Origin of the sequence: Aquimarina sp. Aq78 (genome assembly GCF_900299525.1) — a bacterium.
In the GTDB taxonomy this organism is placed as follows: domain Bacteria; phylum Bacteroidota; class Bacteroidia; order Flavobacteriales; family Flavobacteriaceae; genus Aquimarina.
Genome location: NZ_OMKA01000020.1, coordinates 1 through 57671, shown reverse-complemented (window position 1 = coordinate 57671; position 57671 = coordinate 1). Strand labels below are relative to the sequence as shown.

The following is a 57671-nucleotide window of genomic DNA, read 5'->3' as shown; positions in this document are numbered from 1 at the left end:
ACTAACAGGTAAAACAATTAATAAAAAAGTTGATGGATGTGCTACCTGGACACCAGGAGATAAAATGGTTTTTGATGAGTTAAATGGTTTCACTGATATCATATCTACACGAGAATTTAACAACCAAATGGCAACTACAGTTATTGCTGTTAAAGAATGGTCGGTAAAACATCCTGAAATCGTTAGTAATATTTTAAAATCAGCATTAACAGCTTCTAATCAAATGAAGCAATATGATGAGTGGAGAGTAAGAGCTTCTGAAGCGATAGCTGAAACATATGATTTAGAAACTCCAAAATATTGGTATGATATGTTTAAAGGCCAAAAAGGAAATAAAAATGGTATCGATTACAACATGGGTGGATCAAGAGTATTCAACTATGCAGATGTTATGCAATATTATGGTATTACAGATGGTACCAATCGATATAAGGCAGTATACAATCAGGTATCTTCTTACCTAAGTGAACTTAATCCATTTGGTTTTAATGAATCTGTTAAAAGGATTGTACCTTATGATGAGGCAGTTAATCTTTATTTTATCAAAAATATTAATGATATTGATGCAGGTTCGGCTTACAAACCAGATTATACCAAAGAAGCAGAAGAAGTCCTGGCTTCAGGAGAATGGAATATTAATTTTGATACCGGAAGTGCAAATATTTCAGGATCATCTGCAAGTACTTTAGAAACGATATATAACCTTCTTATTCAGGCTGAGGATACAAAACTTAGATTAGAAGGGCATACAGATGATACCGGTTCTTCAGAAGCTAATTACGATTTATCACAGAGACGTGCACAATCTGTAGTTAACTTTTTAAGAAGTAAAGGGATCCCTCAATCACGTTTCCAATCTGTAATCGGAAAAGGTGAAGATGAACCAATTGAAACTAATACTACCGGTAGTGGTAGAGCCAAGAACAGACGAGTAGTTATTACATTATTGAAATAACATGGCATCCAATTAATAAGAGCCGTCTTATGTTTGTAAAATATTGATTTTACATATTAGACGGCTTTCTTTTTTATTAACCAGTGTATTATGAAGTATTTATTCAAACCGTTCGAAAAAGTTAGCAAAAATAGCAGGTTACTTATTATAGGTGTATGGGTAGCGCTAGTGTTGATTTTTTGGTTCGTTTCCAGTATGGGAGAGAGGCATTTGTTTCCTTCTCCAAAACAAGTGTTAACAGGGTTTACAGAGCTTTATAATGAAGGATTGGTGGTACATATTGGCAGTTCTTTATTGCTATGTATAAAAGCAATACTTATAGCGGTAATCATTTCTTTAATTGTCACCTATTTATCTACAATTCCTGTAATAACACCAATAGCAAAAACATTAAGTAAACTTCGTTACCTTCCGCTTACAGGTATATCTTTTTATCTGGCTATCCTTATTAGTGATGCCAGAACCATGCAAGTATGGGTGTTGGTGGTATTTATGACTACATACCTTACCACATCATTATTAAGTATGATTAGCTCGATACCACAAGAGGAATTTGATCACGCACGTTCTTTACAATGTAATCGCTGGGAAGTACTATGGGAAGTTGTTGTAAAAGGAAGAATTGATCATGTTATAGAAGTAATCAGACAAAACCTGGCTATCGTTTGGATGATGCTAGTAACCGTAGAATCTATCCTTGTAGCGGCTGGTGGATTAGGATTTTTGATCAAAAATTCTGATAAATTCATGAATCACGGTAGAATCATAGCATTACAAATAGTAATATTATTAGTAGGTCTATCTATAGACTTTGTCTTAGATTACTTGAGAAAAGCCTTTTTTAGATACTCCAAAATATAAGTAGAATGAACTATAGTACGCATAATACATTATTGTATGTAGAAAAATTAAGTGTCGCTTATGGTGATAAAACTGTAATAAAGGATATTAATTTTGTAGAAAAAGATGTTGTTCGGGAAAACAATATTACTGGTCAGGTTATTGCTTTTGTAGGGCGTTCTGGTCGAGGTAAATCTACATTATTTAGAGCGATGACAGGCTTGATCAAACCAACTACAGGAAAAATACTGATTGCCGATACCGAAACAGATTCAGAAAATGATGCCAAAGAAGTACATGAAGGAGATATTGGTTTTGTAGATCAAAAATATACCTTGTTTAGAAACAAAACGGTGTATCAGGCATTACTGTTTGCACTTCGTAAAAAGGATATTTCTAAAGAAGAAAAGCATACTAAAATTATGAGTTACCTGTCTGATTGGGGCTTAGAAAAAGTAAAAGACCAATATCCTTGTGAGCTATCAGGAGGACAGAGACAGCGTACAGCAATAATCGAACAGATACTATGTTCTGGTCATTATATGGTTTTAGACGAACCTTTTTCGGGTCTTGATGTTGGGAATATTGAAGATGTTAAAAATGCATTTAACCTGATTACATCTACACACGAATTTAATACGATTATTTATTCGACACATGATATAGAACTGGCCGTAGAACTGGCAGATAGTATTTATGTAATTGGTTACCCTACCATCGATGGAAAACGTACTGATTATGGAACTATTGTCAAGCATTTTGATATGAAAGAGCTAAATCTTGCCTGGAAAGATTTTGGACTGGATCATATTGAAATTGTTAAACAAATAAAGGCAACTATGCTTAACTCATAATAATTTTGCTAATCAACATCTAACCCTGCGCGTTGAACTTGTTTTACTATCTAAAGGGATCTTAAATCAAACAGCTCAAAGCTTGCCTGTAGGCTTATCTCTCAGGTTGATTATTTTATGATTTTTTTCCAGGCGATTCTTAGAATAAGAAGTAATGCAAGGAAGAATAATAGCAAATATTGAAATCTTCCAACAAAGAAAACTCCAAAAAACATACGTTGCAATATATACGTAATGATAAAAGTTATAGCAACGATGATAAATAATCCAGAAAGTTTTTCAAAACCCGGAATTCTAGACATAGGTACCGTTTTATTAATAATAAATAAGGTGACAAACATAGAAACAACAGGAACAAAATAAGCCAATACATTTACCTGTAGTAGATTAGTTTTTAAGAAGAAAAAACTATACAAAACAATAATTAGAGCCAATAATCCAGGAATAGTTACTGCATATACTAAGACTCCATAAAAATAATTTACAGGAGATCGAAAATTTCTTTGATTTACAAACATTAAGCCTAGTAAAGATATAGCAATAATAACTGCAAAGTAACCAAGTATAAGATTTGGATTATTTGCAAACCAATTGATGATGTCTTGTATTGTCATAAATCTTAATTTATAGAGAGGTGTTATGTTGTAAGATTATAAATGTATAATATATACAGTTAATATAAAAGAAGAGATTAAAAGTTCTGTTTCTTCTTATCTCAGAATCTATTTATGATTACTATTTGAATACCCTGTTTTCAGGGTGTTCTTTTTTCACTGAAAAGGGTGTTTGGCAACCCTGCCAAATACATCAAATTTGTGTTATCAATATGAATAAAAAATCATAAATAATTAACACATAAATAAATCATGAAAAAAGTAATCTTAAATCTTTCATTAGTAATAGCGATACTAGCAGTATCATGTAAGAGTGAAACTAAATCAGATACATCAGTTTCTAAAGACGAAGTAGAAAAAGTTGAAGAAAAAACAGAAGAGAATACTTCCTCACAATCTGCTAACGGAGTGCCTAATTTTAGTGACAAAAAAGTTCAGGAGTATGTGAACTCTTATGAAGCTTATATCGAAGAGTATAAAAAAGCAGTAGAAAGTAAGGATATGACAGCTTTCGCTTCTCTTGGAGAACAAGGACAAAAATTAGGAACACAAGCTCAGGAAGTAATGGGGAATCTTTCTGCAGATGATGTAAAAAAACTAAGCGATTATATGCAGAAAAAATCTGCACAGTTACAAGAACTGTCCAAAAAAATGATGCAATAACAAGTTTAGTTATTTATTAGTTTAGTTAGTGGGTTGAGTTTAGCAGGCCTTATTCTATACGTAGAATGAGGCCTGCTTATTTGGATATTGATGTGAATTAATCTCCATCATTATCTGTAGGGGTAATGATAATAGATAATGTACTTCCGACATCATTATTTAACAATACAACCAGGGTTTTAATTTCGTTATAAACTTCTTCTACTGGTTGTTTTTGTTGGTCTATAGCAAGATGCAAAGGGACTGTGATTTTGTTTATCGCAGTATAAATTAGACCAAACTGAGTTTTGATACGATCATTAATAGTCGAATTTTTGGTAATAAATTCTACATTATCAGAAATCCCTAAACCAGAAGAAATAAAGTATACACTTTCGATCGTTTTAATGTTGTTTTCAATTAGATCAAGGGAAATTTTACTTCTAAATGCTTGTAGAATCTGAGAATTGGTACTTGTTGTGTTTTCTAAACCTGCAGGCTTTCCTAATTTAGCTTTTTTAATAGTTTCTGCAACATTAAACATGCCATTAAATATCATATTTAGTGAACCATTTAATCCAGTTTCAGTATTTGTTATAAAAGTATTCGAATAATTTTCTCCATTTTCATTCCATATTTCTGAAAGTAAAATTGCTTTTTCTTTAAGATTTGTTGTAATACTTGTTAGGTATTCGATTCTTCTTGGGTTAGAAGAGAAAAGAGATAATATGTCAACATTAGATGTGCCTGTATTTGCAAATAATAAATATTCAATCCCCGTAAGTCCTTTTGCTCTGGTACTAATTGATTCTGCAATTATTTCAGTATTTTGTGTGATTGAATTATCTATAGCTTCTGTAAAAGTAGGCCAGTTAAATAGTAATTCATGCATAAATAATTCTTTGGGTCTTCCGATATTAAAGACATATATATTTGCATAAGATTTTGCAGCTTCTTTCCATTTATTTTGTGCGATTAATAGTTTTTCTTCAGATTGATCAGAAGTAAAATTGGTCACACTTTCTTCTAGTTCTATTACTTTATCTTTAAATAATGATATTGACGGTAGGATAATATCCGAGGTGATATCGGATAACATTTGTGGAGTATTAAATTTACTATCTGGATTCTCATTAGCGTTTTTGTCATCACTATTACAAGAGTAGATAACAAGAACAGAAAGAATAATAATGATAGTGCTGGCTACTTTTAAATATATTTTCATTGTTATAGTGAGTTTATAAATGCAATAAGATCTTGTCTTTCTGACTTAGGTAATTTTTTAAATTTATTCAGACTATTTTCTGCTTCTCCACCATGCCATAAAATGGCTTCTTCAACGTTTCTTGCACGACCATCGTGGAGAAAAAAGGTGTGGTTATTTATAGTTTCTATCAGACCGATACCCCAAAGAGGCTGTGTTCTCCATTCTCTTCCGTCGGCTTTAAAATCTGATCTGTTGTCTGCCAAAGCTTCTCCCATGTCATGTAATAAAAAATCTGAATACGGATTGAATACAACACCTTTAATTAATGAGGTAGAAGGCGAATTATCTGCTGTGAATTTGGTTTGATGGCATGATATACATTGCAAATCATTAAAAAGTACTTTACCTTTTAAGACATTCTCATCTTCAAAATTTCGACGTATCGGAACACCTAGAGTTCTTTGATAAAATACAACCCTTTCTAATTGTAGATCTGTTACTTCTGGTTCTCCACCATTGGCTGCATCTACACAATCTACTTGAGTATCTGGGCAATTATTTTCTGGAATAAAAGAAGTTGTAAGGCCCATATCCCCATGAAACGCACTAAAAACTTGTTGTTCTAAAGAGGGTTGATTTGCCTTCCAACCATATTTGCCAAGTTTTAATTGATTTTCTTTTACATCCCATACGTAATTAGGTTTACCAGAGATTCCGTCATTGTTGGTATCATTTTCATCGGCATGTGCTAAAATTGAGGCTTCTGATAAAGCATCAATTAATCCCATTCCGATAGTTTGAGTACCTACTCTTGGAGAGGTTAATACGCCTTGTAATGATCCAAACTGCTCATCATAGATTTCATATATAGGTTTTTGAAGTGTGTACGTTTCTCCATCTGGGTATGTGCCTTCTATAATCTCATAGGTTGCTCGTATTTTTGCCTCATGTAAAATACCACTATTGGCCTTGTCCTGTATTTGAGTTCCATAGTTAATAACAGGATTTGGCCCTCCATTTTCATCTACTCCAGGCATACTTATTCGCATTAAAAAACCATTTGATCCTAAAATATTCTCAGTAATAGGGAGTCCTCGACCATCTTTACTGTGACAACTGGTACATGCTCTACTATTAAATGTTGGCCCTAAACCATCTCTACCTGTAGTAGATGCAGGAGAAGATACCCATGCTTGATTAAATAAGGAATTTCCTATACCAAAAGCGATTTGTTCTTCGTCAGACAGGCCAGGGATTACTCTTCCGAAAGCATTACCGGTTTGTGAGTTAATAGTAAGTCTACCTGCCGAAAGCTCTTCTCCTTCCTCATAAACGGCTCGATTGGTTGGAGTGGGGTCGGTATATTCATCATCATTATTACATCCAAACATAGATAGTAGAGAAAAACTCAAAAGAGTATAATATAAAAACTTTTTTTTCATAAAGTAGTGGTGTGGTTTTTTTAACAAGAAAAGCCCCATGCATACGCATGAGGGACTTTTCCACTTTTCAAAACAATAGCATTAATATTGAGTGGCTCTTATAATGTAATGTTTAATTTTGATGCCGAAGCACTTATTTCTTTAGCCTGATCTCTTAATGCAAGAACAGCTTGAATAATAATACCACCAGAAGTTAATGTCTCTTCTTCTATAAGTTGATCAAACTTTTTGGTATCATTAATATTACCAAGAATTGTATTTATTTTTGATATCGATAATGCAGCAGCAACTTTAAGTTTTTCTGCTTGAGCCGAATCAGCTTGTTTTACTAGGTCATATAGGGATGGACCACTAATGTTTCCATATTCACCAAACAACACATTATTTACACCTTTGGCATTGGTATAAATATCTCTATGTGTATTGTCTGAAAAACAAGAGTGTTCATCTTCTTGATTTTGTTCTACAGCTACGGCCATTCTTTCTGTAGATAATTCTTCTCCTGTCATAAAAAAGATACCAGCCATCATGTTTTTTAATGCTTCGTCTTCCGGTAGAGCGAGGAACGTATTTCTATATGTGCCTCCTTCTACCCATGTATCGACAAGAGATTTAAGATCTTTAACCAAAATACTTGCTACTACTTTAAGGTAGGTACCTCTTCGACCTTGATTTTGATTAGTTCCAGAACTACCTGTTACATAATCTGTATAGGCTCTTTGTCCTGATAACCCATTTGATGGATCTGCAAAATCTTGACCCCAAAGTAAAAATTCAATAGCATGATAACCAGTACTGATATTTTTATCAATTACACCATTACCTCCAGTTCCTTCATTTAAACCAATTAGCGCAGTTTCATCTATTGTAATAGAAGTATTGTTGATAAGCCCCTCTGAGGTAACACCTCCAGAATTATCACGAACATAATCTATATAATTTTCATCTAATGGCCACGCATTAAGTTGTCCTTCAGTTTTCCCTTCATCTATTGGCCCGTTAGATTCTCGATATGCTTCAGTTTGACCATAAGGTTCTCTAGCTGCAAGCCAGGCGTTTTTGGCAGTCTGAAACCCATTCTCCGTGGGGTTATCTGCAAAAGCATTAATAGCAGTTTGCATTTCTAAAGCTCGATCGTATGAATCTTTATAGGATTGATATACAATATTTGCATAGTTTTTTATTACAGAAGATTTTGATACAGTTTCGTTAGTTGGAGCATCATCATCGCTGCTACAACTTACAATACTTAGGATAGCACCTGTCATTAAAGCTATCACTTGAACATTAAATTTCATTTCACATTAATTTAGACTAGTTATAAATAGAAAGCAAATCTAAATGTTAGAAATTAAGTAAACAAATTTTATTTAGATTAAATTTAAATAAGTTACAATGAATGAAAGCAAATTAATATAGTACTATATATTGTTGCTTTTAGTACTTTATTTTTTAATAATCTCTTTTCTGTGGTAAAGTCTCGAACCTAGAATTATGACTATTAAATTACTTAACGTTTTTCCTTAATTTTTAACCTACAGGCCTGAGTCTAAATCTTTAATTTTACCATAATATTTTCATCAGAATTCCTAGTGAATTTGTTTTTAATCCTTGAAAATAACAGGATGACATACATTTGTAAATTGTTCAACATCTTTTGCCGTAAGGAGAGTCGGGTACGACATTAACAGTAATTGTAAAGGTTTTTGACCTTCTATCGAAGGCGGTACTTCATAATAATGTTGATTAAGTTTAAACCCGATTCTTTGATAAAATTTTATTCTACGTTGGTTGATAGTAGTATTAGGCAATTCAACCTCTAACAGAATTGGTTTGTCATTACTATTCATAAAGTTTTCAAGGATTAATTTTCCGAATCCCTTATTTCTTTGTTCTGTAGATGTTGCAAAATGATCTATGTATCTAAGTGTTTCAAAATCCCACCATAAGAGAAATCCTATCAATTTATTTTCATCAACCACGATATCAAAATGATAATTTGATTTCTTCATCACACGAGCCTGAGCATCCAATATTCTTCGCTCTTCTACAGGAAATGAATTCTCATAGAGTTCCCAGGTTTGATGAAAATAATCATCTGAAATATTTTCAAGTCTTATTTGGTTCATTGCGTGATTTGTTGCTAGCGGTTTGTGTATGGAACGTAGCGTGTAAAAAGATACTACATTTTTGGTTAAGCACTTACTAACGGGCGTTTCAAACACTCTTGTTGTCTGCAGTACCTATTTGTTCCAATTTTGAAGCCGGTCAAGATATAAATAGCTTATGACGAATTCTCTATGTTCGAGACTGGTCATTTTTTCTAATAAGTTCAATGCAGAAACATAACTAGCCAAATTACCGTTTGAGGAGCTGAATTTTCCGTCTTCGACAAAAGTTACTAAACTATCATTCTGTACTTTTAAATTCGGATAATCTTTTTGTAATTGTTTGCCACCACCAATCCATGTCACGATTTTGTGTCCGTCTGCAATTCCAGACTTACCGACTAGTTGAGCTCCAGCGCAATTGCTCACAATATATTTAGTTTCGTTATTTTTCTCTTTTATAAAATCCACAATTTTATTATTATGAACCTGTGCGTACATGTCATAGGCGCTTGGTATAAACAGGGCCGTTAGTTTCGGACAATTCTGGAAAGAGTAATCAGGTACAATTCTAATTCCTTCTTCTGTTAGTATTGGATTTTCAGTTTCGGCTATTGTAATGACATTGAAAATTTGTTGTCCATCTACGGTCGGTTTTGCAAAAACATCAGATGTTGCAATGACTTCACCTTGAAGTACTCCGTCATACATTAAAAGCCCAATTGTTGGCAAATCCGCTTTGAAAGGTTTTAAGTATTTGGCCTGGGGATCTGTTTTTTTTTCGGTGTAATTCGTTTCTTGATTTTCGGCCTTTGGTTTTGGTTTATCCGTATTGCAACTCATCAGTATAGTCACAAGAATTATTGTTGTTACAATTCCAAATTTTTTCATTTATCTCGGTTTTTCTTGTAGTGTTGGCAGATTATTATTTATTACTTCTTCTTTGCTTTGTATAATTAAAACTTATTAGATCAATGGTAGGTTATATTATTTCCCCAGTTAAAACTAATTTAAAACAAAGGTATATGGACACTAGTAGATATTTCTTAATCAAGATTAAGAAATTGAGTTATTTTCGTTTTTCTTTAATTTTTAGGAGTATAAATAAGATTGAAATAGATTAATTTCAATTCCTGAAACTTTTGTATAACGTTTAATGTATTTACCAAATTTGGATTCTCATGTACTAAGTGATTTTTTATTGTAGGCAATGACTTTGTGTATGAAGCGTAGTATATAAAAAAGCACTAGTTTTTAGGATTAAAACAGAACCAATTTTTTTCATTTTAATAGCTATGTTTTTTACGTGTTGTTCCCTTCAGCTACTTTTCTTTGTTTATTGTTTTTTCGGATTATGAATATTGATAAAACAATGATAATTATATAACCCATTATTAATAAGATTAATACATAAGACTTATTACGTTGCATTACTACATAGTCAGCAATTCCTGATTTCCAAAAAATCCATTCATCTGCTATTGATGAAGCTAAACTATAATTACCCGTTTCTAAAATTATGATTCCATTTTTCGATTTGAGATCAATTCTTGCTGCCGTATTAATAGCATTATTTCCACTTCCATCGTGTCCTATTATTTTAGAGTTCTGGTCATTTTGACTATAAAGATGTGGGCCTAATCCATAAACACCAATATCATTTATAAACGTTTCGGCTGTACTCATTTTTGTAATGGTTTCTTTAGAAAGAACATTATTATTAGAAATATTTGCTAACAAAAACTTTGATAAATCTTCTGTACAGGTGACTAATGCTGCTGCTGCAAGTGCCGTAAATTTGTTGAATTCTCTTTTTGTACCGTCTTCTTTAAAGATTTGAGTTAATTGTAGGTTTGGTTTTTCAGATAGGACAAAAGTAGAATTATCCATTTTCAGAGGTTCAAACACTTCTTGTGTCATATAATCCTGAAAAGATTGATCTGTAATTTCTTCAATTAATAACTGTAATATGGTATAACCAGCTCCCGAGTACATATACTTACTGCCAGGTTCATAACCTACTTTTGCAACTCCTTCAGAATAAGGTGCATCAGACGCTTTGGTTAATGATTCTTCAATGGTTTGTATAGTTTCATTAGATGTAAAACCGTTATAGCCGAGGTCGTCAACTAAACCTGATGAATGAGAAAGTAATTTTCTAACGGTTACTTTTTTATTATCAAATTCACTTTTAGGAAGATGCCACCTTGTAAGGTAATCGTCAATGGGTTTATCCAAATCCAATTTACCTTGCTCTACCAATTTTAAAACCCCAAATGAGGTAATCCATTTGCTAACTGAAGCAACTGGGAAAATAGTGCGCTCATTTACAGGTTGATCAATAGCGTAAAAGAAGTCTTCTGATACTTTTCCATCTTCGATTAATGTCATTGCAAAATTTCCAACAAACTCATTATCTATTTTGTTTTTGGTAGCCTCAATAAACGCCTCCGGAGTGTTTTTGGAAGTAATAGGTCTTAATAAAAAACCATCGATAAACCCATAGCTGATAAATGCTGTCCAAATTATAATAGCTAAAATTATAAGAGAGATCTGTTTTACTTTTTTCATTTTATTTTTCATTTGCAGTTAACGTCCTTTCGTGAGTAATCCAAAAGTAGTTTTGTTTGATGTTTAAAAAATGATAAAGTGTTGGATGACAAGATTTTTTAGCGAATTAACGAAATTAGGACGTTTAATAACATCCTAAATGGCAGAAGTGTTGTTTGATGTTTTAAATAATCATTAATGAGTATAATTATCTTTTTAATTCTATAATCTTTCCGTTTCGTAATACTTTTAGTGTAAAAGAGCTGTCAGGTTTTAGGTTTTTACCAAACTCTCCAAGCTTAACCAACGCTTCATCGGTAAGGTCAAATTCAATAGTATCGAATGCTAGAATGATATCACCACCTATGATTAATTTTTGACCATCTACAATAACTTCAGTATCACCACCCAGCAAACCCATTTTATATAAAATAGACCCATACACCACCCGTTGTACCAGCAACCCACTGTTTTGGGGAACATTTAGTAATCGTTTGGTCTTTCCTGTCAAAGGTTGTGCATCTAAACCTAACCAGGGAGCTCTGTTATTCATCATCAGGTTTTTGGTAATATTGGCGGTAGATGCAAACCCAATACCTTCGAAACCTCCAGATTTGGTTAGTATCTGACTTACAACACCAATAACTTCACCTTTCATATTAAACATAGGACCACCAGAATTACCTGTGTTAATAGCAGCATCGGTTTGAATAAATTCTGAACTAGTAAATGGATTAGTACCTAATTTATTTTTTATAATCCCACTAATATAGCCAGAAGAAAGAGAATGACTGTATCCGAAAGGGGCTCCTACGATAAATACCTGTTCTCCTATTTTTATTTGATCAGAATCTCCAAAACCAACGGTAATGGCGTTTTGTTTGGGTATATCTAATCTAATTAATGCCACATCTGCCGATTTGAATGTAGAGATCACCTTTGCAGATCTAATTTCGCCATCCAAAAATCGAACTCGTAATTGTTCTGCAGCATCAACCACATGTGCTGCAGTGATGATATCAGTTTCAGAAATCATAAAGCCAGAACCTAACCCCTCTGAGGTAACAGTTTTGGTGATACTACCGATTGATTCTAATTTTGCTTCTTGAGTAAAAATGACAACTACGGCGGGGTTTACTTTTTCATAAAGTTTAGATAAATCTTGTGCATTACTTATGATTGTAAAGAAAAATAGGATGGTGGTTATAAGAGGTTTCATAATATTGTTTTATAAGTAAATATAACAATATTATGAAGGCTAAGATAGTAACCAAAGCTATAAATCTTCCATAAAAATATTTGTAAAAGAACTAGTGATACTAATGATCAATAACGAGATTATAAGATCAAAATAGATAATGCCAGTTACAATTTGAATTTACTTTTTTGAGACACTAAAAATAGAAGTCGAATTTTTTTTACCTCTTAATGTTGTTTCTCTCATCTTTTCATATTCGTACTTTGGCACTTGATGTACATATTCATAAATAGCACCAGAGACTAAGATTGCTTTATCAAAAACTTTGCATTGCTCCTGGATTCTGGCAGCAATATTTAACGTATCCCCATGATATGCTATTTCCCTTTTTAATGAACCAACTTCGACCACGGTTACCATACCGAGATCCATTCCTGCTTTAAAAAAAGGAATACGGCCATAGGTAGAATGATAGTAATCAGATCTTATTTTTAATTGATTAGTAAATACGAAGAAAGCATCCAGACAGTGATCAATAGAATAATTCTTTTTTACTTTCCAGGTTAAGACAACCTCATCACCTACATATTGGTATACTTCGGCTTCATACTTTTCGATAACTGATAAATCAAAAAAACAATCTTGTATAAATCTACTGTATTTGATATGCCCTAATTTTTCGGCAATAGATGTAGATGATTTTAGATCCAGAAACATAAAAACCCTAAACTCTTCTCGTGGTTTATGGAATTTACCAGTAACTAATTTTAGTAGATTTCCATTTCCTAATATTGTATTGATCTGTATAGTAATTACAATAATACTATTGGTTAATATTGAGTAAAATAGATTAATAATGATAAGAGGGTTTTTTAAAAAATCAATGAATAATAGATTAGGATCCAACCCTGTTATTCTTAAAGATATATATACCAATAAATAAATAACCAACATTATTAGAATATGAATAATCAAAGTTCTAAAAAGTATTCCGCGAAAAGACATTTTTTTCCTAAAAGAATGCTCATTAATATATTGTACACTACCAAAAGTAATTCCTGCAAATAATGAAATGAATAATAGTACAGGAAGTATTGTTAATATAGGAAACTCTATATCTAATAACCTGAGATGAGATTTAATACTAAATCCTCTTATGATTTCCCAAATAAGTGAAGAAATAATCCATCCTAATGTAAATGTAGAAACTGTGCTTAGCCATTTAGGATTCATTCATATACTATTTTGATAGTATCACGAAAATACAAAAAGATTAGGTATAATTTTTAGCACTATAAAGTTCACTTCGAGATTAGTTCGGTTCACCTTCAAATTTATCCGTTTCAATATATAATTGGCATAAAACCGTATGGATTGCAGATACATTTGTACAAAGATATTCAAGAGATTTAGATCATTTACTATAAAAACAGACCATATGAAAACTATATACAGAATTACAGGAATTATTTTGATCCTAGTTTCATTTCTAGGTACAGATACGATTCAGGCACAAAGAAATGAAGGTAAGAGAAACAGAGGAACTAGTACTCATCGTGATTATGATACCAAGCGATCTGTAAGAACTAATCATTACAGGGGGGATCGATACAGAACACAACCTATTCACAGGAATCCACATTACAGATATCCAAGACATCATAGAGTTATCAGAACATTACCAAGACATCATGTACGTGTAGTATATCGCGGTTTACCATATTTCTATCATGCAGGGGTCTACTATACAATTTATAATGATGTATATGCAACAGTATTACCTCCGGTTGGATTTAGAATAACCGTTTTACCAGTAGGGTATACACGAGTGATTGTAGGGCCATCGATATATTACTACCACTCTGGAGTATATTATGCAGATACTAGTGAATCTGCTTCTGATGATCAAAAATATGAAGTGACCCAACCTCCCGTAGGAACACTTTTGAGAACTATTCATGAAGATGCAGAAGAAGTAGTAATCGATGGTAAAATATTCTATGACTACAATGATATATTGTACAAACGAGTATCCACTTTTGATGGTAATACTGCTTATGAAGTAGTTCATGTACATAACGAAAATAAATAAACACAACTTTTAAATCTTATAAAACCGATGAAAACGATTAACAACCTGATGCTAATTCTATTACTTGTAAGTGGTAGTATTAATGCACAAAATGCAAAAGAAGCCATTCAAAACACAAAGCAAATTGCTGAAGGAAAAAGAAATCTGGAAAGAGATATTAAAGAATTAGGAGCTTTACAATTAAAAATAGTAGCTTTTAAAAAAGCTTTTGATATCCATGATCCATCAATAGCTAATAAGTTGAAACAAGATATTATTACCGATATGATAAGGGAAGTAAAGCAGAGTGAGATTAAAGCAAAACAAGCTAGAATAGAGATTGCTCAAAGCTCGGCAGAAGTTAGATCAGATAGAAGAGAGATTCGAAGGGATAAAAATGACAGTAATAAAGGTAGATATGATCGACATGATGATCAAAGAGATTTGGCAAGGGATCAAGCCAATAAACGGGATGATAAAAGAGACAGGAGAGATGATATCCGAGATTTTAAAGCACAAATTTCGCGAGCAGAACGCCAAGCATTCATATTGAGAAAACTGAAAATATTTAATTTTTCATTTGATCCCGAAATGATAGAAAAATCAATTGCGAACAAAAAATTGATTCAAGAATTTGTACACTCTCTTAATGAGGATATTATAGCCACAAAAAGAGAACTGGCAGAAGACAATCGTGAAAGACACGAAGATAGAAGAGAACGACATGATGATAGAAAAATATGATTTTAGTAAGAAAAGACGATTGAGGTAAGGTGTTTATATGTAGTTTTTTTATTAAAAAAGCCCTTTGTTGATTTAGACAAGGGGCTTTTTGTATGGCATGTATTATATACTGATATAATATATATATATTTTAATTCTATTATCATTCGATGATCTCTTAACCATATTTAGGTTAAAAAAGTAGTTTTTGATCACAAATAGAAACCATAGGTTTTAAATAACTCTCATTTCCATAAACACTTCAGGTTGGGGTATAGATGTTTCATTCTTAATTTTGGTTACTTCATTCATAAACAGTGAGTAAAGACTTGAAATGGATACTAGTTTTGATCCTATAATCAGAAATGATAATCTAAAACTTAGAAAATATGAGAACAATAAGCGCATACATTATAACCGGTATTTTGATAAGCTTTTTTTTAAGAACAAGTATAAAAGATGATTTAGAAATGTATACTCATTTTGAAGTAACAACTGATGCATATGAAGAGATAGTAAATGATACGAATAATGATATTTATGCAGAACCAAATATAGATATCCAAATATCATTAATTGCTAATGAAAGTGATTTTAAAACCGATGAGTAGTAAAAAGAATATTACTTATAAAAAAGATCCTTAACTGGCAGTTAAGGATCTTTTTTATTGGATTGATATGATGAAATCATATGGTAAAAAGAAACGCAATAACCTTGTCTTCAACTTAAAAACACCTCACTGTACTATTGGGTTATTTCACTTTCGATTTTGGATGCTTCACCTAAAAAGTCAATAATTCTGCTCTGATCCCGAGGTACATTTGTATAAGAAAATAAAGAAAAACTCTAATTATAAACAAAATAAAAAAGATAATCATGGAGACAACAAATTTAAGAGTAGTATACAATCATAGAAGTGGATATACAGCAAACACAATAACAAATAGGAATAGAACCATTCATTTTTTGATTGTACTTGCCAAGAGATATAAAGTATGGGTAAAGAGTATGTATAATACACTAGAAGAATATGGTACTGCCGCAGGTATGGCAATTAGAAATTAAACAAACCAGAAAAAGATTAATAATAGAATAATAAAATATAAAAGATGAAAACAATACAATCAATTTTAGGAAACATTTCAAAAAAGATTTGGAATAGCATTTTACAAAATGAAGGGTATAAAAATCATAAAGATTTTATCTCCAGCTATGAGAATGATGAAAGCACCTTTTTATTCATTTAATAAAATAGAAACATAAAATTTAGAAATCATGAAAACAATTAATAAAATATTAGGCATCACCATGGGAATGACACTCTTGTTTAGTTGTTCTGCTGTAAAAGTTACAGATTCCTGGAAAGATGTAAAAACAACAGATATCAAAGAAAAAAATATTATGGTTGTTAGTAAAACAGACAATGAAGTTGCAAGAACAAGATTTGAAAAAGATATGGTATCAACTCTTAATTATAAAGGATATCAATCTGTAGAAAGCTTTGTCATTTTTCCTGAGTCAATATCTACAAAAGAAATGAATGATGATGAAGTAAAAGAAATAAAAGAAAAGCTAAAGAAAAGCGGAATAGATGTAGTAATAATGACCGTATTAAGAGATTGCCAGGAATATACAGAAACTACCACAACAGGCACTACATATCAATTAAGTGCTTATCCAACATTTTATAGACGAGGATATTACGGAGGATTCTATAGATATTATGGTACCGTATATGTACAATCAGATCCAATTACAACAGTGACCTCTTTAGGAAAAAAGTATATACTAGAGACAGTCGTATACGATCTTTCTCTACCCGAAGAAAAACAATTGCTTTCTGTGATTACCACAGTCTTGGATAACCCAGAAACCTTAAGTACTACATCCAAAGATTTTTCTAAAAAAATAGTAAAAGAGCTTATTCAATAAGTAATAATTAAAAACAATAGAAATGAAAGTATCCAACATAATAACAATAGCCATGCTTATAGGAGGATTAATGATATTAACCTCTGGTAAAGAAAAAGTAGAAAACGATACATCTTTTAGTAAAGAAATTAAAACAGAAACTATCCAGAAAGAGGAATTAAACAAAGAAATCGATGAATTAGTAAAAAAAGAGCTAGAACCTGAGATGAGTTTTGAAGATGTGTTTGGAACAGTTAAAGAAAAGCTAATAGAACCCATTGATATACATGATGTAGGAGAAGAAGAAGAGATTATGTATGATGTAGAAGTGAAGGCATATATACCTCAGGGTTTTGATCCGTATAGTAGTTAATCACCCCAAACCTTCACTTTGTTTGAAGAAGCCTCTAATCCCCATACAGAGGCTTCTTCTTTAACTAATGAGAACTAAATATTATGTTTCAGAAATTAGAATATTCTTTCAGCTTAATTTTCCGTAAATTTAAAAATCAAAAATTAGGAACTTTACTATTTATCTTGGGCTTAAAAAAAGTTAAACACACTGTAATTTTAAAGATAGCATTGCTTGTCTCTGTACTCGTTAACTTGCCAAGGACGTTGTCATTATTTGAGTTGACAGATAAATTGATAGAATCTTTTACCCAGGTATCTATAAAAGATATCATGATACGTGTTCTTTTCATTTTTATACTTTCATTTTTAATACTTCAATTAAATGCCAACTGGAAAAATAAGTATGCTGGGTATTCTATTATATTGAGAAGTAGTATAACAATAGTTCTTAATGCGATCGTTTTTTTAGGAATTGTTCAATTATTTATTAATGTATATTCTTTATTCGTAGGAGAATCGCTATCTGAGCCCGAGAAAGGATTGATCTATTTTATTTATTTTGTTGTTTTATTAATAACTCTTTTTATTGCCAGAATTCTTAGATATCAGATTCTTCATCAAGAAGATCTTTTAGAAAATGAAAGACTAAAACAACAAAATCTTCAAAAAGAATTAACAGCATTAAAAAATCAAATTAACCCTCATTTCCTTTTTAACTCTTTGAATTCCTTAAACTCAATTATTCGCGATAATAAAGAAGCTACTACATTTGTAAACAAGTTGTCTTTTATGTACCGATATATTTTGCAAAGTGGAGATAAGGATTTGGTTTCCTTGAAAGAAGAACTTAAATTTTTAGACAGTTATATTCATTTGATAAAAACCAGATATAGGGATCGGTTTATGATTGAAATTGCTATAGAGGATATGCATTTACAAAAAGAGGTGCCTCCATTAGCACTACAATTATTGGTTGAAAATGCGGTAAAACATAATGAGATTTCAGAAGATAATCCTTTGAAAGTCAAAGTTTTTTCTGAAGGAGAAACTATTTGTATAGAGAATATAATTAGACCAAGAACCTCTTTTGTAGATAGTACCGGTAATGGATTAATGAACTTGGATAAGCGATATTTTTTGCTAAAAAAACAACACATTAGTATTAGTAATGCTAATAATGCATTTAGAGTAACACTACCTTTAAGTTAAACCATATGAAAGTAGTACTAGTAGAAGACGAAATAGCAGCAAGTGATCATCTTACTTTTTTACTCAATTCTATCAATCCTGGTATTGAGATTTTAAAAGTTTTAGATTCTGTGAAATCTGCAATCGAGTATTTTTCTGATCCCAACCAGGCAGAATTAGTTTTTATGGATATTCATTTAGCAGATGGAATTTCTTTTGAAATTTTTGATGAAATAGATATTAAAATACCAATCATTTTTACAACAGCTTATGATCAATATGCTATCAAAGCATTTAAAGTGAATAGTATAGATTACTTACTTAAGCCTATAGATGAGGATGAATTGGCAGAAGCTTTGAAAAAATTTAAAACTAAATCCAGAGAAGATGGCTCTATGAATGCCCAAATGAGCGGAATGTTACAACTACTTCAAGCAAAAACGAAATCGTATAAAACTACATATTTGGTACATCAAAGAGATGAATTAATACCTGTTAATACCGAAGGGATAGCTTATTTATATATCGATACAGGAGTAGTTAAAGCAGTCACTACCGAAAATAAGATGTATATTATAGACAAGAAACTTGAGGATATAGAAGAGGAATTAAACCCTGAAAATTTTAATAGAGTTAATCGTCAATTTATAATTCAAAAAAATGCAATCTCTAATATTAAACATTATTTCAATGGTAAGTTGATTGTAAATATAAACCCGGTATCAAAAGAACGCATAGTAGTAAGTAAAGCAAAAGCAACAGAGTTTAAGAAATGGGTAAACTCATAAGTTTTATCTTAACTACTTTACAAAGGATAAAATCAGGAAATCTTTTAAAACTAAAACATTGTTTTATTCACTAGAATAGTCCTTAAAAAAAACTAAATTTATAAATCTGAAATCTTTTATCAGAGAATATAACACTAACCAATAAAACACAAATCATGAGAATTACCATCACTGGAATACTGCTACTTGTGGCTGTTTCTGCCTTCGGACAAACACAAGAAGAGAAAAAACAAGAAGGAGAAAAAAATAAAACACAAATATTTACCTCTGGTGAAAAAGATAATCTGCAATTCTTTTTTAAAGAACAGGTAGATAAAATGAAGCTTTCTGAAGATTTAAGAGATGACTATTATGGTATTATCCTGTATTACTCTAATAAAATGGGGCGTATAGGAAATAAAGATAAAGGATATACCGAAGCAGAGAAAAAAACAAAACTTGATGCTATGGTAATCCAGCTAAATGATGAGACTAAAGAAATTCTGACCAAGGAGCAATACCAAATACATAAAGAAAGTTTCGGCAAAATCATTACTAGTGTATATAACAGAAAAGGCTGGAAATAAGAATAAACTAGGTTTGTGAATATGAACTCACATCAATTATAATTACATATCATCTTATTTATATGAAAAAATTAAAGTTAGTATTCCTACTTGTTTTCATAAACATATTGGGGTATTCACAAACTTCGAAAACAATATCTATTGGTATTCTTGCCGATAAATCGTCAGAAGAGACCCAACCTTTATTAGCAAAACTACAGAGTGAAATTAAATCAGTAGTGGGGCGTGATGCAACTGTTGTTTTCAAAGAGGTGTTAGAAAATGGATTTAATGTTGCTACAGCAAAAACAAACTATCAAACACTCTTGGATACTGATACCGATATTATTCTGGCTTTTGGAGTTGTTAATACTATTGTGGTATATCAGGAAAAAAACTATCCAAAACCTACTATTGTTTTTGGATCTGTAAATGGTGATTTTTATGACTTACCCGAAGGGCAGCAAACCTCTGAGATCGATAATATAACCTATCTCATTACTCCTTTTTCTTATACCAAAGATTTAGAGATCTTTCAATCCCTTTATGAGTATAAAAAAGTGGGTATTGTAATCGATGATGTTATCACTAATGTATTGCCGGTTAAAGCATTATTTGATGATTATTTTTCTAAAAAAGAATCATCTTATACATTGATTCCGCTTAAAGATAAAGGGAATATAGAGGCTGATTTAATTGGTGTAGATGCTGTGTATATAGCAGCAGGGTTTTATTTAAGTGATAGTGAGTTTTCTAAACTAGTTACTACTATTAATTCAAAAAAAATACCATCCTTTTCTGCTTATAGTAAAGAAGATGTAGAGAAAGGAGTTCTAGCTTCTAACCAACCAGAAACGAATATAGATCAGTTTTTTAGACGTATTGCTCTTAATGTAGAAGCAATAGTTAATGGTACAAACCCATCTAAACTACCGATGTATGTAGAGTACAAAAATAAACTTTCTATAAATACCAATACCGCAAAACAGATTGGATTTCCATTGCGTTATAGTCTTATTGCAAAAGCTGATTTTATTGGAGAAGAGAACGGAATAACATCAGATATTTCCTATTCTATTCTTGATATCATGAATGGGGTGGTAGAGAAAAACCTTTCACTTGATGCAGAACGAAAAAATATAGAGTTGAGTACGCAGGATGTAAAAACGGCAAAAAGTAGCTATTTACCAAATGTGACAGCCAATGCTACTGGTGTATATCTCGATCCTAAAGTAGCAGAAATTTCTAATGGTTCGAATCCAGAATTTTCAACCTCGGGAAATATAGCGCTGGAGCAAGTGATTTATTCTGAAAGCGCAGGAGCGAATATTACTATTCAGGAAAATTTACAAAAAGCACAACAAGAAACATATAATGCAGCCGAATTAGATGCAATATTGAATGCTTCGGTTGCATATTTTAATGCCTTAATTCTGAAAACTAATTTACAGATTCAGAATCAAAACTTACAAGTCACCAAAAAGAATTTGGAGCTGGCAGATCAAAATTTTACTGCCGGAGAATCCGGAAAATCAGATGTATTACGCTTTAGAAGTCAGTTGGCACAAAACACTCAGAGTTTAATTGATGCAGGTAATCAAATGCAACAAGGATTTAATACGATCAACCAATTAATGAATAATTCCATTTCAACAGAAATTGATATTGATGACGCAGAAATATCGCAGGGATTATTTAAGAATTATAAATATGAGGACTTTTTGGAGATTCTCGATGATCCAAAACTAAGGCCCGCATTGATTGATTTTTTGGTTGAAGAAGCAAAGAAGAACGCTCCCGAATTAAAAAACATAAATTATAATGTTGAAGCTACCCAGAGAAACTATAGATTAAACAATACAGGACGATTTATTCCTACAGTAGCATTACAAGGTAAATACAGCCTTGCTATTTCAGAATCAGGTAAGGGGTCTACAGTACCTGCAGGAATCCCTACTGTACCAGATGGAACATACAATGTGGGAGTAAATGTATCGCTGCCTATTTTTAAGCAAAATCAACGAAATATCAATAGACAAACTGCAAAAATTCAAGAAGATCAGTTAATGATACAAAAAGGAAATGTAGAGTTGACTATTGAAAAAAATGTAAATGATATTCTATTAGATATGATCAATCAAATTGCCAATATCGAAATATCTAAAGTGTCAGAAGAAACTGCAAGAGAGAGTTTAGATCTTACACAAAATGCATATGCAGAAGGTGCTGTACCGCTTATTCAATTAATTGATGCACAAACCAATTATTTACAAACACAATTGGCTAGCGCAACCGCCAATTATAATTATTTATTAACTTCTATGCAGTTAGAAAGAGCCATTGGTTATTTCTTTTTAATGAATACAGAGGCGAGTAATCAGGATTTTATTCGAAGAGTAAATGAATTTATATTAAGTAGGGACTAATTATAAAACGATAACTGACTAATACACCATCAAGAATGAAACTCACTAAATACATAATACTAACAGCACTTACATTTTTGGTGCTAAATGCTTGTAAAGAGAAAGAAGTAGTAAAAAAAGAAATACTACGCCCTGTACAATTTCAAGTCGTAGGAAGCTCTGATGCTCAAAAAATTAGAACTTTTAGTGGCATTGCCAAAGCCGGTGATGAGATTGAATTAAGTTTTAGAAGTAACGGAATAATTACTGCGCTAAATATCAAAGTTGGGCAGAAGGTAAATAAAGGAGATCTTATTGCTAAATTAGATAATGTACAGGCTAATCTGGCATATGAACAATCGGTTTCTGCACTAAACAGTGCTAAATCTGCAATGAATACGGCAAAATCTAGTTTGGACCGTATTAAATCTTTATATGAAAAAGGAAGTAATTCTTTGAGTGATTATGAAGCAGCAAAAAATTCATATCAAAACGCATTGGATCAATACGAGTCTGCAAAACGTAATAAAAGTATACAGCAATCACAGATCAGTTACGGATATATCAAAGCTCCTAAAGCAGGAATTATTGCAGCAAAGAATAGTCAACTTAATGAAAATGTAAGTGCAGGGCAGGTGATCGCCATATTAAATGCAGGAGATCAAACCAATATAGAAGTTGGGTTACCCGAAAATGTAATTAATAAGGTGAAATTAGGAATGAATCCAGAAATTTCTTTCTCTGCTTTAACAGGAAAAAAATTTAAAGGAAATATTATCGAAATTTCACCTATTGTAAATGAAGGCTCTGCAACATATCCTGTGAAAATAGATATTGCTGATGCAACGGAAGATATTAAACCTGGGATGACAGCAAATGTGACTTTTAATTTTGTAGATACTCAAACCAAAAATGATACAGCACTTGTTATTCCTGTAAAATCTGTAGGCGAAGATGGCGACGGTAATTTTGTATTTCTTATCGAATCTGAAGATGGAACCACAGGAATTGCAAAGAAACATCGTATAGAAATAGGAGAGCTTACAACAGGTGGTTTTAAAATCAAGAGCGGACTTACAGAAGGACAAAAAATTGCTACAGCAGGACTACAAACCTTGTTGGATGGTCAAAAAGTAAAATTACAATAATCGATATCAAAAGAATCAACTATGAATTTTGCTAAATTTTCTATAGAAAAAAACCGGGTTGCACTAAGTATTCTTGCGGTAGTGATGATTATGGGGATGGTATTTTATGCTTCTCTTTCTAGAGATAGTATGCCTCCTTATACCATACGGATTGCTTCTATTGTTTCTTCATTTCCCGGGGCGAGTCCCGAGCGAGTAGAAGAATTGGTCACCGATAAAGTTGAAAAAATAGCTCAGGAATTGCCAGAACTAAAAAAGGTGACAAGTACTTCTCGTACAGGATTATCTGTAGTGAATGTAGAATTAAAAATGGAAGTTACCCCAGAAGAGTTACAACCAGTTTGGGATAGACTGCGTCGAAAATTAAACTCCATTGAAGGATTACCTAATAATGTAACTCCACAACTCAATGATGATGGAATAGGAGAAGTATTTGGGATTGCAGTTGGGATTACCAGTGATGGGTATTCGTATGCAGCAATGAAAGAAAAAGCTGATGATTTACGGGATGACCTGATCAAACTCGAAGATGCTGCAAAAGTAGAAATTAATGGAGCCCAGGAAGAGCGTGTTTTTGTAAAATTTGATAATGCAAAACTTAAAACATATGGACTAACCTCAAGTAGTTTACAAGGTATTATAGGTAGCACTAATATCTTGAATTCTGGAGGAGAAGTTAATATTGAAGAAGAGCGTATTATATTAGAACCCACAGGTAATTTTAATACTATTACCGATATCAAAAATATGTTAATCCCAATTGGGCAAAATGGCCAGGTTGTCGCACTAGGAGATATTACCACTATAGAAAAAGGATATATCAATCCTCCAAAACAAAAGGTGCGTATTAATGGTAAAGATGCAGTTTCTCTTCATATATCTTTAAAAGAAGGAAGAAATATCATCAAACTAGGAGAAGAAATAGATATCATGTTAGCCAAATGGCAAGAAAAACTTCCTGTAGGTTTAGAAGTAGCCAGATTAGCATCTATAGACCAGTACATCGATCTTAAGATCAATGATTTCCTGGGTAATTTGTTACAATCTATAGCAATAGTACTGGCGGTAATGTTAATCTTTTTAGGTTTCCGTACGGGGATGGTGATTGCCAGTTTGATTCCTATAGTGACCATTACCACATTAATGGTTATGGGACTTATAGATGTAGGATTAAATCAAATCACCTTGGCAGCCTTGATCATGGCATTAGGAATGATGGTTGATAATGCTATTGTAGTTGCAGAATCTATTATGGTAAAAATGGAAGATGGTATTGATGTAAAAAAGGCGGCTATTGATTCTTGTGCAGAGTTATTTATGCCACTACTAATTTCTACATTAACAACATCGGCGGCATTCCTTGCTTTCTTTATGGCAGAATCTGTAATGGGAGATATTATGGGGCCTATTTTTGTAGTCATTACCATCGCACTATTGTCCTCATGGATAATTTCCTTAAGTATCATTACTTTATTTTGTGTGTTCTTTCTTAAAATCAAAAAGAGAGAAGATGGAAAAGTTGGGTTTTTGGATAGAATGATTAATAGTTTGAAATCTAAATATAAAGATCTTATTTTATTAGCATTATCCTGGAAAAGATCCGTTTTAATAGGCATAGTAGCCTTATTCTTTTTATCAATCTATGGGTTTACAAAGTTGGCATTCGTATTTTTCCCTGATAGTGATCGCAATATGATCACTATTGATATCAATTTACCTCAAGGAACTAAAATCGAAAGTACTACAGCAACAGTATTGGCAATCGAGAATTATATAACCAAAACATTAAAAGTAACTTCTGAAAGACCAAACGGAATCGTTGATTGGTCATCCTATATTGGCGAAGGCCCATCATCCTACGATCTTGGATATAATGCAGATGAACCTAATTCTAATTATGCTCATATTCTGGTTAACACCTCATCCTTTTTAGTAAATTCTGATATGGTAAAACAAATAGATGCATTTTGTTTCGACACCTTTCCTAATGCCGATATTAAAGTAGGATTTCTAGGATCAGGAGGGGGAGGTACTCCAATTGAAATAAAAGTATCTGGTGATAACCCGGATAAACTGGCCAGTATTGCAGAAGAAATAAAAGCTAAGCTGTTTAGTGTCACAGGAACCAAAAATATCAAAGACGATTGGGGTCCAAAGGGAAAGAAATTTGTAATTGATATCGATCAAAATAAGGCACAATCGGCGGGGATTACAAACCAGGATGTAGCAGTATCTTTACAAACTGTTTTGGATGGTTTTAGGGCAGGAGAGTTTAGAGAGAAAGACAAATCGATTCCAATAGTAATGACCAGTAATCAAGGAAAACAGCAATCGCTGGCTTCTTTAGAAACGTTAAATATATATGGTCAAAATTCTGGAAAAAGTGTTCCGTTATTACAGGTCGCTAATATTATTCCGCAGTGGCAATATTCTAAAATCAAGAGATTAGATCTCACCCGTACTATTAATGTATCTAGTGAATTAACAGAAGATGGAAATGCTTCTGAGATTACTAAAGTAATTAAACCCTGGCTTGCCACTCAAAAATTAAAATGGGGAGAGGAGTATACCTATAAACTAGGTGGTGATGCAGAGAACAGTGCAGAGAATATGGGGGCTGTTGCCAATTATTTACCACTATCTGCATTCATTATTGTAATGTTGTTAATTATACAATTCAATTCCTTTAGGAAAATGACAATGGTTGTTACAACAATTCCTTTAGGGGTGATTGGTATGGTAATAGGGTTATTGATATTTGGCGTTCCTTTTGGATTTATGGCATTTCTGGGTGTAATATCATTGGCTGGGATTGTAATTAATAATGCAATTGTATTGATTGATAGAATAGAGATTGAGGAAAGTGAACTTCATCGAAAACCACAAGATGCTATCATAGCAGCATGTTTACAGCGTTTTAGGCCTATTTTACTGGCAACATTTACAACAGTATTAGGGCTAATACCATTATACCTGGGAGGAGGAGAGATGTGGGAACCCATGGCAGTTACTATTATGATAGGATTGTTATTTGGTACAATAATTACACTGTTATTTATTCCTGCGTTTTATAGTGTTTTGTATAAGATAGATTATAGGGAATATACGTTTAATGAAGAATTACTAAAATAAATTTCAGAATAAAATTTTCAAAGACTATTTCATTTTTAAATAGCCTAAAAACAAAATACACTATGAATTCTAAAGTTTTAAATATAGTAGAGAAAATAGAACGAGTTATTATTTTGGTATTGCTGTTCTCTCTATTATTGGTGGTATTGTACTCTACAATAGTATTTTTAGGATTATTGTTTAATGGGATATTGTCTGATATTCATAATTCATTTTCTGAGAATAATATTCTCATTCATCTACATAAAATATTTGGAGGTTTTATGCTGGTACTTATTGGGATAGAGTTAGTACATACGGTAAAAATGTATCTCAAGGAAGATGTGGTACATGTAGAAATTGTTTTATTAGTTGCATTAATAGGAATTTCAAGACATGTGATTGATCTAGATTTTAAACATTTAGAACCTTTAACTATTATAGGAATAAGCGCCCTTATTTTAGTTTTGTCTGTTGGATATTATTTAATAAAAAAAGGAATGGGAATCAAGAGTAATTAGAGTATGATAGAAAAGCTATATCCATATCGTTTCGAGATTTTCTTTTTTAGTCAAGTCACAATTCTTTTTGGATCATTAATCGTTCCATCGGTTATATTCGAGAATATTGTATCTCCTATTTTGTTTCAAATTAATCTTTTGGCAGGGATTTTACTACTGTCGAAAAAGAAAAACCTAATGTGGTTTTTTATTGTATTACTCCTTGTTTCTGGTGTTGTTTTTGGCTCAAGCTTGTTGGAAAATAGAAATGAGAGGTTTTTTAATTTTATAAGAATGATTACCTATTTTTTGTTTTATGTGGTGGTTACCTTTGAGATTATAAAACAAGTTTGGAAAGCCGAATTTGTCAATAAAAATGTAATCTTAGGCCTGATAAGCGGTTATGTCTCATTGGGGCTTATAGGTTTTTTTATTTGCATAAGTATAGAAATGGCAGATCATGGTTCGTTTAAAGGTTTGATTGTTAGTAGCTCTAACCCCGAGATGATAACAGAAGAACTAATGTATTACAGTTATATCACAATGTTAACTATTGGGTACGGAGATATAGTTCCGGTAACGGTTTTATCTAAAAAAGCCGCTATACTTATTGGGTTAATTGGGCAGTTTTACTTGGTGATTGTTACCGCTATTGTTGTTGGAAAATATATCAATCAGTTACACAATGAAAAAAATAGTTGATACAGATTATACATCTTTTCCTTTTAGCATTTTATTCCAATATAGATAAGGTAACATGAATTTTTTAAACATGTATAACCTCCAATGTTCTTTAGCACTAGTAAAGACTAACATTCGTTTTAGTTTTGGGTCTGGAGTGAAATTTCCTTTGTAATCAAATTCTGCTAGTGTCATTTTTCCATATCCGGTAACCAGAGGACAAGAGGAATATCCGTTATACTCTTTATTGCTAGCTTCTTGATTTTTAATTAATTTTAAAATATTATCAGCTATAACCGGTGCTTGTTTTCGTATTGCAGCACCAGTTTTTGCTGTAGGAAGTGCAGCAACATCTCCTAATCCAAATATGTTGGGGTATTTATTATGTTGTAGTGAATGGTGATTTACATTAAGCCAACCAGCATCATTAACCAAAGAAGAGGTTCTTATAAATTTAGGTGCAGCTTGTGGGGGAGCAATGTGTAACATATCAAACGGAAGTTTAATAATATTATCTTCTGTAGAAACCTCACCGATTGTAGCATCTTCATTAATAACACATTTGTTTTCTTCGGGAGCTACATGTCTAAAATATATAAGCTTATTTTCAGCATCTATTTTATGAGGAGCATAGAAAGGTTTGAAATGAATACCATATCTACCAATGACCTTCATTAAGGTCTCTCGAATAGGCTTAACTCCAAAAATAACAGAACCAGGAGTTGCAAAAATAACGTTAGATGTAGTTTCAATACCTTTTTTCTTGAAATAATCTGCGGCCAGGTAAGCAATTTTTTGAGGAGCCCCTCCACACTTTATAGGGGTTGTTGGTTGCGTGAAAATAGCATTACCTCCTTTAAAATTTTTAAGAACTTCCCATGTATGTTTTGGATTCGTATAATTACTGCAAACAACACCTTTGTCTAATGCTTCCTGAAGTCCTTCTATCATCGATGGCTCCATTACTAATCCAGGAGCAACTACCAAATAATCATATGTTATATTTCCGTTGGATTTTGTATATACAGAATTGTTTTCTGGATCAAAAGAAGAAGCGAAATCCTTAATCCAGTTTACTTTTTTAGGCATTACAGATGCCATAGACTTTGCAGTTTTTTTATACTTGTACGCTCCAGCACCTACCAAAGTCCAGGCTGGTTGATAGTAATGTGTGTCTGCGGGCTCTATAATTGCAATATCTAAACGACTATCTTTTTTAAGTAAACGAGCAGCTGTCATAATTCCTGCAGTACCGCCTCCTATAATGAGAATTTGATAATGTGATTTCATTTATGCCTTCTTTGTGTTAGGATATTAAAAGTACTTTCAATAATTTATTATTATGGTAACTTTGGTTACACAAAATAAAAAATCAATGTTCTGGCGTGTTAGTCTTTATGCTTTTCCCAAGCAATATATCCGCCTTTTAGATCTATAATATTTTTAAATCCTATTTCTGCTAATATTACTGCTGCTTTCTTACTTCGATTTCCACTTCTACAGTATACATACAAAGGCTCATTTTTATCAAATTCATTGAATGAAGATTTAAATGCTGTTTGTTTAAAAAAATCGATATTTAAAGCATTATCAATATGATCGGTATTATATTCATATGGTGTTCTTACATCTACTAATTGTAGATCTTTTTTCCCTGAAATGGCTTCTTTGAATGCAGGAACATCAATTTTGGTAATGGCATCGGTTTGTCGATTTTGTATTCTAAAAAGAGTCTTAAAAATTGACATCATAGCTGGGTTATATTAAAGTAACTATTTTACAATAACTTTTGTTTTATACGGGTAGTAACTTAAATTCGCATAATACATTTAAAAATAAACACCCGAATCTGTTCATTTTAAATTCAGGTGTTTTACTTCTAATTTCTATACATTATAATAGTGTAGTCGGACAGATATATTCTGATTTCGGAATATTAGTCTTTGCAATTTCTGCAAATCCACCAATTATATCAACAAACTGATTCCACCCTCTTTGTTTTAAAATAGAAGAGGCTATCATGCTTCTGTATCCCCCTGCACAGTATAATACAAAGGGCTTGTCTTTAGGAAACTTTGCTAAATGTTTATTAATCTCATTTAATGGAGTATTTATAGCATCAATGATGTGTTCTGAATCGTATTCGCTTTTTTTACGGATATCAAAAACTAAAGGTTTTTCTTTGATATAGGAGTTTTCAAATTCTTCTGCAGTGATTCTTTTTGAAGTTTCGAATTCTTTTTTCGCATCTTTCCATGAATCAAAACCATTATTAAGATATCCTATGGTATAATCATATCCTACTCTTGATAACCTGGTAATTGCTTCTTTTTCCTTTCCAGGGTAGGTGATAAGCAATATTTTTTGTTTCACATCGGGAATCATTTCTCCCACCCATTGAGCAAAACTTCCTTCCAAACCAATATTAATACTGTTAGGAATGAATCCTTTAGTAAAATCTTCAGCATTTCGGGTATCAAGCATTAATGCATCCGTTTCAGTGGCTATCACTTCAAAAGCGTCTGGAAGTAATGGTTTTATTGCTCGATCCATTACTTCATCAAGACTATCGTATCCTTTGATGTTCATTAAGACATTTTGAGGAAAATACCCTGGAGGAGCAGTTAATCCAGTAAGTAGTGCATCGATAAATTCTTCTTTTGTCATGTCTTCGCGTAAAGCATAATTTACTTTTTTCTGATGCCCAAGAGTATCAGTAGTTTCTTTGCTCATCATTTTACCACAAGCAGAACCAGCCCCATGATTAGGATATACTATCAGATCGTCACTTAGAGGCATTATTTTATTGCGAAGAGAGTCGTATAAATGACTTGCTAATTTTTCTTCAGTTAACTCAGATACGACATGTTGAGCGAGATCTGGGCGGCCTACATCACCTATAAATAATGTGTCTCCGGTAATAATCCCATGTTCTGTTCCTTTATCATCTATGAGTAAGTATGTGGTACTCTCCATGGTATGACCCGGAGTATGAATTGCTTTTATTTTATACTCTCCAATTTTAAAAACCTGGCCATCTTCTGCAATCGTTGCATTATATCCTGGTTTAGCACTAGGGCCAAAAACAATTTCTGCTCCTGCTTTTTTTCTTAAGTCAAGATGCCCACTCACAAAATCTGCATGAAAATGAGTTTCGAATACATATTTTATTTTTGCATTATCTTCTTTTGCGCGATCAATATAAGGCTGTACTTCTCTAAGGGGATCAAAAACTGCAGCTTCTCCATTATTCTCTATATAGTAAGCAGCGTGGGCTAAGCAGCCCGTATAAATCTGTTCTATTTTCATAAGTATTTACTTTTAAAAGGTTTAATAGTATAAAGGTAGTATGGATGCTATTCTTATACAGTTACTTATGTTACAGAAGGTGCTTTTTTTGTTTGGAGAGAAATTTTTTCTTGTATAGCAGTCTTTTTACTTGCATTATTGCAGTGATCATATGCTTCATAAACTTTTACAAAAAGATTTTCTTTACCTATACACTCTATAAGACCACTGCTAAATATAATATCCCTTGTTGGTCCTATTGCCCCGGCAATGATAAACTGAATATCTTTACTTTTGAGATCTTTGACAATCTGTTTGAGTACATGTACAGCACTGCTGTCGATATAATTTATGGCTTCTGCATTAAGAATAATGGTGTTTAGCTCTTTTCCTTTTAAATCAACCTGCTTATAGAGCTCTTTTTTGAAATAATCTTTATTTCCGAAATACAACTGAGCATCAAAACGAATAATCAGAATATACTGTTGCGTTTCAATATCATTACTAAAACGATTAATGTTTTTGAAGTAATTGGTTCCTTTTATTTTCCCCAAAACTGCAATGTGAGGTTTTGAAGTTCGGTAGACTAATATCAATAAAGAGAATAGTACACCAGATAGTATTCCTTCTTTAATACCAATGATAAGAGTAATCAAAAAGGTGAGAAGGAGAAGGCCAAATTCATCTTTTCTGTTTTTAAAAAGTACAATAGGATATTTTAGATCGATTAACCCAAATACTGCTACCATAATTATAGCTGCAAGAATCGCGTTGGGTAAAAAATAAAAAAGAGGAGTTAGAAATAATAAAGTTAATCCAACTACAACAGCGCTTATAATTGGTGCTATACCTGTTTTTGCGCCAGCTTGATCATTAACTGCTGTTCTGGAAAAACCACCTGTTGTTGGATAAGATTGAAATAAGGAGCCGATAATATTAGATGTTCCAAGAGCAATTAGTTCCTGATTCGGATCGACTTCATATTCTGTATGTTTTTCTTCTACTGCTTTGGCTACAGAAATAGCTTCCATAAACGCAATAAGAGCCAAAGTAAAAGCTATGGGCACAAGTTCTGAAATTCTGGAATAATCAACAGAAGGTATCCCAAATTCTGGCAATCCCTTTGGTATTGCACCAACAATTTTTACGCCCAGATCATCTATACCCGAGGTATAAACACCAACGATTCCAAGAATAACTACAATTAATGCCGCAGGGATTTTTCGGTTTATTTTTTTTATAATCTTGATGAGCACAATTGCAAGAATACCAATACCCAAGGTCAAAAAATTAGTTTGATCTAAGGTTTTGAATGCGTTATGTAACAAAATATGCACTTGGTTGCTACGCTCAATTTCTGTTCCTAATACATGTTTTAATTGGCTAAGTCCAATAATAATTGCAGCAGCAGAGGTAAAGCCACTTATGACTGGTTTGGATAAAAAGTTTACCAAAAACCCCATTTTTAATACTCCCAGGATAAACTGAATACTACCCATAAAAAGAGAGAGAAAAATTGCCATAGTTATATATTCGTCAATACCTGAAAGCGAGAGTGCACCCAATCCAGACGCTACAAGAAGGGAATCCATTGCTACGGGCCCTACTGCCAATTGTCGAGAGGTGCCCATTATAGCATAGACCACTTGCGGAATTAGCGCAGCGTATAATCCAAATACAGGGGGCAGACCTGCAATCATGGCATATGCCATTCCTTGTGGGATAAGCATTATACCAACAGTTACACCTGCTGCAATATCTCCTGATAAAAACTTTTTTTTATAATCAGGAAGCCATTGAAAAACAGGAAGATATCGTTTTAACATGTATGTGCAGATTTATAACTAAAAGTAATTGAATAGTAATATATGATCAGTAACATTGGTTACATAGCTATGATAAATCAAGAATTTTGATATAATTTCTATGTAATTCTATTTTATCTATTTGTTCTAGTTTTTTTAATAAACGAGATATTACCACCCTCGAACTATGTAGCTCCTGTGCAATTTCCTGATGTGTATTACGAATAATATACTCTTTATTAACTCGTGATTTTTCCTTAAGATAATTAACCAGACGTTCATCCATTCTATCAAATGCAATACTATCTAAAGTTATAAGGAGTTCGTTTAATCGATTATGATAACTTTCAAAAACAAAATTCCTCCAGGATTTGTATTTGGCTGTCCATTCTTCCATTTTTCTAATAGGAATCATAATGAGTTTGGTATCTACTTCTGCTATTGCCCTTATTTCACTTTGGGTTTGACCAATGCAACAGGTCATTGTCATCGAACAAGTATCACCTTGTTCCAGGTAATATAACAGCAATTCGTCTCCTTCTTTGTCTTCTCTAAGTACTTTTACTACGCCAGACACAAGCAATGGCATCCCTTTAATGTAATCTCCAATCTCGATCAATTTGTATCCTTCAGGAACTTCTCTAAAAGTCCCGACTTGTAGTATGTCATTTATCAAAGCGTTTTCAAACTGGCGTCCGTAGCTGTTTTTCAATTCTTGAATCATTTGGAATCTTGTTTGGCTTTGGCTATAGATGCATCATAGGTAAAGAAAAAATTAGCCCAAATTAATTTTGAAATAGCTCCGATGTATGGCATTAAAAGTATAAGGGCTACAACAATAGTGATAAAAATATACGTTGGAGCCAGATCTAATCCAAACAGTTGTATGAGGATGAAAACAGCTACACTTATGGCTATACCAACTGCATAAGAGACGTACATTGAACCATAATAAAAACTTGGTTCTATACTATATTTTAACTGACAGGAAGGACATCTCTTTTTTACCTTATTGAAACGCCCCAAATGATATGGATTAGCTTCTAGAAATGACCCATTATGGCATCGTGGGCATTTTAAAGACAATATGCTATATAACTTTGAACCTTTACCAAACATGTTGATGAATTTTGGATAAAAGTAAAGCATCATAAAAATAATATCAGTAACAAAGGTTACATATAAAAAAGATGTTTTTAAGTTTAGGTAAGGGTGTTACAACGCTTTCAGTTCATTCATGTAAATGATACTTAGTGTTATAAATAGGTAATCATCATGGATACGATTTAAGATTTTGATAACTATTAAGTTAAAAATGTAAAAGTTTAACAAAATTTTAAATATACTCAGATTCGGTGATTCGGGTATTTTGTTGGGGATTTTTTGATAATATATTAAATGACTTTTTTTGATTTAAAATATTGATAATTAGGTGGTTATGTGTTTTTGGTGAATAAGGTGATTTTTAGATACGAAAATTCTTACTCCTTTTTTAACATTTTAAGGCACTATTGTTATTTGACATAAATTTTCTACTTTTAATGCTGTGCTAAAAATAAAAAACTGACCTTATTGACTTCTTTTTAGTATGATATGGTTTTTAGTATGGGGGATACTATTCAAGAGTAAAGAAACTAGTATTAGTTTTTGACTATTTCTAAAAAAATAAAAAATGTATTTCTTCATAAAAATAGACATTGCTTTAATGATTTATGTCTATAAATTTAGATTAGTACCTATTGAATTAATTAAAAAAGAAAAAAATCGCAACTAATAATTAATTAAATATTCATTCAATCAAAAAAGGAGGTTTATATATGAAACGAAGAGACTTTGTTAAATATGCAGGAATAGGATCAGGCGCTTTAATGATGCCTTCCCTGATGATGGGGAATAATATTCCGGTAGAAGCATTGCTAAATCCTGGTATGGATGTAGCAATCAAAAAGAAATTAGCGGATGTAGCGTTAAACACCGCAAAATCCATGGGAGCATCATATGCAGATGCCAGAATAGGAAGGTATTTAAATCAATATGTGTTTACCAGAGAAGATAAAGTACAGAATGTGGTAAATACAGAATCTTTTGGTATAGGGATTCGAGTGGTAGCAAATGGTACATGGGGCTTTGCTTCTACGAATAATGTTTCGGATGCAGGTATCAAAAAAGCAACCGAACAAGCTATCGCTATTGCTAAAGCTAATTCAAAGATTCAGAAAGTTCCTGTGAAATTAGCGCCGGTGCAGTCATATGGAGAAGTATCCTGGAAAACTCCAATTAAAAAAGACTTTAAAAATGTACCAGTTTCAGAAAAAGTAGATCTTTTACTTAGTGCTAATGCAGCAGCGTTGAAAAATGGTGCAAACTTTGTTAATTCAGGTCTTTTTATGGTAAATGAACAGAAGTATTTTGCTTCTACAGAAGGATCTTATATTGATCAGGACGTACACCGTATATGGCCAACTTTTACAGTAACAGCTATAGATCGAGCATCTAATAAATTTAAATCACGTCAGGCAATGAGTGCACCTATGGGAATGGGGTATGAATATATGGATGGTTTGGATTCTGAAAAATTAGAAGGCCCTGCTGGACTAAGACTATATAGAGGTAGCTATGATATGATAGAGGATGCTACTCTGGCAGCCAAGCAAGCAAAAGAAAGACTTACTGCCAAATCTGTTGAAGCTGGTAAATATGATCTTGTTTTAGAACCTAATCATTTAGGGTTAACAATTCATGAGTCTGTAGGTCACCCATTAGAATTGGATCGTGTTCTTGGATACGAAGCCAATTATGCAGGTACAAGTTTTGCTACACTGGATAAATGGAAATCAAAGAACTTTAAATATGGAAGTGATATTGTAAATCTGGTAGCAGATAAAACACAAGTAGGATCTCTTGGAGCTGTTGGATATGATGATGAAGGAGTGAAAACTAAGCAGTGGGATCTGGTACGTAATGGTATATTAACCAACTATCAAGCTATTCGTGATCAAGTACATATGATTGATCAGAACGAATCGCATGGTTGCTGTTATTCTCAGAGTTGGAATGATGTACAATTTCAGCGTATGCCTAATGTCTCATTAGAGGCTGGCAAAGAGAAATATGGTGTTTCTGACATGATTAAAGATGTAGAAAAAGGTATTTATATTGCTGGTAGAGGGTCATACTCTATTGATCAGCAACGATATAACTTTCAATTTGGAGGAACTGCATTTTACGAAATTAAGAATGGAGAGATTGTAGGAATGTTAGATGACGTTGCCTATCAATCTAATACACAGGAGTTTTGGAATTCTTGTGCCAAAATATGTGATAAGAGTGATTATCGCATGTTCGGTTCATTTTTTGATGGTAAGGGCCAGCCTTCTCAGATAAGTGCTGTATCACATGGTAGCTCTACTACCAGGTTTAATAATGTAAATGTGATCAATACGGGTAGAACTATTTAAAACATTGTTTTACAATAAATACAAAAAACATCATGGCAATATATACAAAAGAAGAAGCAAAGCAAATTATGGAAAAAGCATTAAGCTTTTCTACAGCAGATGCTTGCGAAATTAATTTAAACGGAAGTGAAAGCGGTAATATCCGCTATGCGCGAAATACGGTATCTACCGCTGGTCACAGATCTAATCAAACCTTGGTAGTACAATCAAATTTTGGTAAAAAATCTGGCACAGCGACGATTGACGAATTTGATGATGAATCTTTAAAGAAAGTAGTAAAAAGAGCAGAAGAGCTGGCGAAACTTTCTCCAGAAAACCCAGAGTTTATGGAACCTCTAGGTCCGCAAACCTATGATGAGTCTATTACTTTTAGTGAAGCAACTGCAAACATTACACCAGAGTATCGTGCTAATGTAGCAAACAGTAGTATTGAACCTGCTGCAGCCAAGAAAGTTACAGCTGCCGGGTTTTTTGATGACTCCTCAAGATTTAGTGCAATGCTAAACTCTAAAGGGTTGTTTGCTTATAATAAATCCACAGATTCTAATTTTACCGTTACTATGAGAAGTAATGATGGTACCGGATCAGGTTGGGTATCGAGAGATTACAATGATATTAGTAAATTTAACGCTGGTGAAGCTTCAAAAATAGCGATAGATAAAGCGTTGATGTCTAGAGAAGCTAAAGCAATAGAACCAGGTAAATACACTGTAATACTTGAACCAGCAGCATCAATTGGCCTATTGGGTAATATGGGAAGATCTTTAAATGCCCGTAGAGCAGATGAAGGACGAAGTTTTATGTCTAAAGAAGGTGGAGGAACTAAGTTAGGAGAAAAAATCGTAGACGAACGAGTAAATATATGGTCAAATCCTTTAGATCCTGAAGTTCCTACCAGTACCTGGAATGGGCAAGGGCAGCCATTGAAAAAAACTAGCTGGATAGAAAAAGGAGCAGTGAAAAACCTTGCATATAGTCGATATTGGGCAGAACAAAAAGGAGTGAAACCTGTGCCTTTTCCTTCTAATTTTATTATGCAGGGAGGCGATGCTTCTCTAGAAGATCTTATCAAGAATACGAAAAAGGGGATTTTGGTTACCAGATTATGGTACATTAGAAATGTAGATCCTCAAACTCTTTTATATACTGGTCTTACAAGGGATGGAACGTTCTATATCGAGAATGGAAAAATAAAGCATCCGATAAAGAATTTTAGATTCAATGAGAGTCCGATCATTATGCTTAATAATCTTGAGACACTCGGTAAGCAAGTTAGGATAGATGGTAATTTAGTGCCTTATATGAAAATAAGAGATTTCACATTTACCAGCTTGTCTGATGCGGTATAACTTTAATTCATAACATAAACTGGTCATTTTGATTAGCTTCATTTTGACCAGTTTTTTCTTTCTTAACGATCTTAATCTTTAATTGTAATTTGTATTACAAAGGATTAATATATTTCTGAAAGTTAAAATAATAAACTGCATTGAGTAACAAGTTTTTCTTTACACGATTACAATATGAGTCAGGAGATTGGGATGTAGATCAAAGAATGCCTTCTAACCTTTTAAACTCCCTGGTGGAATATACTACCCTGAAAGTAGATACACAAGAAAGAATCATCACTTTAAGCAGTGATGAGATATTCAAGAGCCCATTTTGCTATATATCAGGGCATAAACTTGTACAGTTTACTAAGAAAGAAAGAGAGAATTTTGAGAAGTATGTGAATAATGGGGGGTTCGTATTTGCTGATGATTGTAATCACGATATCGATGGTTTATTTTCTAAATCATTTGAACGTCAAATGGAAGATATTTTTGGCCCTCGGCAATTAAAAAAAATCCCTAATGATCATGAAATATATAATGTATTCTTCGAATTTGAAGATGGCCCGCCTACTACTTCACAGGAACTTAACGGGTGGGGAGATGATATTGTACATGATTATTTAAAAGCCATTGAAATTAATGGTAGGATAGGGGTCCTGTTCAGTAATAAAGATTATGGTTGCGAATGGGATTATGATTTTAGAAATAAACGATGGTATAAAATTGATAATACCCGTTTTGGAGTAAATATAGTGATGTATGCATTGACATCATAAAAGAAGATGTATGGATAAAAATTTAGCAAGTATTGAACAAGAGGTGAATGTACTTACAGAAAAACTTACTAGTTTAAAAAAAGAAATTGGTAAGGTGATTACTGGGCAGGAGGAAACCGTAGAACAATTGCTTATTACTTTTCTGGCAGGAGGACACGCACTGTTAGAAGGAGTTCCTGGATTAGCAAAAACGTTGATGATTAGAACATTGGCGCAGGCTATTGATTTAAAATTTAAAAGAATACAATTCACTCCAGATTTAATGCCATCTGATATCATAGGTACAGAAATACTCGAAGAAGACTATAGTACAGGAAAGAAGTTTTTTAAATTTAATAAGGGACCCATCTTTGCTAATATTATACTGGCGGATGAGATTAACCGAACCCCACCAAAGACTCAGGCAGCTCTATTAGAAGCGATGCAGGAATTTGAAGTAACTTATTCTGGTAAAACCTATGTATTAGACAAACCATTTTTTATTCTCGCTACTCAAAATCCTATAGAACAATCAGGGACATTTATGCTTCCAGAAGCACAACAAGATCGTTTTCTGTTATATATAAAAATTGGATACCCCAGTGAGTTAGAGGAAACTACTATTTTAAAAAATACTACAGGCACCAAAAAAGAAACACTTAATAAAGTAATTACAGGAGAGGATATATTAAGATTACAAGACCTGGTAAGAGAAGTACCTATTAGTGATGATTTAATCACATTTGTTAGTAAGCTAATACGGGCAACAAGACCAGAAACCACTACAAATGCATACGTAAAAGAGTGGGTGAATTGGGGAGCAGGCCCGAGAGCAGGTCAGGCAATGATATTAACAGCCAAAGCTCGTGCTTTGATGAAGGGACGTTTATCGGTTACATTAGAAGATATAGAGCATGTAGCTATCCCTGTATTACGTCATAGAGTTATTGTAAATTTTAGAGCAGAATCTGAAGGGATAACATCAGATGAAGTTACTCATCAACTATTAAAAGCTATTCCGGTAGCTACAAATGGAAAAAATAAGTGAAACAGGATTATCATCAATTATTAAAACCAGAACTTATAAAAAGTGTATCTGGACTAGCACTTATTGCTCGTGTAATAGTTGATGGATATCTGTCTGGGCATAATCATAGTAGAAGTGTAGGTCCGGGAATGGAGTTTAGTCAATTTCGTAATTATGAACCAGGTGATGATTTGCGATTGCTGGATTGGAAGATGTTAGCCAGATCAGGAAGATACTATATTAGGCAATCAGAGATAAAAAGTAATATTGCCGTAAAATTTATTTTAGACGCCAGTACATCTATGCTTCATAAGGAAGAAGGACTGACTAAAATGGATTACGCTAAAATTTTAGTAGCTTCATTAGCATATCTGTCTCAAAACCAGGGAGACGCTGTAGGGCTTTTTGCACTTAATGATCATCGTTTATATAGTCTTTACCCTAAGGTTCAAAAACAACATTTTAATCGCTTAATGCTAGAATTGATTAATATTGAGAACGAAGGGAAATGGCCAGAAGATCCCAATACATCAAAAAACCTTCATGATCGAAGTCACAAAGAGTTGATCTTTTTTATTACTGATTTATATGAACATAGTGAAGAATTAACCTCCTTTGTCAAACGCTTAAAAACACCTAAAAATGAAGTGGTAGTATTACACTTAATGGGTAAAAATGAGTTGGAATTTGATTATAAAGGGATGGTCACATTTGAAGACCTGGAGACAGGAGCAAGGCGTAAGGTAGATGCTAAGACAGCAAAAAAACAATACCTTATTGCATTAGAAGAAATGATGAAAAATACAAAAAACAGTCTGTTAGCCAATGATATAGGTTATCATTTGTTTAAGTTGGATGAAAATATAGGAGAGGCTTTACAAGTATTTCTGAAGAAACGAAATAAACTAATTTGATATGTTTTTTCTTAACCCCACATATTTATGGGCTTTATTGGGACTTGTTGTACCGATAGCTATACATCTGTGGAGTAAAAAAGAAGGAAAAACAATTAAAATAGGAAGCATTCAACTACTTGATGAGTCAGATTCTAAACAAACGAGTAGTATCCAAATCAATGAACTGTGGCTTTTATTACTACGAATAGTATTGATTAGTCTACTCGTGGTTCTTATTGCAGAGCCACAGATAAGGAGAAAAATTACTAAAGTACCTATTACATATATTGTAGAACCTTCTCTACTACAATATGAAGAGGTAAAATCGATTTTAGATACCATACAAGCAGAAGAATCAATACGACTTTTGCAATCTGGTTTCCCTGAGTATCAAAACGATGGATTACATAAAACTGCTACCATGACTCCTAAGTATTGGCAATTAGCCAAGGAAATGGAAGCATTAGAAACTGATAGTATTGTAGTTTTTACCAATGCATTCACATTAGGTATAAAAGGGAAGAGGCCACAGGTCCATAAAAATATTTCATGGGTAATTCTGGATCCTGGAAAACCAAGTAAGAATACTCTTAGTGCTGTTAAAAAAGAGAATGCAATACAGTTACTTTCTGTATCAAATACTGATCAACATTTATTTTTTGAGAAAGAGCTTGTTGCTATGAATAGTAATCAACTCGAGCTTAATAAGGAGATGGATAGTGTAATTTTTCCGGTAAACGGAAAACAAGAACAACATCCCCTTATTACAGAATCACCTCTTACAATACTAGTATTTTATGAAGATAATTTGTCTAATGAAAAGAGATATGTTGAAGCTTCCTATAACGCAATATCAAAATATCTTGACAGACCTATTGATATACGTACAGTACAGAATATTGATACTATAAATCTTGACTCTTTCAAGACGGTAATATGGTTAAGCAAAGATGTACTTCCGAAAACTTCTTCAACAGTACTCCTTTATAAACCAGATGATTTATCCCATAACATCATAGAAAAAGGACCTTCAAAAGAAATTTTCTATCTTACAAAATCTCTTAATGCAGAACATGTTGTAAATGAATATTTTGCAGAACATTTACTGGCGATGCTCAATCTTAATGAAAATCTGGAAGAAAAAATTAAACAGTACGATAGACGAGTTTTACATACAGGAGAATTACTTCCGATAGTTGCGGATTTTAAGCAAAATAAAGAGAGTTCTACTATTTTAGATATTTCTAGATGGCTATGGATTTTATTGATATTATTACTGATAACTGAGCGTATCGTAGCAAAATATAGAAAACAATGATGGAGTCGGGAGGGAAAATATTAGTTCGGTTTAAAAAGCGTTGGCAATTAATGTTATGGATAGAGATTTTGTTGTACGCATTAGGACTCGCTATTTTTATTTATTTCCTGTTTTTCAAGTTAATATTTTCAATTATTACCCTGATATTAGGGATTGTACTACTTACTGTTTTTATTAAACCATGGAAACCGGGTTTGAAAAAAGTAAGCAGTTATATCGATCAACATCTTGATGTAGCTGAGTATAGTACGGGTCTTTTGTTATTACCCGAAAATCAGCTTTCTGGTTTGGCAAAACTGCAACAACACAAAGTAACAAAACAGCTTGTTGAAAAGATAAATACTATAAAGCCTCCAAGTCATTTACTAAGAGGAAGTGTTATAATGATGCTATTTATAAGTATTGGTTTTCTAATACATCAGTTTCATATTGTTGATTATATACAATGGTCTCAACATCTAGAAGTACAACCAGAGAAGATCATTTTTAAATCCAAAGATTCAACAACTACAACCCAACGACCTAAGTTAGAAAGTCAGTTATTAACCATACAATATCCTGCTTATACAAATAAACCTTCACTTAAAACTTCTAAAATGGAAGTAAAAGCAGTAGAAGGGTCGCGATTGTCATGGAAAATAAAGTTTGATACCAAAATTAAAAGTGCAACTATGGAAAGTATGGGAAATAGCTATCCTATGAAGTTGACTGATAATGGATATATAAGAACCTCAATTTTAAATGCATCGGGATTTTATAATTTCAAGTTTACAGACATGAAGGGTACTTCATATGCATCTGATTTATATTCGATTGAAGTTGTAAAAGATAAGAGTCCCGATATAAAAGTTACTGATTTAAAACAGTTTACTACCTTTTCTTATGATGAAAGTAAAAGAATAACATTTACAACCTCTGTTACTGATGATTTTGGTATTGCAGAAGCATATATCATAGCAACAGTTAGTAAAGGATCTGGTGAGTCTGTTAAGTTTAGAGAGGAAAAATTAAACTTTGACAGCAAAGTGCTTAGAGGACGTAAAAATCTAAACTTATCAAAAAACATAGATCTGGATCAAATGAATATGGAACCGGGAGATGAGCTTTATTTTTATATCGAAGCACTGGATCTTAAGCGACCCAAACCCAATATCTCTAGAAGTGAAACCTTTTTTGCGGTTATAAAAGATACAATTTCTGATGAATTTGCCGTAGAAGGAACTATGGGAGTTGATCAAATGCCAGATTATTTTAGAAGCCAACGTCAATTGATTATTGATACAGAAAAACTCATTAAAGACAAGTCAAAACTATCGAAAAAAGAGTTTAATTTTAAGAGTAATGAACTGGGGTTTGATCAAAAAGTTCTTCGTCTTAAGTATGGCGAATTTATGGGTGATGAATCAGAGTTTGGACCAGCTACTCATGAGAATACAGAAGTTTTGGCAGAAACAGATGAACATGAAGATGAACATGAGGATGAAGATCATGAAGAAAAAGATCCTTTGGCAGCATATACTCATGATCACGATAATGAAAATGAACATAACCTGGTAGATCATAAAGAAGAAAAGGATGGTGAAAAAAGTAATGATCCCTTACATGAATACTTGCATAATCATGACGATCCAGAAGAGTCAACATTGTTTACACAATCTTTAAAAAGTAAATTAAGACAAGCACTTAATGAAATGTGGGATGCTGAGTTATATTTACGATTGTATACACCAGAAAAATCTTTACCATATCAATATAAAGCACTTAAATTGATTCAGGAAATTAAAAATAGTGCCCGAGTCTATGTACATCGTATTGGTTTTGATCCTCCACCAATTAAGGAAGATAAGAGATTAACAGGCAAAATTGACGAAGTGTCTAATTTTAGAAAAATAGAAGAGCTACAACTCCCAGAAATATATCCTTCTATATATAAAACTATTTTAAGACTTGAACAATTGATATCTAATAAAACTTTAATTACTGCTGAAGATAAACTCATTTTTGAAAAGGCGGGAAATGAATTGGCCACTAAAGCTATTGAAGATCCTGGGAAATATTTAAAGACCTTACAGCAATTAAAACGTATTACAGAAGATAGAGTAATATCATCATCAATTTTGACCGAAGTGCAGAGAGGTTTGTTTTATGCGCTTCCCGAGTTAAAATCTAATCCATTTAAAAAGAAAGTGTTAACGAGTGAGATTAATGAATTATTACTAAAAGAGCTTCAAATTCATGATTGATCAAATAACTTTTTTAAATGAGAGTTGGATATGGCAAATCGGTATTGGAGCGGTAGTGCTATGGTTTGTTTTTGGATGGAAAGAATGGCCCCAATTTGGGAAACGTAGGTTTTGGGTAAAAATAGCAATCGCCTTTTTTGCAATTTCTTCACTTGCTATTATAGCATTAAAACCTGCAATTTCTGCTACCAACAATACTGCTACCAAAATGGTTTTGCTAACCGAGGGCTATAATAAAGAACAATTAGATAGCTTGAGGAAAATTCATAAAAAACTAAAAAAGTATAAGTACAAAGCTAATCATCCTATTTTTGATAATATAAACACTCCGGATTCTGTTTTTATCCTTGGGTATGGTGTGAAACCCTATGATCTCTGGCAATTAGATGATCATAATGTTAATTATCTGGGGAGAAACACACCTACTGGGGTAGTTAGATTTAAATATAATTATAAAAATACTGTAGGGGAACACCAGATATTCACAGGATTATATGCCAAGCCTCAAAATGGAAATAAACTTGTATTAGAAGGGCCAGGGGGAGCAGGTTTAGATTCTGTTTCTTTAGTAGCAGAAGAACAACAAAAATTTCAATTGACAACTAATCTTAATGTCAAAGGAAACTATCTTTTTTCACTAGTCGAAAAAGATTCTTTAGGAAAAACTCTATCTACAGATCCTATTCCTTTGGTTGTAAAGGATCCTACTCCTTTAAAAATAGTAGTGGTAAATGGTTTTCCGACTTTTGAAACCAAGTACCTTAAAAACTATCTGGCAGAAATGGGACATCAAGTACTGGTTAGGAGCCAGATCACCAAAGGAAGATACAAGTTCGAATATTTTAATATGGAAAGAACACCTATGGGGGCTTTTTCTAAAAAAAACTTAGAATCTTTCGATTTAGTTATCATTGATGCCAATTCATTTAAAAATTTAGGAAGAAAATCACGTAGCGCTTTAGAGAATTCTGTAAAAGAAAATGGGCTGGGTGTTTTTATCCAACCAGATCCTAATTTTTTTAGATCTTCAAAAGGTTTTGGAGCATTTGATTTTATTTCAGAAAAAAAGACAGAAATAAGATTGGATGATCCGGAAAAAATTAAACTTTCTAAATACGCTTTTGTTTTAAAAGATAAATTTCAATTACAGCATATTCATACTAAATCTAATACCAAAATCATATCTGGATACAAACATATCGGAAAAGGTAGAATCGGGACTACTGTGTTAGAAAATACATATGAACTAGTATTGGAAGGCAATACTGATGCTTATCAACAAATATGGTCTAAACTCATTAATAGTATAAGTAGTAAAGAAACTTTGTCGGTAGAATGGGGAGTAGCATCAATAATTGCATATAAAGATCACCCTTTTAAGTTTGATGTAAGAACATCAATATCAAAACCAATAATTAAAACCAATAAAAAATATAACGTTTCGATACGTAAGGATATTGATTTGTTAAATCTATGGAAAGGAGTTACTCATCCACGGGATTTTGGATGGAATACCCAGTTTTTAGAACAGGATACAACAAAAATATTCGAGTATTTTGTAGCAGATACATCTCATTGGCGATCACAAACATTGTATAAAACAATTGAAGAAAATAAGAGGTATTATAAAAAATCATTGAAGAAAGAAGCAATCCAAAATCATACCGTACGACCAATACCACTTTTAAGTTTTTATCTTCTGTTTTTATTCTGTACAGGATATTTATGGCTGGAACCCAAGCTATTGAAGCCATAAAAAGAGTTTTATTGTTAAAATTAGAGTTATAAAACTAATTTAGACCTTTTTTAAGATTTAAAAGTATGGTACAAACCATTTAGAACGTTAACTTTGCAGGCTGTAAGAAAAATTGTTTGTGATTAAGGATATTATTATTGCTGTTTTGTGGAGTATTTCTCCTTTTGGTGAAGCTAAGGTTGGGATTCCTTTTGGTATGCTAAGTGGATTAAATATCTATTTGGTATTTGTTTTATGTTTTTTATCTAATGTATTGGTGTTTCCCATGATGATGTTTTTTTTGGAAAAGATGAATACATATTTACTTCGATGGAAATTTTATAAAAAAGCTGCAATATATGTAGCCCGAAGAGCAAAATTAGGCTCGGGGACTAAAATTCAAAAACATGAATTTTGGGGACTTCTTTTATTTGTTATGATTCCAATTCCTGGTACTGGTGTGTATGCAGGGAGTATCGCTACATATTTATTCAAGGTTAAAAAACGAAAAGCTTTTATAGCTAATAGCGTGGGTATATTTTTCTCTTCTGTAATTGTTTGGGTAACCACATTACTTACTATGAAAGGAATTGCCTAAACGGTTATACTATAATCATACGATATAGATTTTACATTACATTTCTAATAGATTCATATTGAGTTTCCTAAAACTGATAAAAATCAGTAATAAGAATTAAAATATATAGTAACATTGATGCTTAAATGCATTTATGGAAATCTCAAATGATATTGTTTTACGCCCTCGGTTTTTTCAGGATTTAGATGTACCGTCAGAAAAAGCACTCGAAGCTTTTGAAAAAGCAGGTAAAACTTGTCAGGATTTTAAAGTGAGCCGGGTAGACCACCACATTTTTATACGTATTCCTAAAAAAGACCAGCATTTCTGGTCACCACAACTTCATCTCGAGATTTATGATATTGATGAAAAACAACCACAACTAAAGGGCCTTTTTGGTCCTAGTCCTACAGTATGGACTCTTTTTATGTTCCTTCACTTTATCGTTGCTACATCATTTATAGCAGCAGTAGTTTGGATGTATGTAAATATACGCCTGGATAAATCGTATCTATTTTCTATAATCATCATGTTTTTTCTTCTCATTACTTGGTTTGTACTCTACTTTGCGGGCCGATTGGGGAGACAAGCGGGTAAAAAAGAGATGAAAGAGCTATACTTCTTCATGAAAAGCACTTTAAATTCTGTGGCATGATAAAATACAGCAACAATAGATTAGTAAACTATTTTTTATAGTATCTATTAATTTTTTTTAAATGAATACATCGAAAACATAGAATGTAATTGATAAAGAGAATTTAGTTTCATATTGATAGTTTTTTTAAGTTTTCACGCTTTTGAAGAAACAGAAACTTAATTACAAATCTTTTATTACCTGTAAAAACACCTTAGAAAAGACACTCTTCTTTTTTTTTCAAAATTATTTTTATTTTTTTTTACCCAGTCCCGAAAAATGGAACTGGTAACTATTAATATTGTACTCAAAATAGAGATTAAGTAGTATTAAATGTAAACCATTATGTAAAGTCTAAGAAAAATATTGGAGTAAAAAGAAAAGGTGAATTATTTTTTTATTTGATAAATATTTTCAGGCTGAATCATAAAGATTTGATATGTAGATTTTTAGTTACGATCTCATATGATCATGATAAGAATTATCATATTAGAACACAAGTTTTTGAAAAATACAAAAGATATAATCTCTGGTTATAGATGTTGACAGATTACTATATATGTAGTAGTTTTGGCACTTTTTGAAAAAATAGACTTAATACTTTAAAAAATAAAAATTTACAATATTGAAAAAGAATCACACAACTTTTCTATTGATATGTAACGTCTTGTTATTGATAGTAATTTTTATAACATTTTATTTTCCTAAACCTTCTAGTGCTGATATTGTTTATGTAGATAATATTAAACTTTTTAATGGCTTTAATATGTCTCAGGATTTAGGGAAAATTAATACTGAAAAAATTACAAAACAAAAAAAGAAACTAGACAGCTTATATACAATCTATTCTATTTTTAGAGAACAAGAGAATAAAGAAAAAACTCAGGAATTAGAAGTGCAATTAAGAACAGAAGATCAGGAGTTAAAAAAAATGAATGATTATCTCTCTAAAGATATACGCCAAAAAGTTTGGAATAGATTAGATCAATATATAAAAGAATATGGCATTGCAAATCAATGCAAGATTATATTGGGAACACAGGGTGTAGGCAATGTTATGTATGCTCAGGAAGAAATCGATATAACAACAAAAGTATTAGAATATGCAAATACCAAATATGAAGGAAACTAAAATTATGACACCGAATTTTTATATGCGTAAGAAAAATATGTTGTTTGTTTTTGGGTGTATGTTATTGTTGTTTTCTTCTTGTGTAAAAGAAAAGAAAACTCAAGATTCGAAAATAGAATATAAACTCTTCAATTTAGAGAATTCTGGTTGGAAATCTAAATCTGTTTCTCATTTTTTGTCTGACATAGAGTACAAAGCTACACTAGTTCCTTTACAATATTATATTCTGAAAAATGAAGGAAATCAAGATCTTCAAAAAGTAGATTCTATATATGAATCTCTTAAAAATGAACGAGTAATCGAAATAGAATTTAAACAAGAGCAGGAAGATGATGTATTAAAATCAGAATATACCAATCGTGATTATGAATCGGCTGTTAAGTATATGTCTTTTACAATAGAAAATGATTTCAAAATTGTCACACAATCGGGAGATACTATTCCTTGTTTAGGTACCACATTCGAAAGAAATTTTAAAGTAGCTCCTTTTAAAAGATTGCTATTGCATTTTGGTAACATTTTACCAGAGGAAAACATTAAGCTTATATATGAGGACCACTTGTTTGGAAACGGGATACTAAAATTTAAGTTTACAGAAACACCTATTAAGTTATAATATTATAACACACCTAGTTATATGATCAATACAATACGAAAGAGTAAAGTTACAAAAGTAATTGCAAGCTATTTGGCAATACAATTGATTGTACAAATGATGCAGCCTATGCAATTGTGGGCATTAACCAGCGGTCCATCACAACCAGAGTTTAAGTCATTTACACCTATCGGAACTTCAGATATGGTGAATTTATCCTCGGGAAACTTTAACTACAATATACCTGTTATGGATGTTGGAGGATATCCGTTAAACCTGGCTTATGATTCTGGAGTAACCATGGATCAGGAATCTTCCTGGGTTGGGCTAGGATGGAATCTTAATGTAGGGCAAATCAATCGACAAGTACGAGGAATTCCTGATGATTTTAAAGGGGATGAAATGACCTATGAAAATAACATGAAGAATAATGTTACTGTAGGAGTATATACAGGTTTGGATATTCAACTTTTTGGACTTGAGGCACCGGATGGAGTAAAGGTTTCTTTTGGGATGGATGTAAAGTATAATAATTACACAGGTACCTCTTTTAAGCCGTCTTACGGTATACAATTTGGTTTAGCAGAAGGAGTTTCTGTGGGAATTCAGGGTAGTAGTTCAGTTACAGATGGTGCTACCATATCGCCAAGTGTTAATGCTAAAATTGGAAATGGATCTTTGTTTGATAGTGCGGTAGGAGGGAGTTTAAATGCAGGAGTATCCTATAATTCTAATAGAGGATTAAGTTCATTTAATATGGGAGCTTCAGTTAATCTCTCTAAAGGAGTGTTTGATGAGATGAAAATAGAAAAATCTCTTTCCTCTGGTTCGGGTTCTTATTCTTTTAGTACTCCAACATGGACTCCACGTAAACGTACTGCTTTTACAGATATCAGTGGTACAGTAGCAATTTCTGTAGGTGGAGATATATGGGGAATAGATGGGGAGTTTGAAGTTTCTGCTATGGGTGCGGTACAAAAAATAAAAGACCCATTTAAATTAGAAAAAGCATATGGGTATGAGTTTACAGGTTTTGCCAACCCTAATGATATACTGGATTATAATAGAGAAAAAGAACAACTTATTAGTAAAACAACTTTAGCGCTTCCTACTACAAATTACACTTATGATTTATATACTGTTCAAGGACAAGGGATAGGAGGAATGTTTAGGCCATTTCGAAGTCAGATAGGGCAAATAAACGATGTATTTGTTGAGGATGAAAATGATAGTTTTAGTTTAGGAGTAGAAATAGAGCCAGGGACAGGGATGCACGCAGGAGTTAACTTTACATATGCACCATCCGAGAGTCATACCGGGATATGGAATACTAAAGCATTGCAACATTTTAAACAAGAGAAAGAAGATATTAAAGAAGCAGGAGATTCATTAGACTATGAACCGGTGTATTACAAATATATAGGAGAGCCAAGGATAGATAAGGATCAGGAATTATTTGAAGATTTAGGAGGATATGCTCCAGTAACATTAAAAATTGGAGGAAGCAGAAGTAGTTTTGATAGATATGCAAATAACCGTTTTAGAATAAAAACGTATACTGATAACTTCACTCCCGAATATAAAGATTTGGGTGGGGCTGAATTTAAAAAGAAATTTAAACGAAGCAATAGAGATGTTCGTAATCAAAACATACAAAAAATAAGTGCAGAAGAACTACCTAGATTTTACAATAATAAGAACTACGTAGACTCTCGCATAAATAAGGAAGCAGAGCCTCACCACACTGCAGAAGTAAGAGTACAAAAAGCTGATGGTTCTACATATGTTTTTGGAGAAACAGCTTATAATAATGTTAAAAGAGAAGTTGCATTTACCACAAATAGTAATGCTTATAACTGTGCTACAGGACTTGTTACATATCAAGGGGGTGAAAATTCTACAGGAAATAGAAGTGGAATAGATCATTATTTTAATGCTGTAAACACACCTTCTTATGCACATACGTACTTATTATCTTCTGTATTGTCTTCAGATTATGAGGATTTGAAAGGAGATGGCCCTACAGATGATGATCTAGGAGCGTATACCAATTTTGTGTATACCAATAAAGAAGATACATACAAATGGAGAATCCCTTATGGAGCAATGCAAGCTTCCTATAATGCTGGTTTAAATACCAATAAAGCGGATCAAAAAGGAAGTTATATCTATGGAGAGAAAGAGATAAAATATATTGATAAAATTGTCACCAAAACTCATGTAGCGATATTTGACCTTTCTCCTCGTAAAGATGCACGTGGAGTTGCAGGAGAGAATGGAGGAGCCCCATCTTCTGGACAACAAATGTACAAAATAGATAAGGTTAGGCTGTATTCAAAACCAGAAGCTCTTAAGGCAAAAATATTAGATGATGATGCTACTAATGATTTGCCAATAAGTGCTATCAAAACAGCACATTTTGTCTATGATTATTCTCAGTGTAAAAAAGTAGATAATAATAAAGGAGAAGCTCCTAATGGGAATGAGTTACGTAATGAAGGTGGAAAATTAACATTAAAAAAAGTATATTTTACCTATCGAGATTCTAAAATGGGTAAGTATACTCCGTATACTTTTAATTATGATGGATTTAATCCAGATTATAACCTAAAATCCTATGATGTTTGGGGTGGATATAAGCCGATTGTTAAAGACGCATTACAATACGACCAGAATGGTAACGTAGTATATATTAAGAATGAAAGCGGGGTAGATGTACCTCAAATGAATCCTAATTTTGAAGGGGGCAATACGGGCTTTTGTAATACAGGAGATGCTATTACAGCACCAGAATTTGCCTTTATACAACAGGATGATCGTAAGCTACAGGATTCTTTCTCTTCAGCTTGGTCATTAACATCTATTGATTTACCATCAGGTGGAAAAATCGACTTGACATATGAAAGTGATGACTATCAATATGTTCAGGATCGTGATGCGTTGCAAATGTTTAAAGTGGTAGGAACAGGTGAAAAACCGAACCCTTCTAATCCTGAGGGAAATAAAAAACTATATAAGTCAGGAGCATTAAATGTTTTTGATGGAGATGCAGATTATTTGTATGTAAAACTTCAGTCAGGAGAAACAGCTACAACAGATGCTGATTTTAGATCAAAATATTTAAAAGGGATTGAGAATAAACCGATTTATTTTAGATTCTTAATGAATATGACTAAAGCCGGGGCATTATCTGATACTAGTAATGATTATGACTATGTAACCGGATATTTTGAAATCTCCAAAAATAAACAGATCAATGTATTTAAAAAAACAAATGGAGAAGTGTATGCGGCCATTCCCATGAAAATGACGGATATCGAAGGCGGAGTTTTAGGTACTAAACAAGTCAATCCGATCTCTAAAGCAGGATGGTATTTTGGAAGACAATACCTAAATGGATTGGTGTATGGAATTAACATGGATTATAGATCTGAAAATTTAGAGAGTATAGCAAAGAAATTGATTAGTAGTGTTGCTGCAATCAAAGATCTTGTCACAGGCCCTAATGCTAAGTTAAGAAGTAATGAATTTTTATGTGCACAGCGTTTTATACCAGAAAAGTCCTGGATACGCTTGTCAGCTCCTGGAAAATATAAGTTAGGAGGCGGTGTAAGGATAAAGAAATTGGTGATGAGAGATCAGTGGAATAAAATGGTGGATGCCACAATTCCTGATACTAATGAAAAGTATAATAAAGAGTATGGGCAAACTTATGAATATACTTTAGATGACGGGAGTTCTAGTGGTGTTGCTACTTATGAGCCTAATCAGAGTAAGGAAAATCCATTTGTAGAACCATTTTATAATCATTCGGATCGTCTGGTAGCTCCTCGTGAAGTAAATTATATAGAGAAACCATTTGGAGAATCTTTCTTCCCTTCTTCAGTAATTACCTATAGTAAAGTAACAGTAAGTAATCTTGCACGAGAAGGAATATCAAAACACGCAACAGGTAAGGTCGTAACCGAATATTTTACATCCAAAGATTATCCAACTGTTGTTGATTACACAGATATTGATGCTGGTATGGTAACAAACCAAAATGATTTTTTAAAGAATATGTTAAAAGGAATTTTTGGGGCACCCATCGCGATGAAAAACGAATTTACGCTTTCTCAGGGTTTTATGGTGCATACCAATGATATGAATGGAAAGATGCGTTTTCAGAAAGTATATGCAGAGCATCAGGATAAAGCCATATCATCTGTAGAATATAAATATAGTACCCAACAAAATGATATAACAAAATTAGATAATAAACTACCAATAATCTCAAAAGATGGTAAAGTACTTTATGATAGAGAAATTGGAGTAGATTATGATATGGTTACAGATTTTAGAGAAAGTTATTCTAAATCCGAAAATAAAGGATTTAAAGGAAACATAGTTATTTTAATAATAGGTGTATTTCCAGTTCCAGTTCCTATGGTGGTCCCTTCTATGACCAAGATGGAAAATATAGCCCATTCAACTATCACTACCAAAGTAATTCATACAACGGCAGTACTAAAAGAAAAAATAGCTACAGATCTCGGATCTAAGGTATCAACTATAAATGAAGCCTGGGATGCAGAAACGGGACAAGTATTATTAACCCGAACTGTTAATGAATTTGATGATGAATACTACAATTTTAATTTTCCTGCATACTGGGCCTATGATAATATGGGGCAGGCATCTCGTAATATAGGTATTACTGGAACTTTGAAAAGATCGGGAAGCTTCTTTACTATTCCTGATGCTAAGAAATATTTTACGCTAGGAGATGAAATAATAGCTACCTATGGCAGAGCAAAGAAGAGCGATCGACTTTGGATTGTAGGGTTTAATCCTGCGGGTGATGGAGTGATGTTAATGAAAAGAAACGGAAGTGTTATTAATACTTCTGAAGGAGCAGATATTAGTGAGGAGATTGACTTCAAAATTGTAAGATCAGGACGTAGAAATCAACAAATGGCCAATATGGGATCCATTACAATGATGAAAAACCCAATCAAAGGGAGTACTGGAGCAAATTTGAATCAAATAGATACCAATACATTCACACTAAATATAAATACACCAACTGTAGATAATTTAAGAATTGTAAACGCCAGTGCAGTAGAATATAATGACTTCTGGAATTGCCAGTGTGAAAGTGAATTAAAATTTGCACCAGAATCCTTAAATGGAGGGAAGCTTGAAGATATCTCACAAGATGATTACCCTTTTGAAAATCCTTTTAACCCTTATGTGTATAACGCAAAGGGAGAATGGAGGGCAAAGCGTTCCTATGCATATTTAACAGAACGTTCCCATGTTAATCAAGGTACAACTTCTAAGGTAAATACTCGTAGAGAAGGGTATTTTAAAGAGTTTACGCCGTATTATGCTCTGATGCAAGATAAAACCTGGGGAAAATCTGGGACAGCTAATGATGCCTGGACATTTGCTAGTGAAGTTACGCAGTATAGTCCTTTTGGAACAGAATTAGAAAATAAAGACGCTTTAGGGAGGTATTCTGCTGCGCAATACGGATATAATTATACGTTGCCAACAGCAGTAAGTTCTAATAGTAGATATCGTGATATGGGGATGGATGGTTTTGAAGATTATGTCTTTATGAAATCTGATAGCGCCCATTTTAATTTTAAAAATTCGGCAGACAAAGATGGGTTTGAAGGGATACGGATAACAGATCAGGTATCTCATACCGGTAGAAATAGTTTATTAATCCCGGCAAATGAAAATGCAATTTTAGAACGTAACCTTATTGGTGAGTTACCTGAAGATACAGACTATGATAATGATGGAATTAAGGATGATGAAGATTTATGCCCTTTTACACCTAGTAATAATTACGATTATGATGGAGATGGAATAGGGAGTGAATGTGATGATGCCGAAATTCCTAGTATTTCTAATGCAAGAATAACAGATGATCGTGTTGGAGTTGATTACAGGAATACTCATAATGGAGATGGTGCTTATGAATATTGTTTGGCAAAAAGATCAGAAATAACAATACAGGGCAAACCCAATGCAGTAGTGCCTTTTGCAGTTACTTTATTACATAATGAAGATAGAGGTTGTGCAGCATTTATAAATGGAGAAATAGCAGTTACAAATGCTAATAATAAAACTTACTTCGAGTCCGAAATACAGTTGGATATAAGAGGAAGAGCTGTTGTGAAATTTGATATTGCAGCAAGAAATAGAAGAAGTGGTAAACGAAATAATTATTCAAAAGCAGAATTCTTTTTATTAAATAGAAATAATGGATCAAAATTGATAAATGGCAAATATTCAGAAATTACAATTGATGTAATGGCCAATTTGAAAAAATGCCCTAGAAATGTCCCAGTTAATTTTATTGATTATAGTGATTATAGATTGACTTGTGTCACTCCATGTAGATTATAAAATAATAAATAATTGATTCATCAAAAAAAGAAAACCAAATTAGATACATGAAAAATCTAACTTATATACAATCAAAGCTCACGAAGTATTCTTTATTAGTACTAATAGTTGTTTTTAATAGTCTATCTGTAATAGCACAAGTCTCTTCTCAGGAACGCCAGGCTTTGGTAGATTTTTATAATAGTACTGATGGGGCTAATTGGACCAATACACAGGCTAATAACCAGCCATGGTTGATTAATGATCCAAATTCTTTGGTGAGTGATTGGTATGGGGTTACACTTGTTGCAGATAAGGTAACAGCCTTAAAATTAGATAATAATAATTTGGTAGGTACGATTCCGAATTCTATATCCAACATATCAGGGTTAGAATCATTATCCTTAACCAGAAATACACTTTCTGGGAGCATTCCTACTACTATTGGTGATCTGGTTAATCTAACAAATATATCCTTGTCTCGTAATAAACTAACAGGAACACTACCTGCATCGATCTCTAATTTATCAAACCTAAGTACGATATCTTTATTTTTAAACAAAATGAGTGGTGATATCCCAACAGGATTAGGTACTCTTTTGAATTTAAAAGTTATTCATTTAGCCTTCAATAATTTTACAGGAACAATTCCTGGTAATTTTGGTAACCTTTCTAACTTAACATTTTTATACCTAACAGGGAATAAATTAGAAGGCCAATTGCCAAGCCAGTTGGGTGATTTAACCAAGTTAAGTACACTGTCTGTTGCAAACAATAGTTTTTCTGGAAAAATACCATCAGGATTATCAACAATTGCATCATCCGATATCTTAAACACTTTAGAACTTGAAGGGAATAATTTTGTATTCAGTGATTTTGAAACTGAACATGCAAATTATCAGGCCAATCTAACAAGATATCGATATACACCTCAAGGCAAAATAGATCAAGCTGAAACAAGATCAGTATCTACAGGGCAATCAATTACATTAACAGGTGCAGCATTAATAAGTACAAATAATAGTTACCAGTGGTACAAAGATAATATAGCTATTACAGGAGCAACGAGTAAAGATTTAGTGATCACTAATGCTACAGGCACAGATGCCGGAGTATACCATTTCACTGCTGCCAATAGCATAATTACAGACTTAACACTAACCCGAAATGAAATTACAGTATCAATTTCTGATGCTGAAGTTGGGCGAGTCACTGCCGCAGAACGTCAGGCTTTGATAGATTTTTATACCAGTACAGATGGGACTAATTGGACTAATACACAAGCTAATAATCAGCCATGGTTGATTAATGATCCAAATTCTTTGGTGAGTGATTGGTATGGGATTACTGTTGTAGCAGATAAGGTAACAGCCTTAAAATTAGATAATAATAATTTGGTGGGTACGATTCCGAATTCTATATCCAACATATCGGGATTAGAATCATTATCCTTAACCAGAAATACACTTTCTGGGAGCATTCCTACTACTATTGGTGATTTGGTTAATCTAACAAATATATCCTTGTCTCGTAATAAACTAACAGGAACACTACCTGCATCGATCTCTAATTTATCAAACCTAAGTACGATATCTTTATTTTTAAACAAAATGAGTGGTGATATCCCAACAGGATTAGGTACTCTTTTGAATTTAAAAGTTATTCATTTAGCCTTCAATAATTTTACAGGAACAATTCCTGGTAATTTTGGTAACCTTTCTAACTTAACATTTTTATACCTAACAGGGAATAAATTAGAAGGCCAATTGCCAAGCCAGTTGGGTGATTTAACCAAGTTAAGTACACTGTCTGTTGCAAACAATAGTTTTTCTGGAAAAATACCATCAGGATTATCAACAATTGCATCATCTGATATCTTAAACACTTTAGAACTTGAAGGGAATAATTTTGTGTTCAATGATTTTGAAACCGAACATGCAAATTATCAGACTAACCTAACAAGATATCGATATACACCTCAAGGTAAAATAGATCAGGCTGAAACAAGATCAGTACCGACAGGACAATCAATTACATTAACAACTACAGCATTAACAAGTATCAACAATAGCTACCAATGGTATAAAAATGATGTAGCTATTACAGGAGCAACAAGCAAAGATTTAGTCATCTCTAATGCTACAGATGTTGATGCCGGAGTATACCATTTCACTGCTACTAATAGCATAATTACAGATTTAACATTAATTCGTAATCCAATAACTCTATCGATAGGCCCAGCTGAAACATGTGGAGTTTCTGCAGCAGAAAGACAGGCTCTGGTAGATTTATACAATAGTACTGATGGCGCTAATTGGACCAATACACAGGCCAATAACAGACCATGGTTGGTTAATGATCCTAACTCTTCTGTTTGTGATTGGGCAGGTGTTACTGTTGAGAATGGAAAAGTAACAAAATTGAGTTTATCATATAATGGATTGACGGGAGGAATTCCAATATCTTTTGGAGACTTGGTACATCTAACTTTCGTTAACTTTGCTATAAATAAATTATCAGGACCTTTACCAGATTCAGTTGGCAATTTAGTGAATGTAGAAACATTTACTGTTGAGCGTAATGCCATGACGGGTACTATTCCCACATCTATTGGTAGTATGGGGGCATTAAAGGTTTTAAACTTAGGTTCTAATCAA

48 protein-coding genes (1 of these 48 running past the window's edge) are annotated in these 57671 nt (G+C 32.7%); 33 read left to right on the top strand and 15 right to left on the bottom strand.

All coding sequences use genetic code 11. The features are described from left to right. From DG435_RS11945 to DG435_RS11935, 3 genes are all read left to right on the top strand, one after another. Positions 1–955, top strand: partial view of an OmpA family protein gene (locus DG435_RS11945; protein WP_106791100.1) — the 3' portion only. The gene continues 860 nt to the left of window position 1, outside the view; only the last 955 of its 1815 coding nucleotides appear in the window; its start codon lies beyond the left edge, outside the window; the stop codon is at positions 953–955. A gap of 90 nt (positions 956–1045) precedes the next feature. After that, the gene (locus DG435_RS11940) at positions 1046–1816 is read left to right on the top strand and encodes an ABC transporter permease (RefSeq protein ID WP_106791099.1); all 771 of its coding nucleotides are present in this window, start codon (positions 1046–1048) and stop codon (positions 1814–1816) included. A 5-nt stretch (positions 1817–1821) separates the two neighbouring features. Continuing rightward, on the top strand, positions 1822–2649 hold the full coding sequence (locus DG435_RS11935; RefSeq protein WP_106791098.1) for an ATP-binding cassette domain-containing protein: 828 nt from the start codon (positions 1822–1824) through the stop codon (positions 2647–2649). Between the two features lie 110 nt (positions 2650–2759). On the opposite strand, the gene DG435_RS11930 is transcribed toward DG435_RS11935, so the two are convergent. Beyond that, complete coding sequence (locus DG435_RS11930) at positions 2760–3263, bottom strand: hypothetical protein (RefSeq protein WP_106791097.1); 504 nt, start codon at positions 3261–3263, stop codon at positions 2760–2762. A 252-nt stretch (positions 3264–3515) separates the two neighbouring features. Here DG435_RS11930 and DG435_RS11925 point away from each other — a divergent pair, with 252 nt between their 5' ends. After that, complete coding sequence (locus tag DG435_RS11925; protein ID WP_106791096.1) at positions 3516–3926, top strand: hypothetical protein; 411 nt, start codon at positions 3516–3518, stop codon at positions 3924–3926. Positions 3927–4023: 97 nt separating this feature from the next. Here DG435_RS11925 and DG435_RS11920 read toward each other — a convergent pair whose 3' ends face one another. The 8 genes from DG435_RS11920 to DG435_RS11885 form a co-directional block, all read right to left on the bottom strand. Then, a complete protein-coding gene (locus tag DG435_RS11920; protein ID WP_106791095.1) occupies positions 4024–5130 on the bottom strand; it encodes an imelysin family protein in 1107 nt (368 codons plus the stop codon). Positions 5131–5132: 2 nt separating this feature from the next. Continuing rightward, on the bottom strand, positions 5133–6554 hold the full coding sequence (locus tag DG435_RS11915; RefSeq protein WP_106791094.1) for a di-heme oxidoredictase family protein: 1422 nt from the start codon (positions 6552–6554) through the stop codon (positions 5133–5135). Positions 6555–6652: 98 nt separating this feature from the next. After that, complete coding sequence (locus DG435_RS11910; RefSeq protein WP_106791093.1) at positions 6653–7852, bottom strand: imelysin family protein; 1200 nt, start codon at positions 7850–7852, stop codon at positions 6653–6655. Between the two features lie 306 nt (positions 7853–8158). Then, entirely contained in the window at positions 8159–8683 is a 525-nt protein-coding gene (locus DG435_RS11905) for a GNAT family N-acetyltransferase (protein ID WP_106791260.1), read from the bottom strand. Positions 8684–8797: 114 nt separating this feature from the next. Beyond that, a complete protein-coding gene (locus DG435_RS11900; protein ID WP_234420906.1) occupies positions 8798–9505 on the bottom strand; it encodes a DJ-1/PfpI family protein in 708 nt (235 codons plus the stop codon). Positions 9506–9964: 459 nt separating this feature from the next. After that, positions 9965–11233, bottom strand: a complete 1269-nt coding sequence (locus tag DG435_RS11895; RefSeq protein WP_106791259.1) for a serine hydrolase — start codon at positions 11231–11233, stop codon at positions 9965–9967. Positions 11234–11420: 187 nt separating this feature from the next. Further along, the gene (locus tag DG435_RS11890) at positions 11421–12431 is read right to left on the bottom strand and encodes a S1C family serine protease (RefSeq protein WP_106791091.1); all 1011 of its coding nucleotides are present in this window, start codon (positions 12429–12431) and stop codon (positions 11421–11423) included. A 159-nt stretch (positions 12432–12590) separates the two neighbouring features. Next, on the bottom strand, positions 12591–13643 hold the full coding sequence (locus DG435_RS11885) for an adenylate/guanylate cyclase domain-containing protein (RefSeq protein WP_106791090.1): 1053 nt from the start codon (positions 13641–13643) through the stop codon (positions 12591–12593). Between the two features lie 205 nt (positions 13644–13848). Between DG435_RS11885 and DG435_RS11880 the strand changes: the two genes are divergently transcribed. The 15 genes from DG435_RS11880 (at position 13849) to DG435_RS11815 (ending at position 27857) form a co-directional block, all read left to right on the top strand. Then, the gene (locus tag DG435_RS11880) at positions 13849–14502 is read left to right on the top strand and encodes a DUF6515 family protein (protein WP_106791089.1); all 654 of its coding nucleotides are present in this window, start codon (positions 13849–13851) and stop codon (positions 14500–14502) included. Positions 14503–14529: 27 nt separating this feature from the next. Next, positions 14530–15225 (top strand): hypothetical protein, encoded by a 696-nt coding sequence (locus DG435_RS11875; RefSeq protein WP_106791088.1) that lies wholly within the window; start codon positions 14530–14532, stop codon positions 15223–15225. Positions 15226–15593: 368 nt separating this feature from the next. After that, positions 15594–15815 carry a hypothetical protein gene (locus tag DG435_RS11870; protein ID WP_106791087.1) on the top strand — a complete coding sequence of 74 codons (222 nt, stop codon included), beginning with the start codon at positions 15594–15596 and terminating at the stop codon, positions 15813–15815. Between the two features lie 266 nt (positions 15816–16081). Next, on the top strand, positions 16082–16270 hold the full coding sequence (locus tag DG435_RS11865; protein WP_106791086.1) for a hypothetical protein: 189 nt from the start codon (positions 16082–16084) through the stop codon (positions 16268–16270). Positions 16271–16314: 44 nt separating this feature from the next. Further along, positions 16315–16452, top strand: coding sequence for a hypothetical protein (locus tag DG435_RS25535; protein WP_159025438.1), 138 nt, complete (start codon positions 16315–16317; stop codon positions 16450–16452). Positions 16453–16480: 28 nt separating this feature from the next. After that, positions 16481–17137 carry a hypothetical protein gene (locus tag DG435_RS11860; protein ID WP_106791085.1) on the top strand — a complete coding sequence of 219 codons (657 nt, stop codon included), beginning with the start codon at positions 16481–16483 and terminating at the stop codon, positions 17135–17137. Positions 17138–17159: 22 nt separating this feature from the next. Beyond that, the gene (locus DG435_RS11855) at positions 17160–17489 is read left to right on the top strand and encodes a hypothetical protein (RefSeq protein WP_108840615.1); all 330 of its coding nucleotides are present in this window, start codon (positions 17160–17162) and stop codon (positions 17487–17489) included. A gap of 311 nt (positions 17490–17800) precedes the next feature. Further along, positions 17801–18679 (top strand): sensor histidine kinase, encoded by an 879-nt coding sequence (locus DG435_RS11850; protein WP_159025833.1) that lies wholly within the window; start codon positions 17801–17803, stop codon positions 18677–18679. 5 nt (positions 18680–18684) lie between these two features. Then, positions 18685–19446 (top strand): LytTR family DNA-binding domain-containing protein, encoded by a 762-nt coding sequence (locus DG435_RS11845; protein WP_106795195.1) that lies wholly within the window; start codon positions 18685–18687, stop codon positions 19444–19446. A gap of 155 nt (positions 19447–19601) precedes the next feature. Beyond that, positions 19602–20012, top strand: coding sequence for a hypothetical protein (locus DG435_RS11840; protein ID WP_106795196.1), 411 nt, complete (start codon positions 19602–19604; stop codon positions 20010–20012). Between the two features lie 62 nt (positions 20013–20074). Further along, a complete protein-coding gene (locus DG435_RS11835; RefSeq protein ID WP_108840613.1) occupies positions 20075–22417 on the top strand; it encodes a TolC family protein in 2343 nt (780 codons plus the stop codon). 35 nt (positions 22418–22452) lie between these two features. Then, the gene (locus DG435_RS11830; RefSeq protein ID WP_106795058.1) at positions 22453–23544 is read left to right on the top strand and encodes an efflux RND transporter periplasmic adaptor subunit; all 1092 of its coding nucleotides are present in this window, start codon (positions 22453–22455) and stop codon (positions 23542–23544) included. Positions 23545–23565: 21 nt separating this feature from the next. Then, positions 23566–26676 carry an efflux RND transporter permease subunit gene (locus tag DG435_RS11825; RefSeq protein ID WP_106795057.1) on the top strand — a complete coding sequence of 1037 codons (3111 nt, stop codon included), beginning with the start codon at positions 23566–23568 and terminating at the stop codon, positions 26674–26676. A 62-nt stretch (positions 26677–26738) separates the two neighbouring features. Then, positions 26739–27176, top strand: coding sequence for a phosphate-starvation-inducible PsiE family protein (locus DG435_RS11820; protein ID WP_106795056.1), 438 nt, complete (start codon positions 26739–26741; stop codon positions 27174–27176). Between the two features lie 3 nt (positions 27177–27179). Continuing rightward, the gene (locus tag DG435_RS11815; protein ID WP_024771390.1) at positions 27180–27857 is read left to right on the top strand and encodes a potassium channel family protein; all 678 of its coding nucleotides are present in this window, start codon (positions 27180–27182) and stop codon (positions 27855–27857) included. 6 nt (positions 27858–27863) lie between these two features. Here DG435_RS11815 and DG435_RS11810 read toward each other — a convergent pair whose 3' ends face one another. The 6 genes from DG435_RS11810 to DG435_RS11785 form a co-directional block, all read right to left on the bottom strand. Beyond that, positions 27864–29126: an FAD/NAD(P)-binding oxidoreductase gene (locus tag DG435_RS11810; RefSeq protein WP_106795055.1), complete on the bottom strand. Its 1263-nt coding sequence runs from the start codon at positions 29124–29126 to the stop codon at positions 27864–27866. 98 nt (positions 29127–29224) lie between these two features. Next, on the bottom strand, positions 29225–29587 hold the full coding sequence (locus DG435_RS11805; protein ID WP_369871969.1) for a rhodanese-like domain-containing protein: 363 nt from the start codon (positions 29585–29587) through the stop codon (positions 29225–29227). A gap of 142 nt (positions 29588–29729) precedes the next feature. Then, on the bottom strand, positions 29730–31145 hold the full coding sequence (locus DG435_RS11800) for a rhodanese-like domain-containing protein (RefSeq protein WP_108840612.1): 1416 nt from the start codon (positions 31143–31145) through the stop codon (positions 29730–29732). A gap of 65 nt (positions 31146–31210) precedes the next feature. Continuing rightward, positions 31211–32950: a SulP family inorganic anion transporter gene (locus DG435_RS11795; protein WP_106795059.1), complete on the bottom strand. Its 1740-nt coding sequence runs from the start codon at positions 32948–32950 to the stop codon at positions 31211–31213. A 67-nt stretch (positions 32951–33017) separates the two neighbouring features. Further along, on the bottom strand, positions 33018–33653 hold the full coding sequence (locus tag DG435_RS11790; RefSeq protein ID WP_024771395.1) for a Crp/Fnr family transcriptional regulator: 636 nt from the start codon (positions 33651–33653) through the stop codon (positions 33018–33020). Further along, on the bottom strand, positions 33650–34048 hold the full coding sequence (locus DG435_RS11785) for a DUF983 domain-containing protein (protein WP_106795060.1): 399 nt from the start codon (positions 34046–34048) through the stop codon (positions 33650–33652). The genes DG435_RS11790 and DG435_RS11785 overlap by 4 nt, the downstream gene beginning before the upstream one ends. 698 nt (positions 34049–34746) lie before the next feature. Between DG435_RS11785 and DG435_RS11780 the strand changes: the two genes are divergently transcribed. From DG435_RS11780 to DG435_RS11715, 14 genes are all read left to right on the top strand, one after another. Beyond that, entirely contained in the window at positions 34747–36387 is a 1641-nt protein-coding gene (locus DG435_RS11780) for a TldD/PmbA family protein (RefSeq protein ID WP_024771397.1), read from the top strand. 32 nt (positions 36388–36419) lie between these two features. After that, positions 36420–37736 carry a TldD/PmbA family protein gene (locus DG435_RS11775; RefSeq protein ID WP_106795061.1) on the top strand — a complete coding sequence of 439 codons (1317 nt, stop codon included), beginning with the start codon at positions 36420–36422 and terminating at the stop codon, positions 37734–37736. 140 nt (positions 37737–37876) lie between these two features. After that, positions 37877–38497: a DUF4159 domain-containing protein gene (locus DG435_RS11770; protein ID WP_106795062.1), complete on the top strand. Its 621-nt coding sequence runs from the start codon at positions 37877–37879 to the stop codon at positions 38495–38497. Between the two features lie 10 nt (positions 38498–38507). After that, positions 38508–39524 carry a MoxR family ATPase gene (locus DG435_RS11765; protein ID WP_108840611.1) on the top strand — a complete coding sequence of 339 codons (1017 nt, stop codon included), beginning with the start codon at positions 38508–38510 and terminating at the stop codon, positions 39522–39524. After that, positions 39521–40417, top strand: coding sequence for a DUF58 domain-containing protein (locus tag DG435_RS11760; RefSeq protein WP_108840610.1), 897 nt, complete (start codon positions 39521–39523; stop codon positions 40415–40417). Before DG435_RS11765 ends, DG435_RS11760 begins: the two co-directional genes overlap by 4 nt. Before the next feature lies 1 nt (position 40418). After that, entirely contained in the window at positions 40419–41717 is a 1299-nt protein-coding gene (locus DG435_RS11755) for a BatA domain-containing protein (RefSeq protein WP_106795187.1), read from the top strand. Beyond that, positions 41714–43960: a tryptophan-rich sensory protein gene (locus tag DG435_RS11750; protein WP_108840609.1), complete on the top strand. Its 2247-nt coding sequence runs from the start codon at positions 41714–41716 to the stop codon at positions 43958–43960. The genes DG435_RS11755 and DG435_RS11750 overlap by 4 nt, the downstream gene beginning before the upstream one ends. After that, positions 43953–45716: a hypothetical protein gene (locus DG435_RS11745; RefSeq protein ID WP_106795167.1), complete on the top strand. Its 1764-nt coding sequence runs from the start codon at positions 43953–43955 to the stop codon at positions 45714–45716. Before DG435_RS11750 ends, DG435_RS11745 begins: the two co-directional genes overlap by 8 nt. Positions 45717–45834: 118 nt before the next feature. Next, positions 45835–46293: a small multi-drug export protein gene (locus DG435_RS11740; RefSeq protein WP_024771405.1), complete on the top strand. Its 459-nt coding sequence runs from the start codon at positions 45835–45837 to the stop codon at positions 46291–46293. 133 nt (positions 46294–46426) lie between these two features. After that, on the top strand, positions 46427–46927 hold the full coding sequence (locus DG435_RS11735) for a GTP-binding protein (RefSeq protein ID WP_106795166.1): 501 nt from the start codon (positions 46427–46429) through the stop codon (positions 46925–46927). 604 nt (positions 46928–47531) lie between these two features. Beyond that, positions 47532–48038 (top strand): OmpH family outer membrane protein, encoded by a 507-nt coding sequence (locus DG435_RS11730; protein ID WP_159025810.1) that lies wholly within the window; start codon positions 47532–47534, stop codon positions 48036–48038. 4 nt (positions 48039–48042) lie between these two features. After that, complete coding sequence (locus tag DG435_RS11725) at positions 48043–48654, top strand: hypothetical protein (RefSeq protein WP_159025809.1); 612 nt, start codon at positions 48043–48045, stop codon at positions 48652–48654. Between the two features lie 21 nt (positions 48655–48675). Beyond that, positions 48676–55035 carry a thrombospondin type 3 repeat-containing protein gene (locus DG435_RS11720; protein ID WP_106795091.1) on the top strand — a complete coding sequence of 2120 codons (6360 nt, stop codon included), beginning with the start codon at positions 48676–48678 and terminating at the stop codon, positions 55033–55035. Between the two features lie 47 nt (positions 55036–55082). Then, on the top strand, positions 55083–57671 hold a 2589-nt coding region (locus tag DG435_RS11715), incomplete at its 3' end, for a hypothetical protein (protein ID WP_108840608.1).

What these genes read in the sequence shown, in the direction of transcription:
- DG435_RS11940 (WP_106791099.1), top strand. Translation starts at nt 1,046, where the DNA reads ATGAAGTATTTATTCAAACCGTTCGAAAAAGTTAGCAAAAATAGCAGG.
- DG435_RS11935 (WP_106791098.1), top strand. Translation starts at nt 1,822, where the DNA reads ATGAACTATAGTACGCATAATACATTATTGTATGTAGAAAAATTAAGT.
- DG435_RS11930 (WP_106791097.1), bottom strand. Translation starts at nt 3,263, where the DNA reads ATGACAATACAAGACATCATCAATTGGTTTGCAAATAATCCAAATCTT.
- DG435_RS11925 (WP_106791096.1), top strand. Translation starts at nt 3,516, where the DNA reads ATGAAAAAAGTAATCTTAAATCTTTCATTAGTAATAGCGATACTAGCA.
- DG435_RS11920 (WP_106791095.1), bottom strand. Translation starts at nt 5,130, where the DNA reads ATGAAAATATATTTAAAAGTAGCCAGCACTATCATTATTATTCTTTCT.
- DG435_RS11915 (WP_106791094.1), bottom strand. Translation starts at nt 6,554, where the DNA reads ATGAAAAAAAAGTTTTTATATTATACTCTTTTGAGTTTTTCTCTACTA.
- DG435_RS11910 (WP_106791093.1), bottom strand. Translation starts at nt 7,852, where the DNA reads ATGAAATTTAATGTTCAAGTGATAGCTTTAATGACAGGTGCTATCCTA.
- DG435_RS11905 (WP_106791260.1), bottom strand. Translation starts at nt 8,683, where the DNA reads ATGAACCAAATAAGACTTGAAAATATTTCAGATGATTATTTTCATCAA.
- DG435_RS11900 (WP_234420906.1), bottom strand. Translation starts at nt 9,505, where the DNA reads ATGAGTTGCAATACGGATAAACCAAAACCAAAGGCCGAAAATCAAGAA.
- DG435_RS11895 (WP_106791259.1), bottom strand. Translation starts at nt 11,233, where the DNA reads ATGAAAAAAGTAAAACAGATCTCTCTTATAATTTTAGCTATTATAATT.
- DG435_RS11890 (WP_106791091.1), bottom strand. Translation starts at nt 12,431, where the DNA reads ATGAAACCTCTTATAACCACCATCCTATTTTTCTTTACAATCATAAGT.
- DG435_RS11885 (WP_106791090.1), bottom strand. Translation starts at nt 13,643, where the DNA reads ATGAATCCTAAATGGCTAAGCACAGTTTCTACATTTACATTAGGATGG.
- DG435_RS11880 (WP_106791089.1), top strand. Translation starts at nt 13,849, where the DNA reads ATGAAAACTATATACAGAATTACAGGAATTATTTTGATCCTAGTTTCA.
- DG435_RS11875 (WP_106791088.1), top strand. Translation starts at nt 14,530, where the DNA reads ATGAAAACGATTAACAACCTGATGCTAATTCTATTACTTGTAAGTGGT.
- DG435_RS11870 (WP_106791087.1), top strand. Translation starts at nt 15,594, where the DNA reads ATGAGAACAATAAGCGCATACATTATAACCGGTATTTTGATAAGCTTT.
- DG435_RS11865 (WP_106791086.1), top strand. Translation starts at nt 16,082, where the DNA reads ATGGAGACAACAAATTTAAGAGTAGTATACAATCATAGAAGTGGATAT.
- DG435_RS25535 (WP_159025438.1), top strand. Translation starts at nt 16,315, where the DNA reads ATGAAAACAATACAATCAATTTTAGGAAACATTTCAAAAAAGATTTGG.
- DG435_RS11860 (WP_106791085.1), top strand. Translation starts at nt 16,481, where the DNA reads ATGAAAACAATTAATAAAATATTAGGCATCACCATGGGAATGACACTC.
- DG435_RS11855 (WP_108840615.1), top strand. Translation starts at nt 17,160, where the DNA reads ATGAAAGTATCCAACATAATAACAATAGCCATGCTTATAGGAGGATTA.
- DG435_RS11850 (WP_159025833.1), top strand. Translation starts at nt 17,801, where the DNA reads ATGATACGTGTTCTTTTCATTTTTATACTTTCATTTTTAATACTTCAA.
- DG435_RS11845 (WP_106795195.1), top strand. Translation starts at nt 18,685, where the DNA reads ATGAAAGTAGTACTAGTAGAAGACGAAATAGCAGCAAGTGATCATCTT.
- DG435_RS11840 (WP_106795196.1), top strand. Translation starts at nt 19,602, where the DNA reads ATGAGAATTACCATCACTGGAATACTGCTACTTGTGGCTGTTTCTGCC.
- DG435_RS11835 (WP_108840613.1), top strand. Translation starts at nt 20,075, where the DNA reads ATGAAAAAATTAAAGTTAGTATTCCTACTTGTTTTCATAAACATATTG.
- DG435_RS11830 (WP_106795058.1), top strand. Translation starts at nt 22,453, where the DNA reads ATGAAACTCACTAAATACATAATACTAACAGCACTTACATTTTTGGTG.
- DG435_RS11825 (WP_106795057.1), top strand. Translation starts at nt 23,566, where the DNA reads ATGAATTTTGCTAAATTTTCTATAGAAAAAAACCGGGTTGCACTAAGT.
- DG435_RS11820 (WP_106795056.1), top strand. Translation starts at nt 26,739, where the DNA reads ATGAATTCTAAAGTTTTAAATATAGTAGAGAAAATAGAACGAGTTATT.
- DG435_RS11815 (WP_024771390.1), top strand. Translation starts at nt 27,180, where the DNA reads ATGATAGAAAAGCTATATCCATATCGTTTCGAGATTTTCTTTTTTAGT.
- DG435_RS11810 (WP_106795055.1), bottom strand. Translation starts at nt 29,126, where the DNA reads ATGAAATCACATTATCAAATTCTCATTATAGGAGGCGGTACTGCAGGA.
- DG435_RS11805 (WP_369871969.1), bottom strand. Translation starts at nt 29,587, where the DNA reads ATGATGTCAATTTTTAAGACTCTTTTTAGAATACAAAATCGACAAACC.
- DG435_RS11800 (WP_108840612.1), bottom strand. Translation starts at nt 31,145, where the DNA reads ATGAAAATAGAACAGATTTATACGGGCTGCTTAGCCCACGCTGCTTAC.
- DG435_RS11795 (WP_106795059.1), bottom strand. Translation starts at nt 32,950, where the DNA reads ATGTTAAAACGATATCTTCCTGTTTTTCAATGGCTTCCTGATTATAAA.
- DG435_RS11790 (WP_024771395.1), bottom strand. Translation starts at nt 33,653, where the DNA reads ATGATTCAAGAATTGAAAAACAGCTACGGACGCCAGTTTGAAAACGCT.
- DG435_RS11785 (WP_106795060.1), bottom strand. Translation starts at nt 34,048, where the DNA reads ATGTTTGGTAAAGGTTCAAAGTTATATAGCATATTGTCTTTAAAATGC.
- DG435_RS11780 (WP_024771397.1), top strand. Translation starts at nt 34,747, where the DNA reads ATGAAACGAAGAGACTTTGTTAAATATGCAGGAATAGGATCAGGCGCT.
- DG435_RS11775 (WP_106795061.1), top strand. Translation starts at nt 36,420, where the DNA reads ATGGCAATATATACAAAAGAAGAAGCAAAGCAAATTATGGAAAAAGCA.
- DG435_RS11765 (WP_108840611.1), top strand. Translation starts at nt 38,508, where the DNA reads ATGGATAAAAATTTAGCAAGTATTGAACAAGAGGTGAATGTACTTACA.
- DG435_RS11755 (WP_106795187.1), top strand. Translation starts at nt 40,419, where the DNA reads ATGTTTTTTCTTAACCCCACATATTTATGGGCTTTATTGGGACTTGTT.
- DG435_RS11750 (WP_108840609.1), top strand. Translation starts at nt 41,714, where the DNA reads ATGATGGAGTCGGGAGGGAAAATATTAGTTCGGTTTAAAAAGCGTTGG.
- DG435_RS11745 (WP_106795167.1), top strand. Translation starts at nt 43,953, where the DNA reads ATGATTGATCAAATAACTTTTTTAAATGAGAGTTGGATATGGCAAATC.
- DG435_RS11735 (WP_106795166.1), top strand. Translation starts at nt 46,427, where the DNA reads ATGGAAATCTCAAATGATATTGTTTTACGCCCTCGGTTTTTTCAGGAT.
- DG435_RS11725 (WP_159025809.1), top strand. Translation starts at nt 48,043, where the DNA reads ATGACACCGAATTTTTATATGCGTAAGAAAAATATGTTGTTTGTTTTT.
- DG435_RS11720 (WP_106795091.1), top strand. Translation starts at nt 48,676, where the DNA reads ATGATCAATACAATACGAAAGAGTAAAGTTACAAAAGTAATTGCAAGC.